A 53515-nucleotide genomic window follows, 5' to 3' on the forward strand; every position below is an offset into this window, starting at 1 on the left:
TCCACCACGACCTCCGGATACCGCGCGCTCAGCACGTCCGTGTGCGCCCAGTGCGTGGTCGCCCGCCGCCCGTCGAGAATGCCGGTCGCAGACCGCCGAGACCCCCGAAGAGGTCGCGGCCGACCGCGCCGAGCCGGTCCTGGAGGCCGCCGAGGCGGTCGCCGACGAGACCGAGGCCCAGACGGATGCGCAGACGGATGCGCAGACCGAAGCCGAGGACGGCGAGGAGGGTGGCGAGGGCACCCGTCGTCGCCGGCGCCGCCGCGGCGGTCGCCGCCGCCGCAAGTCCGGTGACGGGGACGGCGCCGAGGACAGCGCCGACGAGCAGGACGCCGACGACCACGACGACGACTCCGAGCAGGACGCCGACGCCCAGGCCGAGGACGCCGACCAGGACGGTGCGGACTCCGACGAGGACGGCGAGTCCGGCAGCAGTTCGTCCCGCCGCCGTCGGCGTCGTCGCCGCCGCAAGGGCGAGGACAGCTCCGCCTCCGCGGACGACCCCGACGAGACCGTGGTCCGGGTCCGGGAGCCGCGCAGCAAGAGCGTCGCGAACGAGGTCACCGCGATCGAGGGCTCGACCCGCCTGGAGGCGAAGAAGCAGCGCCGCCGCGAGGGCCGCGCCGCCGGCCGCCGCCGCGCGCCGATCGTCACCGAGGCCGAGTTCCTGGCCCGGCGCGAGTCGGTCGAGCGGACCATGGTGATCCGGTCCCGCGAGGATCTGACCCAGATCGCGGTCTCCGAGGACAACGTGCTGGTCGAGCACTACGTGACGACGGCGGAGCAGACCTCGCTGATCGGCAACGTGTACCTCGGCCGCGTGCAGAACGTGCTGCCCAGCATGGAGGCGGCGTTCATCGACATCGGCAAGGGCCGCAACGCGGTGCTGTACGCCGGTGAGGTCGACTGGGCCACCCTCGGCGGCGCGAACGGCCCGCGCAAGATCGAGCAGGTGCTGAAGTCCGGCCAGTCGGTCCTGGTCCAGGTGACCAAGGACCCGATCGGCCACAAGGGCGCCCGCCTGACCAACCAGATCAGCCTGCCCGGCCGGTACGTCGTGTACGTGCCGCGCGGCGGCAACGGCGGCATCAGCCGCAAGCTGCCCGACACCGAGCGGAACCGGCTGAAGACGATCCTCAAGGACATCGTCCCCGACGAGGCCGGCGTGATCGTCCGGACCGCGGCCGAGGGCGCGTCGGAGGAGGAGCTGACCGCCGACGTCAGCCGCCTGCAGGCCGCCTGGGAGGACATCGACAAGAAGTCCAAGAACGGCCAGGCCCCGCAGCTGCTGTACGGCGAGCCGGACCTGCTGATCCGCGTCGTCCGCGACCTGTTCACCGAGGACTTCGCCAAGCTGGTGATCTCCGGCGACCGCGCCTACGACCAGGTCCGGGAGTACGTCGAGGGCGTCGCGCCGCATCTGGCCGACCGGGTCGAGAAGTGGAGCGGCGACGGCGACGTCTTCGCGAACTACCGGATCGACGAGCAGATCAAGAAGGCGCTGGACCGCAAGGTCTGGCTGCCGTCCGGCGGCTCGCTGATCATCGACCGCACCGAGGCGATGACGGTCGTCGACGTGAACACCGGCAAGTTCACCGGCTCCGGCGGCAACCTCGAGGAGACCGTCACCAAGAACAACCTGGAGGCGGCCGAGGAGATCGTCCGGCAGCTCCGGCTCCGCGACATCGGCGGCATCATCGTGATCGACTTCATCGACATGGTGCTGGAGTCGAACCGGGACCTGGTGCTGCGCCGGCTGGTCGAGTGCCTGGGCCGTGACCGCACCAAGCATCAGGTCGCCGAGGTCACCTCGCTCGGCCTGGTCCAGATGACCCGGAAGCGGATCGGCACCGGTCTGCTCGAGGCGTTCAGCGAGAACTGCGACCACTGCGGCGGTCGCGGGCTGATCCTGCACGACGAGCCGAAGGAGTCCCGTCGGCGCGACGGTCGCAACGGCCAGAGCGGAAACGGCCAGAGTGGGAACGGCCAGAGCGGGAACGGTCAGGGCGGAAACGGTCAGGGCGGTCACGACCACGGCAAGCAGGCGGAGGACGGCGGCCGGAAGAGCTCGCGCCGCCGCCGCGGCAAGGGGCGCGGCGAGGACGAGCAGGCCACCGAGCCGGAGGCGCCGCAGCACAACGGCGACGCCGCCCAGAGGCTGGCCCAGATCGCTGCGGCGACCGCGAAGAAGGACGAGGCCGACGCCACTCCGGTCGCGGTGGACGGTACGCCGGAGCCAACCGGCTATCCGGTCTCTGCGGACGCGGAGGAGCACGTGAGCCCGGAGGCCACCGGCTTCCCGGCCCCGGCCGCCGAGACCGCATCCGAGTCTGCTGAGACCGCCGAGGCGACCGAGGTCGTCGAGGCCGACGCGGCGCAGAACGGCGCACCGAAGACCACCCGGCGGCGGCGCAGCAGCCGCAGCCGGAGCAAGACCGCTACCGACAGTGACGCGACCGAGCCATCGGAACTCGTCACCACCGGCAGCTGACCCGATTTCAACTTTGCAGGCTCAACCCTGTAAAGTTGAGCGGGTGCGCTCGGCGCACCCTACTCGTGTCGGTGTGAAAGTGTGTGAGGAGTTCGTCCTCGCGACGACCTCACACCATCACACCCGTAAGTTTTCCGATCCAGCAGAGAGTGAGATCCACGGTGTACGCGATCGTGCGCAGTGGCGGCACCCAGCAGAAGGTCGCCGTCGGCGATGTCATCGAGATCGACAGCCTGACCGAGAAGGTGGGCGACACCGTCGCGCTGCCGGCGGTCCTCGTCGTCGATGGCGACACCGTGACGGCCGACGCCGCGGCGCTGGCCAACGTGGCCGTGTCGGCTGAGGTTCTCGGCCGCACCAAGGGCCCGAAGATCAACATCCTCAAGTACAAGAACAAGACCGGTTACCGCAAGCGCCAGGGGCACCGTCAGCACTACACCCAGGTCAAGGTCACCGCGATCGACGCGAAGAAGAAGTGAGCTGATCAACAGATGGCACACAAAAAGGGAGCGGCCTCGACCCGCAACGGTCGTGACTCCAACGCCCAGCGCCTCGGCGTGAAGCGGTACGGCGGTCAGCTGGTGAACGCCGGCGAGATCATCGTCCGGCAGCGCGGCACGCACTTCCACCCGGGCAACCTGGTCGGCCGTGGCGGCGACGACACGCTGTTCGCGCTGGCCGAGGGCACCGTGGAGTTCGGCACCCGGCGTGGTCGCCGCGTCGTCAACATCGTCCCGGCGCCGGCGGAGTAACACCGCCACCCGGTTCACGAAGCTCTGTCGAAAGGGCGGGTCGCGGAATACCGCGCACCCGCCCTTTTGCTGTGTAAGTAGTACTTGGCTCCTGCAGGAAGTAGAGAACACCGATGGCCATCCCCAGTTTCGTCGACCGCGTCACGGTGCACGTCACCGCGGGCCGCGGCGGGAACGGCTGCGCCTCGGTGCACCGGGAGAAGTTCAAGCCGCTCGGCGGTCCCGACGGCGGCAACGGCGGTGACGGCGGCAGCGTCATCCTGCGCGTCGACCCGGACGTGACGACGCTCGTCGACTACCACCGCTCCAGCCACCGCACCGCGACGAACGGTGCCCAGGGCAAGGGTGACAACCAGGCCGGCAGCAACGGCGGCGACGTGGTCCTCGGCGTCCCGGACGGCACCGTCATCAGTACGGCGGACGGTGACGTGCTCGCCGATCTCGTCGGACCGGGTGCGGAGTTCGTCGCGGCGCAGGGCGGCAAGGGCGGTCTGGGCAACGCGGCCCTGGCGAGCAGTTCCCGCAAGGCGCCCGGTTTCGCGCTGCTCGGTGAGGACGGCGAGGAGCGCACGCTCGTCCTGGAGCTGAAGGTCGTCGCGGACGTCGGCCTGGTCGGGTTCCCGAGCGCCGGCAAGTCGTCGCTGATCGCCGCGATCAGCCGCGCCCGGCCGAAGATCGCCGACTACCCGTTCACCACCCTGATCCCGAACCTCGGCGTCGTCGTTGCCGGTGACACCACGTTCACCGTCGCCGACGTCCCCGGTCTGATCGAGGGCGCGAGCGAAGGCCGTGGCCTCGGGTACGACTTCCTGCGGCACGTGGAGCGGTGCGCCGCGCTGGTCCACGTCGTCGACTGCGCGACGTACGAGCCGGGCCGCGACCCGTTAAGCGACCTGGACACGATCGAGGCCGAGCTGACCGCGCACGGCGGGCTCGAGGATCGGCCGCGACTCGTTGCCCTGAACAAGATCGACGTACCGGACGCGCGTGAGATCGCCGAGATGGTGCAGGCCGAGCTGGTGCAGCGCGGGTACCGGGTGTTCCCGATCTCGACCGCGTCGCACGAGGGCCTGGAGGCGCTGAAGTTCGCGATGGCCGAGATCGTCGTACGGCGGCGCGCCGAGCAGGAGAAGCCCGACACCACGCGGATCGTGATCCGGCCGCAGATGCAGGGCGGGCCCGAGTTCAAGGTGAAGAAGCTGCCGGACGACGGCGGCTGGCTGGTCCAGGGCCAGAAGCCCGAGCGCTGGGTGAAGCAGACCGACTTCGCCAACGCGGAGGCGACCGGCTACCTCGCCGACCGGCTGAACCGGCTCGGCGTCGAGGAGGAGCTGCTGAAGCTCGGTGCGCGGCCGGGCGACGCGGTGGTGATCGGCGACGGTCCGAACGCGATCGTGTTCGACTTCGCGCCCGACGTCCAGGCCGGCGCGGAGATCCTCGCCCGGCGCGGTGAGGACCACCGGCTCGAGGAGGTCCGCCCCGCGGCGCAGCGGCGGCAGGCCAAGGACACCGAGTACCACGCCTTCCGCGAGGGGGAGCGCGCCGAGGACTGGTCGCAGTACGGCGCGAACTGGGACGCCGACGAGGTCGACCTGTCTCCGGCCGCGGCGAAGCGAGCGGCAGAGGCCGCGGCGAAGCAGGCGCGCAAGGAGGCGCGCGAGCTGGCCGCGGCGGAGGATCTCGACCAGAACGGTTGATTTCATGAAGCATCGCGCGGAGGCGCTGAACGCCACGCGAATCGTCGTGAAGGTCGGCTCGTCGTCGCTGACCCAGCGCGGCAAGATCGACCTGGAACGGCTCCGGCTGCTCGTCGACGCCATCGCGGCGCGCCGGGTGGAGGGCACCGAGGTCGTTCTCGTCTCCTCCGGCGCGATCGCCGCCGGGCTGGCCCCGATGGGGTTGCGGACCCGGCCGCGGGACCTGGCGACTCAGCAGGCGGCCGCCTCGGTCGGCCAGGGACTGCTGATGGCCCGCTACAGCGACGCTTTCGCGGCCCACGGGCTGCGCGTCGGGCAGGTGCTGCTGACGGTCGACGACGTGACCCGGCGAGCGCACTACCGCAACGCGTACCGGACGTTCGCCCGGCTGCTCGAGCTCGGCGTCGTGCCGATCGTGAACGAGAACGACACGGTCGCGACCACCGAGATCCGCTTCGGCGACAACGACCGGCTCGCGGCGCTGACCGGTCACCTGGTGCACGCGGACCTGCTGCTCCTGCTGTCCGACGTCGACGGCCTGTACGACGGTGATCCCCGCAAGCCCGGTACGTCGATGGTCACCGAGATCCGCGGCGCCGCCGACCTGGAGCCGCTGGCGATCGGGAAGACCGGGGCGTCCGGCGTCGGCACGGGCGGGATGCAGACGAAGGTCGAGGCGGCCGCGATCGCCACGGAGGCAGGGATCCCCGTCGTCCTCACCTCCGCCGGGCGGGTCGGCGAGGCACTCCGCGGGGAGCCGGTCGGCACGCTGTTCCACCCCACCGGCCGGCGCCGCAAGACACGCCTGCTGTGGCTCGCGCACGCGACCTCTGGCCAGGGCATCCTGCACCTCGACGAGGGCGCGGTGCGCGCGTTGACGCACCGCCGCGCGTCGCTGCTGCCGGCCGGCATCTCCGCTGTTGAAGGCACGTTCTCGGCCGGTGACCCTGTCGACCTCGTCTCGCCCTCAGGTGTCGTCGTCGCGCGCGGGCTGGTCAACTACGACGCGTCCGAGCTGCCCGACCTGCTCGGGCGTTCCACGCGGGATCTCGCGCGCGAGCTCGGAGCGGCGTACGAACGCGAGGTCGTGCACCGCGACGACCTCGTCCTGCTCTAGGCCCTAGCGGCGCGCTCGGCTCCCGTCCGCCACCAGGACGACGAGCTGGACGATCATGGCGGCGATCGACCCGAAGAACCCGATCGCCAGCAGGATCCGGGCGAGCGGCACCCACGGGTCCCCGAAGTCGAACGGGAAGACCTGCCAGACGCGGATGATCGCGACCAGCCCGACGCCGGTGACGGTCAGGTCACCCAGCGACTTCAGCCAGCGCGGGTCCGTCAGCAGGTAGACGACGTTCACCGCGAGTCCCGCGATCAGCGTCGCGCTGACCCAGCCGAGCACCTGTTCGGTGTCGGACGTGAGGAACGGGACCTGCTGCCAGCCGGGCCAGACATGGATGGCGTAGAGCGCGACGGCGTTGAACATGACGGCGAACACGTAGCCGGTCCGCCGGCTCGCCCGTGAGGGGCGGCGTTCGGTCTGTTTGAGCATGATCGCACCTCCTCGGCACGAGTCTCGCCGAGGCGGTGGCGACTGTCCCGTCCCAGAGGTCCCGTTCTGCCGGGACCGAGTCCTCTGGACGCCGTACGTCGTCGCGCCGAGTCTGGAGGCGATGTGTGAGCGGTTGAGACCAGGGGAGGCCGACAGACATGGGAAAGCCGGACAAGACGCAGTCGGACGTTCTCGAAGTGCTGCGCGGAGTGGTGGACAGTGTGAAGGCCGGAACGGTGTTCGGTACTCCGGTGAGCTACAAGGGGCTCACGGTGCTTCCGGTCGCACGGATCGCCGGCGGCGGAGGCGGCGGCCGGGGCGAGGACGCCAACGGGCGCGGCGCCGAGGGGTCCGGCGGTGGGATCGGCCTGTCCGCACGGCCGGTCGGCGTCTACGTCATCAAGGACGACGAGGTCACCTGGTCGCCGGCAGTCGACGTCACCAAGGTGGTTCTCGGCGGTCAGATCGTAGGCATCGTGGCCCTGCTGACGCTGCGGACCCTGTTCAAGATCCTCCGCGACCGCCGACAGCGGGCTCCCGAGCGAGAGCCTCGCAAGCAGGAGTCTCGCAAGCGGGAGTCTCGCAAGCAGGAGTCTCGCGAGTCTCGCGAGCAGCAGCCTCTCGAGCCAGAGCCTGCGGTGCCAGAACCTACGATGACGGTGTGAAGCTCGCCTGGGGTCTCCTCGCCGCCTGGATCGTCCACGACCTCGAGGAACTCGCCACGATGCCGTCGTTCTCGCAGCAGCAGGATCTGCCGGCACCGCTGACGAAGGTGCTGCCGATGTCGCGGACGGAGGCGGCCACCGCGATCGGCCTGACTGGCATCGCGATGGCGGCCGCCTCCGCCGCGGGCGCCGCGACGGGCGGACGCAGCAAGTTCTTCCAGGCGTCGCTGCTGGGCTTCGGTCTGCACGCCGGCACGCACATCGCCCAGTCGGTGGTCCTCCGGCGCTACACGCCCGGCCTGGTCACCACGCCGCTGGTCGTGATCCCGTTCAGTGTGTGGGCTTGGCGTCGGCTGCGCGCGGACGGCGTGCCGATCGCACCGCCCGACCGCCGCCTCAACCTCGCCCTCGCCGCAGTCGTCCCGCTGGCCCACGCGCTGGCCCGCCTGCCACGCCTACGCCGCCGCTGATCTGCGGTACGTCGGTACCGCCGTGGGCCGGCGCGAACACGACGCGGTCGATCATCTGGCCGACTTTGTGCACCCACCGCGCATTGTCACCGCGATTTCGTGGTCGGTGGGTGCACAAAGTCCACCTGAGAGACAACGGCGCAGGGAGGCGGCGGGGCCGCACTACGATGAAGGGGTGAGCGAGATCATCGAGCTGGCGCGGCGGGCGCGCGTGGCGTCGTACGCGTTGGCGGAGGCATCCCGGGCGACCAAGGACGCGGCGTTGCACGAGATGGCGGCGGCGCTGCGGGACAACACGGACGCGATCGTCGAGGCGAACGCCGTCGACGTCGCCGCCGCGCGGGAAGCCGGTACGCCGGAGTCCACCGTCGACCGCCTGGCGCTGAACCCGGCGCGCGTCGACGGGATGGCGGCCGGGTTGGAGCAGCTCGCCGGCCTCGCGGACCCGATCGGCGAGGTCGTCCGCGGATACACGCTGCCCAACGGCCTCGAGCTCCGCCAGGTGCGGGTGCCGTTCGGCGTCGTCGGCATCATCTACGAGGCCCGTCCGAACGTGACCGCCGACGCCGCGGGCATCTGCCTGAAGTCCGGCAACGCTGTCCTGCTGCGCGGTTCGTCGTCCGCGGCCGCGTCCAACAAGGCGATCATCGCCGTACTGCGAGATGCTGCCGAGTCGGCGGGGTTGCCGGCCGACGTGGTCCAGGGCGTGCCGACGGATCGGGCCGCGGTCAAGGAGCTCATGCAGGCGCGCGGGCTGGTCGACGTACTGATCCCGCGCGGCGGCGCCGGGCTGATCCAGACCGTCGTGAGCGAGTCGTCGGTGCCGGTGATCGAGACCGGTGTCGGCAACTGTCACGTGTACATCGACGCGGACGCGGATCTCGGCCTCGGTCTGGAGATCCTGCTGAACTCGAAGACCCAGCGCCCGAGCGTCTGCAACGCGGCCGAGTCGCTGCTGGTCCACGCGGATGTCGCCGAGGAGTTCCTGGCCCGCGCGCTGCCCGCCCTCGCCGAAGCCGGTGTGACCGTGCACGGCGACGCGGCGGTAGTTGCTGCTGGCAATGGTGTGGTGGCGGCGACCGAGGAGGACTACGGGACCGAGTACAACTCGCTCGACCTGTCGGCCGCGGTCGTCGGCTCGCTCGAGGACGCCGTGCAGCACATCCGCCGGTACAGCTCGGGTCACACCGACGCGATCATCACCCGCTCGCAGGCGGCCGCGCGGCGCTTCACGACCGCGGTCGACTCGGCGGCGGTCGTGGTGAACGCCAGCACCCGCTTCACCGACGGCGGCGAGTTCGGCTTCGGCGCCGAGATCGGCATCTCCACCCAGAAACTCCACGCCCGCGGGCCGATGGGCCTGCCCGAGATGACCTCCACCAAGTACGTCGTCACCGGCGAAGGCCAGATCCGCACCTGATCAGGCCGGGCCGGGCGTCCAGGTCAGGGCGCCGGTCCGGAGGTCGTCGAGCACGCCGTCGATCCATTCGGCTTCGGCGACCGTGACGGCGAGCTGATACTCCGACTCCAGGAGAGCGAAGCGGGGGACCGGGTGGCCGTCGACCTCGGAGCCGAGCTCCAGGTGCAGTTCGGCGATGCGCTTCGTCAGGCGCTCGCGGCGTTGTGCGAGGAGCTCGCAGGCTGTCTGCGGTGGTAGCAGCATCACGAACGACAGGCCCGCGGGGAACTCGGGGAACTCGTTGCGCGGCGTGGTGAGGATCTCCGCCAGCCATTCCCGGCAGATCGTGCGCCCCTCGTCGGTGAGGTGGTAGATGGTCCGCTCGGGGTACCGCTCGTCCCGCTCCGTCGCGCCGGCCGTGATCAGTCCGGCCTCCTCCAGGCGCACGATCATCCGGTACAGGCTGGTCCGTTGGCCGACGTTGACGACCTGGTCCTTGCCCCACTGCTTCAGCAGCCGCTGGATCCCGTACGGATGCAGCGGCCCGTTCTCCAGAAGGCCGAGGATCGCGAGCGCCAGCGACGAGCGTCGAAAAGTCACGCTCCTACTTTAGATGTCATCGAAACTAGTTGCAATGCAACTAGAGCACATGTAACTATCGATTTCATGAGAACAGCAGAACTGAGCCAAGGTGCCGTCACCTCCCGCGACGGCACCGAGATCGGCTACTACAAGACCGGCCGGGGACCGGCCGTCGTCGTCCTGCACGGCAGCATGGAGTCGGCCCGCAGCCACACCTTGTTCGCGGAGGCGTTGGCCGACGAGTACACCGTCTACCTGCCGGACCGCCGCGGCCGCGGGCTCTCGGGTCCGCATCGGCCGGACCACAACGTCCACACCGAGGTCGAGGACCTGGAAGCCGTCCTCGACGCGGCCGGGGCGCAGCGCGCGTTCGGTGTCAGCGCCGGGGGAGCGGTGGTGCTGGAGGCAGCTCGCACCCTCCCGTCCCTGAAGCAGGTCGCGCTCTATGAGCCCGCGATCGTCGCCGACGGCGCTCCGCACCGCGAGTGGCTGGCGCGGTTCGACCGGGAGATCGCCCGCGGGGATGTCGCCGGCGCGATGGTGACGAGCATGTTCGGCTTCGAGATGGCGCCGCCGTTCCTGAAGGTGATGCCGCGCGGCCTGCTCCGCTGGATGACCGAGAAGATGATGGCGAAGGAAGAGCGCCAGGCCGCGCCGGGTGCGATCACCATGCGGCAGCTCGCCCCCACGATCCACGCCGAGGGCACGATCGTCGCCGAACTGGCCGGCACCTTCGACGCGTTCCGTACGGTCGACGCCGAGGTGCTGCTCCTTGGCGGCAGCAAAGGCCTGCCTGGCCTCGAGCCCGGTCGCGCGACGCTGGAGAAAGTGCTGCCGCATTGCCGCCGGATCGAGTTCGACGGCTACGACCATGGCTCGTCCTCGGACCCGGGCGGCGTCAACCCGAACGGCAAGCCCGAGGCCGTCCGCCGCATCGCCGCCGAGGTGAAGTCGTTCTTCAGCCAGTCGTGAGCGCCCAGTCGACCGCGTCGGCGATGTCGGTGACGGGATACCGGACCGATCGGATCACCCGGTCCGCGCCCACGATCAGCACGAACCGTTTCAGCCGCTCGTACCCGCCCGCGCGGAACGTCGGCAGCCGCAGCGCGGCCGTCAGCTCCAGATCGAGATCGGACAGCAGCAGGTGTGGGATTCCCTCCGCTTGTGCGAACGCCTGCTGCTCGTCGGTCCGCTGCGTACTCACCCCGCGCACCGCGATCCCCTTCGCCGCAAACTCGTCGTACCGCGCCGCGAACAGCCGGTTCTCCAAGGTGCAGCCGGCGGCCCCGGGGATCTCACCCCAACCGTCCGGCAACGGAGTCGGCCGACCCGTCGCCGGATACCCGAAAATCACAGTGGCCCGCGCGCCCACATCAACCACATCAACCGCGGCACCGCCCGCCGACAGGCTGCCGCTGTCAACCGCCGTGCCACGGGTCGAGGAGGCGTCGGCCTCCGCGCCGGCCGCCGCCGGGTCGTCGGCCTCCGTGTCGTGGGTTGGTGGGGTTTCGGCCTCCGTGCCGCGCGTTGCCGGGTCGTCGGCCGTCTTACCGCGGGGCCGCGGTGCGTCGGCCTCCGTGTCGCGAGTTGGTGAGCTGTCGACTGTCGTACCGCGGACCGCTGTGGCGTCGACCGTCGTGCCGCGGGGCGACAGGGCGTTGACCGTCGTGCCGCGCGGCGACAGGGCGTCGGCTGTCGTGCCGTGGGCTGACGGGGCGTTGGTTGTCGTGCCGCGGGTGGACGGAGCGTCGGCTGTCGTGCCGCGGGTGGACGGGGCGTTGGTTGTCGTGCCGCGGGTGGACGGTAGGGCGACGTACGGGACGCGCTGACCTACGAGCTCGTGCAGGCGCTGTGCCGGCGGCTCGTCCGCGGCGTTCGTTCCGGTCAGCGAGCCGTCCCCGAGCAGCCAGCGGTCGCCCCAGTCCTGCAGCGCGACGAGCACGGGCAGCAGCGCGCGACCGCGCGGCGTCAGCTCGTACGCGTACCGCGTCGGCCGGTCCTGATACGCAGTTTTGTTGACAATCCGGCTGTCGACCAGGCTGTTCAGCCGCTCGGTCAGCACCTTCCGGGAGATGTGCAGCGAGCCCGCGAGCTCGTCGAACCGCGACAACCCGCGCGCCAGGTCGCGGACGATCAGCAGCTCCCAGCCGTCGCCGATGACGCCGAGGGACTGCGCGATCGCACAGTCCGGCTCGGGCGAGAAAGTGCTCCGCCGCACGTCCGCACTCCTTCGAATCCAGTTGCCGCCCCGACGGCCCGTCGAGTAAGTTCCCGACAGGAACTCACTCTAGCTCAGGGGGCGGATGTGTACTGGCGCCGAATCGCGGAACTGCCCACCTGGCTCCAAGCCGTGATGGTCGGCCAGCTCGTCAACGGCGCCGGGGCGCTCGCCTGGATCTACCTCACGCTCTACCTCGTCGAGGACCGCGGCATGTCGGCGCAACAGGCCGGCTTCGCCGCGGCGGCGTACGGCGTCGGTCTGGTCGGCGGCAACCTGGGCGGCGGGTGGTTCGGCGACCGTTTCGGCCTGCGTACGGCGGCGCTCGCGAGCCAGTTGCTGTGGGCGATCTCCTGTCTGGCCATGCCGTTGGTGCCCGGCCCGTCGATCGCCGTCGTCGCGGCGCTGGCCGGCCTCTTCGGCGGTGCCGGGCGTCCCAATCTCAGCGCCCTCGTCGCCACCTCACTCCCGGCCGAGCGCCGCCGTGAGGGCATCGCGCTGTCCCGCACCGCCTCGAACGCCGGTTTCACCATCGGCCCGCCGCTTGGCGGCCTGCTCGCGGCGTACGACTTCTCGCTGGTGTTCGTCGTCGACGCCGTCACCAGCCTCGTCATGGCCGCGATCATCTGGCGCTGGGTCCCGAATGTCCGACAGACAACAGGATTGTCGACAACCGGATTGTGGAAGACGGTCTTGAGGGATCGCGCGGTTCTGCTCGTGCTGGTGACGATCGTGGTCGTCGACACCGTCTACCGCCAGATCTTCGCGACCATGCCGTTGCTGCTGCGCGACGCGGGCACGCCGACGGTCGCGTACGGCGTGCTGCTCGGCGCCAGCTCGGTCGTGATCGTTCTGTGCGAGGCCCCGCTCGCCGTACGGCTGCGCGGTCATCGCGCGACCCGGGTGATCGCGGCGGGCTTCGCGTGCATCGGTATCGGGTTGGCCGTGCTCGGCGTCTGGCCGGCACTCGGCGGTGCGGCGGTGGCGATCGCCGTGATGACGGCGGGGGAGATGCTCTACAAGCCGACCGCCACGGCGCACGTCGCCGACGCGGCGCCGGACGGAATGGTCGGGCGGTACTCCAGCCTGTACGCCGCCGCCTCGATCAGCGGCATGTTCCTCGCGCCGGCGATCGGCGGTACGGCGTACCAGCACGCCCCGGAACTGCTCTACCCCGTCGCAGCGGGCCTCGCGCTCGTGGCAGGCGTCGTACTGCTGCTCAGTCGGGCAGGGGCGCGGGACGCCCCTCCCAGCGAGTCGACAGCACAACCGTCGTCCGCGTCCTGACCACGCCGTTCACGCGGCGCAGCGACCCCACGACCGCCTCCAGTTGGGTCACGTCGGCGACCCGCACCTTGACCACGAGTTCCTGGTCGCCGGCGACGAACCAGCAGTCCTCGACCGCGGGGATCTCACGGACCTGCTCCACCACGTCGTCGGTCTCGACGTCGTCGCGCTGGAACAGCCCGATCAGCGCACTCGTGCCCAGGCCGACCTGTTCCGGGGCGACCACGGCGCGGTACCCGAGCAGTACGCCGCGCTCCTCGAGACGCCGTACCCGCTCCTGCACGCTCGGGCCGGACAAGCCGACCTCCCGGCCCAGCTCGGCCCAGCTGGAGCGGCCGTTCAGCCGAAGCGCCTCGATCAGCTGCCGGTCGATCGCGTCCATGACGCCTCCCGTTCACCACAGATTCTAAGGTCAGGAATGCTCTGTGCCTTTAATTCGTTTGTGAGAGCGTAGCTCCTACCGTACAATTTGAGGTACCGGGGACAGTCCACCCCGGTTCCGCCGTACCAACCCAGTGAAGGAATCATGATCACCCCCGATGTTGCCCGTGCCCGGATCGACGAGATGCACCGTGTCGCCGCGCAGGCCCGCCGCGCGCACGCCGCGCCGTCCAACTGGCGCCGGCTGCTGACCCGCACCACCCGCCACCGCTGACCTTCCTATCGCGACCGGTGCGCCTGGGCGAGAGTCCAGGGCCACCGGTCGCTGTCGTCTCCGCGGTCACGAGATAGGCTCTGCCTCATGCTCACGTACTTGGTGCCGCAGATCGCGGCGGTCGAAGAGGCCGCGGTCGAGGCCTCGCACATCTCGAAGTGGTGGTTCGGCGGGTTCGCGCTGTTCGTGCTCGTCCTGCTGCTGCTCGTCACCGTCATCATGGGCAAGGGCCGGCCGCACAGCTGAGCGGCTCGATGGGCATGGCGGCGGTGGAGCGGGTACGACGCATCGGCGTGATGGGTGGCACGTTCGACCCGATCCATCACGGGCACCTGGTCGCGGCCAGCGAGGTGCAGTCCTACTTCGACCTCGACGAGGTGATCTTCGTCCCGACCGGCCAGCCCTGGCAGAAGTCGGACCGGAAGGTCTCCCCGCCCGAGGACCGGTACCTGATGACCGTCATCGCGACCGCGTCCAATCCGCGGTTCTCGGTCAGCCGCGTGGACATCGACCGGCCGGGTCCGACGTACACGATCGACACCCTGCGCGACCTGTCCAGGCTGTACCCGGACGCCGAGCTGTTCTTCATCACCGGCGCCGACGCGCTCGCCCAGATCCTCACCTGGCGGGACGTCGACGAGATGTTCAAGCTGGCCCAGTTCGTGGGCTGTACGCGGCCCGGCACCGAAGGACTCGAACTGCCGCTGGACCAGCTGCCGATGGACCGGATCACCCTGCTCGAGGTGCCGGCGCTGGCGATCTCGTCGACCGAGTGCCGCGCCCGGGTCGCCAAGGGCAACCCGACCTGGTACCTGGTGCCGGACGGGATCGTCCAGTACATCGCCAAGCGTGAGCTCTACACCAACCGTTAGGACGTCTATGTCTGCCAGTGAACGCGCCATCGAGCTGCTGACCGCAGCCGCGGAAGCGGCCCACGACAAGAAGGCCGAGAACGTCCTCGCCTTCGACGTCTCCGAGCAGCTCGCCATCACCGACGCCTTCCTGGTCGCGTCCGCCTCGAACGACCGCCAGGTCCGCGCGATCGTGGACGCGATCGAGGAGAAGCTGCGCGTCGACTTCGACGCCAAGCCGGTCCGCCGCGAGGGCGCCCGCGAAGGCCGCTGGGTGCTGCTCGACTACCTCGAGATCGTCATCCACGTCCAGCACGACGAGGAGCGCTCGTTCTACTCCCTGGAGCGCCTGTGGCGCGACTGCCCGGCCATCCCGCTGCCGTCGCCCGTCCCCGGCGTCTCTGAATGAGCGCAGGACGGCTGATCGTCTGGCGGCACGGCCGGACCGAGTGGAACCTGCAGGACAAGATCCAAGGCCAGGCCGACATCCCGCTCGACTCGGTCGGCCTGACGCAGGCCCGCGCCGCGGCCGCCCGGCTCGCCTCCCTCGCGCCCACCCGGCTCTTCGCCAGCGACCTGCAACGCGCCGCGGCCACCGCCGGTGAGCTCTCGCTGCTGACCGGTCTGAAGATCGAGTACGACGAAGCGCTCCGCGAGATCGACGTCGACGACTGGGCCGGCCTCACCATGTCCGAGCTCGCCGCCATGAACCCGGAGGCCGCCGCCCGCATCCGCAGCGGCGAACCCCAGCGCCGCGGCTCCAACGGCGAAACCGTCGAAGAGGTCGCCGAGCGCTTTTCCGAGGCGCTCATCCGGATCTCTTTGGAAGGCACGTCCGAAGACACCATCGTCGTCGCCACCCACGGCCTCGCCGCCCGCGTCGGGATTTGCCTGTTCCTGGGCATCCCGCAGGCGAGCTGGCCCGCCTTCGGAGGCCTCTCCAACTGCAACTGGGTCTCCCTCCTCCCCGGCCGAGCCGGCTGGCGAATCGAAGAATGGAACGCCGGCTCCCTCCCAGAGCCGGTCATGAGCGACGACCCCCAGCGCTAGAGGCCTTGCAGGACACCGCCCATCGGACACCGCTCCGCGGCGACTGTTCTTCTGGCCGCCTCCGGCGGCGCGTATCTGGTCCGCGGGCGATCGCCCGGCGTACGAGCTGTTGTCGTGTGACGACGCCCGGAAGAACACCGCTTCGTGGCGGCTGACTGTTGGCCGCCTCAATCGGCGTGCCTGGCCGGCGTCGCCGGCGGCTTGGCCTGTCCTGGGCCGGACTTGGCCGCCGCGTGCGTGCTGGAGTAGAGCGTTGCGGGATCGGCCTCCAGCGGGCCTAGTCCGCCGCGCACAGGTGAGGTCCTGGGTACCGTTGCCCCAGGGCCTGGTTCACGTGCTGCTGGCGGCGCTGCGACATACCGTGGGCCCGCAGTAGAGCAGCTTAGACACGCCCGTCAGCGGGCCCTGGAAGGGGTGTCGCGTACCTCACCAGCCCCACGAGGGAACCGATTTTTCTTTGCAGGCCCTCATCCGCTAAGCTTTCGGAGTCGCAAGACACCGCGGGGCTTTGGCGCAGTTGGTAGCGCGCTTCCATGGCATGGAAGAGGTCAGGGGTTCGAATCCCCTAAGCTCCACCGCAGTTCAGAGGCCGGTTTCCCACTCGGGAGGCCGGTCTTTTGCATGGCCTGTGTGACCAGCGCTTCTGGGGCAGCAGTTGGCTCATCGCTTGGACTCCCGCGGGTGGGGATCGGCCGGAGCTCGTGACCGTAGACCGTCCGCCACCTCAGTGTCCTTGTGGCCGACCAACAGAGTGATCTACTCGATCTTTACCCGCTTGCACTGAGGACACGAACCCGCGGTAGGAATCGCGGACACGCACGCGGCGTCGATTCGGTTCATCCAGGAGGCTGTGACCTTTCTCCCCGTTTCCGGTTGGGCCCCGGGCGCCGGATCGACGTGCTACTGGATGCGGGCCGGGCACACGGCGTCGGCCGCAGATCCGGAAGGACAATCACCATGTCTCAGAGCATCAAACGCCGCCTCGCCCACGGCATCGGCGCCGCCGTCGTCGCGACGGCCGCTTCCGCCACCCTTGCCGTTGGCGCGGCGGAAGCGAGCACCCAGGTGACACCGCCGGCGGGGATCACGGTGCCGGGCGACCCGACCGCAGCACCCGCCGGCCTCGTCGCGAGCCTGGAAGGTCGGAACGAAGTAACTGGCGGTGATCCGGACGGGCAAGCGCTGGAACTCATCGGGATCGAGGGCAACACGCTCAGCTACTCGGTGTCCTGGCGCGGCATCAGTACCCCGACCGAGGCAGCCATCCACGCCGCCGGTCGAGGAGTGGACGGGCCGGTCGTCGTACCTTTGTTCACCAAGCCGAGCGGAGGGGGTAGCTTCGCCTCCGGCAGCGTCACGGTCACCGACCCAAGTGTGCTTGACGCGTTGCGCTCAAACCCGAGCGGCTTCTACACCGACCTGCGCAACACTGACTTCCCGAACGGCGCCGTACGTGCCCAGCTGCACCTGCTCAGTCACGCGGTCAGCACGACCGGAGTGGCCGCGCTGCAGGAGTCGGTGGTACTCGGCAGCCAGATCTACGCCTGCACCGCGCAACTCGACGGCTCGTTCGCCTTTACGCAGAACAATGTCGACGCGCACCTCACCGGCGGCATCCACCACACCTTCGTCCAGCCGGTCGCCGGCCCGCCCCAGTGGCAAGCACCCGACGGCAGCGCGGTCAGCGGCACCAAGGTCGTCACAAGGAACGGGAACGGAGCGGGCAACATCGCCGAACTGGACCTCGACGCGACTCAGATCGGCGACCCGACCGGCCTGCTGGCGAACGCTGTCGAGGTGCTGCGCCTCAACACTGTCGGCGGCGTCGCCCCGGCCGGGAACTGCGACCCGCACGTCACGCCGATCGTCAACGTCCCGTACCAAGCCGACTATCTGTTCATCAACGGCTAACCAGTTTCGATCTGCATTAGTCGCCGCGTGCTGGCATCTGGCGTAGCTTCTGTTTGATCGGCGCGATTGCCTCGACCCCTTGAGCTTGAAGAAATCGAGGCAATCGTTGGTCAGCCAGCTGCCATGGCGCACCGCTAACGCCCGGGCACGGGGGTTCTGAAGGCTTGAGGGATCGACTGAGTGACAACCGCCTCGCTTCGGCGTGAAGGGTGCCGGAGGTACGCCAGGTGGGCTCGCGTCAAGGACGCTCAAGGCGCAACTGTGAATGGCGCCGGCCTCTTTCATGACCTGAGTCACTAACGGCTTCGGGGGCAGGATCTCGTCCATCGCTTCGGCTCCCTCGGTCAGCACCGGCCGCAACTCGTGCCGGTACACCGTCTCGGTCACCTGGGCGCTCTTCTGCCCAACCAAACTGCGAGATCTGTTCAATGCTTACGCCCTGGCACTGAGACACGAAGCTGTGCCGCAGCTCCCGAGGCGTCCACTCCGCGGCACTCAGTCCAGGTGTCAGGTCGACCACGCGGCCGAATGCACGCGGGACGTTGGCCGCGTCCAGTTCGGTGCCGATCGATGTACAGAAGGCCAGATTGCCTCCGATCGCCAGCGGGGTCCTTGCAGTCTCCTGGTGTTGCAGGTGCTCGGCCAGCGCATCAACGCATCGTTCCGGCAGACGCAGCGTACGGCGAGACTTGCGCGCCTTGGTGTCGCCGCGCTGGCCGAACCGACCGCCATACCTCGAGATCGACGGCGGCCAGGGCGGATCGTCGTACGGCGCTCCCTTCAAGTCCACGTGATCCCACGTCTCGACCTCGGCGTCGACATCGAAGTCAGGGGAGGCAGTGGCTAGGGCTGGACGTACTAGCTCAAGGTGAGCACCCTGACTGAGCAGCCACCAGAGCACGTCCTCTGGGTTGACGTAGCCGCGATCTTGGTCAACATAAGCAAAGGATGACCAGCCGTTGGCATGGCGCCGAGACAGGGCAAGAGAATCCGAGCCGGACTCCGGCACCAGCATGGTCGAAGAGCTTGGCGTCACCTGGCGACATGGTCAGGTGGGCGGCCATCCGCGAAGGGCGTTTCCCTCAACCCTGGGAGGCTTAGCGCGATCCGTAGGACCTGCTGCTCTAAGGAACCCAGGCGGCAGACTGGGCCATCCTGCCCCCGGACGGTCCAACGTGTCTGACGGCCCAGGTCACAGAGAAGAGTCCCACAAGGGCTCGATGACGACGTCGTCTTCGTTGACTTGGGCGACAACCTTCCCGTTGGTCATCGGTCCGAGGGCGAGGCGGTATGCCGCGTGGCCTTGGGGGCCGCCGTCGTAATGGGATCCCAGCCCTGCCCGCCGTCGCTCACGCCCAGATGTATTCCTCAGCGATCGCGCCGTCCTTCCACTTGGCAACGGTGACCATTCGGCTCCCGTCCTCGAATTCCCCAATCACGCACGTCCACTCACCCGATCCGAACCCGATCGGATGGGACATGATCTGAGGCGGCGTTCCACCTGCAGACGCGACGTACTCCTTCATCGCGCCGATGTGTTCTTGGATGCCGTGCGTGGGCGGCGTCCCCTTCCAGTCGACCAGCACGTCAGCTGTGTGATGATGGGCGAACACGCCGTCCCAATCGGCGTTGTTCCATCCTGTGAAGTCAAGGTCGTCCATACCCTTGAGGTTGCGTGCCACCTGGTCTTCGCTCATGCGCCGCCTCCAATTCGATCAACGGACCGGCCTGGGTCGCGGGGTGCGGCCATCTCTCGACTCTAGGCACATCGACACGGCCTGACTAGTGAGATGGGCGCCGAAACCCGAACGCGGGGCGCCGGGGAAAATCATCGAGGTCCAACGCGATGGACCACGTCCATACGGCGGCGCCGTCAGTGGCGAGTCTCCGCACGCAGCAACGTCCTCAATTCGGCGCGTCAGCGCGCGACTCAGCAGTCTTGACTCACTCCCTGAGATACTCGCCGGGTGAAGGATGGGCGCGTCGAATACCTGCTGTTGTCGGACGGTCTGGATTTCGCGAGACGAGGCGTGGCCGTCCACGGGGCACTGACCCTTGTTGGAGCCGAGATGGGCCGTGCCGAGACCGACATACCGTGGTCCATGCGCAGTGACTGGCCGCCGGAGGTCGTTGAGGCAGCGTCCAGACTGTGCGATCGCTTCGTCCCCGACTCGAAACGTAACGATCACTACATGCAGACAGGTGTCCAGTCCACCAGTGACTCCGAGGTGCGGGACGACTTCATCACCGTGGCGCCACACGCCGACGACGCGACGTTCTGGCGGCGCGACTATGGAGAGGTCGCCAGCCTCAGCGATGAAGGAACCTCCTGCGCCATCTGGCTCACCGACGACCAGCGAAACGTCCTTGCCGACGTCGTCGGTGCCGACCGGGTGGTGAGCTACGAGGATTGGCGTCGCGCGCATCCCTCGTGCTCGCGTCGGCAACTGCATCGCCTCAAAACGAGAGTGCTTCGAGCTCGATCAGATTAGAGGACCGATCGCGCCGCGGATGCCAACCGTCCGGCCCGATGTTGATAGGGGTCAGCTCGCGGTGCTGAGCGTTTCACAAGACGCCTTCATTGATCCGTGGCGTCACGGTGCCACCGTCGGTGCTGGTACCAGATCGCGGCGGCGCACACCGCTGCGCCGACCCAAGGAAACCAGAGCCCAGCCCTCGACCAGGAGGCGGTGTGCACGACGTCGTTGTCGTCGTCCCCCATTGGACCACCCGGTTGGTACCTAGCCCGCACAGAGCGTCCTCGTTCGACGAAGCCATCGAGCATCACGCGGTCCTTGACGATCGACCCATCGTCGCTCACCCACCGACCCGAGTTGGTGCATGCCCCTCGCAGTCCGGAGCAGGTGGTCGACGTCTCCGTGAACGTTCCCCAGTACGCCGGCCGGTCGCGGCCAGCGAATGTCATGACGCCGATCACGATGAGCGCTATGCAGACGCCTTCCATGCTCGCGTAGAAGAGTGCATGCCCCGTGGCGCGCAGGCGGCTCCAGACCGTGCCCCAACCCGCCATGAGCTAAGCATCGCAGTAGAAGATCTGTGAGCCCGTTCAGGCATGCGCGGAACGCGGCATTTCCGGACGTTGTTGGTCAAGTGTGTCCGGGGAGAGACCGCCGGTGCCCCTAGGCTCCAAGCTGTGACAGTCGAGATCGAGGTTGTGGAAGAGCGAATCCGTCGGGTCGTCCCCGACGTGTCAATCACGAAGCTGCAGAACCTGCTTTACCTCTGCCAGGGTCACTACGTGGGCAGGTTCCTGGCACCACTGTTCGAGAACGACATCTGGGCCGTGCCTACCGGCGCGGAAACTCGCCCACGTTCGGTCACATACGGAGGCGATCTTCGGTCAGAGTTGTCGGAAGGAGAGGCGCGCACAATCGACGAAGTGCTTCACCAATACGGACAGCTCGCCGAGAGCGAGCTGACCGCTGCGGTGTGCTCTACATGGCCTTGGCAAGAGGCCACAGAGGGCGGCTGGACCATCAGCCCTGAGGTGATCCGCGATCACTTTGGGGGGACTCTGCCTGACAGCGACATGCGCCCCTGAGAGAGTCGAGCCGCCACGTCCCATCGTCGGTATGGGCCTGACCCGTTTTGACGGACATCCGAGATCAGGAGCTTGTGCTCCGGAAGGATGTTCATCATGGAGTCCATGGGCAAGAAGAAGCCGCGGCCTCGTCGTTCGTTCACGCCTGAGTTCAAGGCCGAGATCGTCGAGCTGTGTCAGCGCGGTGACCGGTCGGTTGGTCAGGTCGCGAAGGACTTCGATCTGACCGAGACCGCGGTCCGGCAGTGGCTGAACCAGGCCGAGCGCGACGCCGGCACCGGTGACGGCGGGCTGACCACGAGCGAGCGCGAAGAGCTCAACCAGTTACGGCGGGAGGCTCGCAGGCTGCGTGAGGATGTTGAGATCCTCAAGCGGGCCACGGCTTTCTTCGCGAAGGAGACCCGGTGAACTGTTACCCGTTCATCGAGGCGGAAAAGCAGGGCAACCACAACGTGAAGCGTGCGTGTGAGTTGCTGCAGGTCTCCCGTTCCGCCTACTACGCCGACCGCGCCGGCCGACCGTCCCGCCGTGTTCAGCGCGACGCCGAGCTGACCGCGAAGATCATCGAGATCCACGACGAGTCCCGCCTGACCTACGGCTCGCCACGGGTCCACCACGAATTACTCGACCAAGGCGAGCGCTGTTCCCGCAAGCGGGTCGTGCGGCTGATGCAGGCGGCCGGCCGTCACGGCCGGATCCCGCGACGATGGAAGAAGACCACGATCCCTGATCCCGGCGCCGCGCAACGCCCGGATCTGATCGGCCGCGACTTCGGCATCGACTCCGACCAGCCCGGTCAGCTGAACCGCCGGTGGTGCGGCGACATCACCTACATCCACACCTGGCAAGGCTGGCTCTACCTGGCCACCGTGATCGATCTGGCCTCACGCCGAGTGGTCGGCTGGGCGACCGCTGACCACCTGCGCACCAGCCTGGTCGCCGATGCCCTCACCGACGCAGTCAACCGGCGACGGCCCGCGGCCGGCGTGCTGTTTCACAGCGATAGGGGCTGTCAGTACACCTCGGCCCAGTTCGCCAACCTGGCAAGGGACCTGGGCGTCACGTTGTCGGTCGGGCGCAAGGGCCAATGCTGGGACAACGCGGTCGCCGAGTCCTTCTTCGCCACCGTCAAGACCGAGCTGATCCACCGCCGCACCTGGCCGACCCGCAAAGCCGCCACCAGCGCGCTCTTCGACTACATCGAGGGCTGGTACAACACCCGCCGACGCCACTCCACCCTCGGCTACCTCAGCCCAGCCACCTTCGAATCAACCCACGCCACCCACGAACAGGTAGCGTGAACCGACCTCACACCAACCCTGTCCGTCGAACCGGGTCAACCCCAGTATGGTCGCGTGTCACTCTCGGCGGCGTCAACACTCACGCATTCACCATCTGCGGCAGTTCCGGGCGTTTACGGGTAGGCTCCGAGACAATTGCTGGGTGATCGATCCGACACTGCTGTCGGCGGCCTCACAGGTCGTCGTGATCCGAGGCCGAAGCTGCGACGACGCGACGCGCGCAGTTGTGAAGAAGCGCAAACACCGCAGCGCGGAGGACCGCGCGCTGCTCGTTGAGCGAGACCAGACTGCCATCAGTGAGATCGCCGAACTGTTGTCGGACACCATCCCCGGTGCTCCACCGATGGACTGGATGGAGTGGCCACAGGTCTCGCTTGTCTTCATCGCCGAGGGCCGTGTCCTTCGAGAGGTGGGACTTCTCTCAAAGGCATCGCATGTGCGCGACGTCGAGTTCCATGACCTTCCTTTGCGGAATCCGCTCGCCGTGGACGCGTGGCTTCGGTGTCGAGGAGTCGAGTTGCCATCTCCGCCCGATACGGACTTGAACGAGGACTGACGGCCTGCGCCATCGCGGCGGCAGTTGAGGACGGCCGCTTCGCGGCAGGTGAGTGCGTTGCTCGGGCTTCGGATCATGGCCCCGAACTCGTCACTCGGTGCCGTTCACCCGGTCTGACCGTCGATCGACTCCCTGATCAAGTCGGCGTGGCCGTTGTGGCGTGCGTACTCCTCGATCATGTGGACCAGGATCCACCGCAAGGTGAAGGTCTCGCCGGTTCGCGGGCTCGTGAGTACTGACTCCTCGTCGAGTCCACCGCGAGTGAGCGCTTCGTCGATGACCGCGTCTGAACGGCTGACGGCCTCGTCGAAGAGCGCCCGCAACTCCTCCGGAGTGTCGTCACGAGCCGATTCGAATTCCCAGTCGTTCTCGGTGAGAGCCCAGTCGACGGTGTCAAAGGGCGGCGCGAACCCTGCGTCGCGGAACCAGTGATCGAACCACTGGGACTCAACGAGCGAGAGATGCTTCATCAAGCCCCCAGCGTCATGCCGGTCGGCGGGCATCGTTGCGCCAACTGCCCCCCGGTCAGGCCGGAACACTTCCACCGGAGCGTGTCGCGTTGGTACCCCAGTGATCCACGCAAGATCGCGACTTCGCTGCCGTGCAGTGGCGCTTCGTGCCGCGCACTGATGTCAAACTCCTGTGCCTCGCTCACAGGTGCGCATCGTACGGGGACTACCGATCATCGGCATGTGCGTTCGTTCGGGCCTCAGCCTGGAGGAACAGCGGGCGTTCGATTCCGCGGAGGTGACCAGTTCAGCTGAGCGCGACGCGGCGGCCCGCGCCTACCTCTTCGCTCGTGTCGTCGGTGACCACGGCGACGGCACCGGACGGGACGCCGGGTAGTGCGGCGACGTTGGCGGCGACGCTCAGCAGGATGTCTTCGGGGGCGCCGGCAACAAAGAAGACATAGGCTCCGTCGATCTCCTCGCCGTCGTCGTAGATGTCGAAGCTGCCGTCGCTCGACTCGTCATCGAGAAAGTCCTCGATGACGTCGATCCAGCCGAATTCATACCCGGGGTCGCCGGGCGCAATGCCGCCGGCACCGTTCAACGGAACGTGGATCTCGACGACGAGCGGCCCCATGATGGGCTTCTGCGAGGCGACGGCGGGAAGTGATGTCGACCGCGTCATCTCTGGGCGCAGTACCGATCGCACCGTCGGCGTGCTGAGCTGCCTGTCGCCTCGATCGGGGAACGCGTCCTGCGATAAGGGAGCATTCGTCTCGCCGCGGAGTTCGCGCAGACGTCTGCGGCGCAGCGTCCCGGCGGCGAGCGGGGCGGGCCGCACGCTGTCCGGGATCGCTGGGTGCTCACCGGACAGGTTCAGGGCCCGTTGTACGCGCGCTACGCCCTCCAGAACCGCCGGCAGCGCAAGCAGTCTGCGTTCGTCGGGCTCCAGCGCCTCGAGTTTGCGGAAGTCGATGCGCATGTCCACGAGATGCCGCTTCCGGCCGCGAACTACACGCTCCTCAACCGCGCCGTTGTACGCCGCTCTGAGCACGATCATGTGGATCTCCAGCACCGGCGCGTTGCTGGTCCTTCGCCACCAGGCCAGCCACGACTCGTCCGTACCAAGCAGGTAAACGATCCGGTCGACCTCCTGCCGAAAGCCCTTCTCGACGCCCATCGTCTGGGCGTCGACGCCACCCTCCAGCCAGTAGTCCTCAGGGTCGTTCAGATCACCCATGACCCGACTGTAACCACCCGGCCGCCGAGCCAGCTCCACGGCCGCCGGCCCGATCCCAGGCGTCCTTGAAATCGGACAGGTCTGCCGCTTTCACTGACGGCGGCAGATCCGAACGCCGAGATCGCGAGGACGTGCCGGCTCAGTAGGGCAGATCGGCATCAGTCTCGACCACTCTTGGCGGAGCTCTACGCTGACGTCCATGGACCACAAAGTGTTAGTGGGGGCAATCGCGACCGCAATCATGAGCTACGACCAGTCGAGTGATACAGATGTCGACCCTGACTGGGCCGTCAAGAGCATGGAGGATCTGGTGCACACGTTGAACCAGTTGTCCGATGACGACCGGGCACAGTTCCGCGCAGACCTCGAAGCGCTCGCGGCTGACCTCCCTGCCGACCCGTTCTACGACCGTTGGCGCAACTCGTACCGAGATCTCCCAGGTCTCATGGGATGGGACGAACCAACGCAGGATTAAGCCCTATCCAGCCTGACTGTGGGTCGCCCTGTCATCGGCAGATCCGTGCTTCACCGACAGCGGGTATGAGCGGACGCGTCGTCGGTCCGGTGGGTGGGAACCCCGACACCTCCCGCTGAGGAGTGAGTTCCCCGGACCCGGCCCGGCTCGAACGGGCAGCCACCCTCACCGAACAGCGGGCAGGGCGCACCCTTACCGGGTAGATGCGCCTTGGGTGGGCTCGTGAGCAGTCTAGTTCGCTCCGCCGCTCATCGGCTGCTTGTGTCATTGCTGTTGGGATCGATCCTGGCGCCGCCTTGCGATCCTCCAAGGCGCCGGCATTGCAGACGGTAGCGCGCAGCGGGTCGGTTCGGGGATCATCAACCCCGTGCACAGATACCTCGCTGACCCACCCAGGTGGCTGTTCGCGGTCTGGTACGGCGTGGTCGGCGGCGTGGCGGTTGGGCTCTGGGTCAAGGTGGTCACCGAGGCTAGCTGGGCAAGATCAGGGATTGTGGCCATCATCGGCACGATTGTCGCTACGGGGACCGTTTGGTGGTTGGAGCCCGGCTGGCGGCGCAACCGCGACGAACTCGAGGGCGGTCTATCCGCTGACAAAGCGGCGCTCGCGCGGCGCACGGCTGTGCGTGGACCGGTACCGGACGATCCCGAGGTCCGGGCCGCGGCCCTGCGGATCGCCTCCAAGGGCCTGATCAGGTCCCGCTGGCAGCCAGGACCCAGGCTCACCACGGCTCTCGGCGGAATGATGGCGATCGGTTCCGTAGGAGCGGCGCTGTCGGGCTCACTGTGGGCTGTGCTGTATGCGCTCACTGCGGCCGGAATGTTGTACTCGGGTCTGTACCTTCCCAAGCAACTCCGCCGACGCATCGAACTGCTCTCGCAGCAGTAGATATCCCGCCTATTGTTGGCGTCCCGCACCGCCCCAGGGGCAACGTTGCCTGGCGGAGGGTCTCGTGGGACAACCCAGGCTGAAGGCCGATCATCAGTATGTCGGCTGCGCTCTCATCGGCAGATCCGTGCTCCACGGAGAGCGGCATGTGCGGATCTTGGCGCGACAGCACGACAGTCGCGAAGCCTCGTTGTGTCTGGTTGTAGCCGCTTGGGCCCTCTTGCCTACGCGGTGCCTGACCTCTGGCTCTACCGGCGGGTTTAGCTACCGGATCGACTAGGGCGTGTCTGCTAATTCGGTGGGGTTGGGTGGGTGATGCTTGATGGGTGCCGCGTTCTGGTGTGATTTCTGATGAGTTGTGGGCGGTGATCGCGCCGACGCTGCCGTCGGGTGCGCCTCGTCGGGGCCGTCCGTGGAACGATCACCGACTGACGCTGGAGGCGATCGCGTGGCGGTTCCGGACCGGTGCGCCGTGGCGTGATCTGCCGGCCGAGTTCGGTGCGTGGCAGTCGGTCTGGGAGCGGCACCGCCGCTGGTCGGTCGATGGCACCTACCAGGAGATGTTCGCCGCGGTGCGGGCCGCCGCGCCTGTTGGCGGTGATGGGCTGGTGGAGTTGATGTCGGTGGACTCGACCAGCATCCGCGCTCACCAGCACGCAGCCGGCGCCCGCTTCCACGAGCACACAGGGGGCAGGATCGAATCACAAGAATCTGCCGGGCGAACCCGCTGACCATGCTCTCGGGCGGTCTCGTGGCGGGTGGACGACGAAGATCCACGCCCTCACCGACCAGTTCTGCAGGCCGCTGACCGTAGTACTGACACCTGGCCAGGCCAACGACAATCCGGTACTCGCGCCGCTGCTGGCCGCACACCGCACGGCCGGCAACAACGCCCGCTTCCGGTTGCTGGCCGACAAGGCCTACTCCCACCCGTCGACCCGAAAACACCTGCGAGCGTTGAGGATCCCGCACACCATCCCCGAACGATCCGACCAGATCGACCACCGCAAGTCGAAGGGCTCAGCAGGCGGCAGACCGCCCGCATTCGACGCCGCCAGCTACCGGCACCGCAACACCGTCGAACGCGGCTTCAACCGCCTCAAACACTGGCGCGGCATCGCCACCCGCTACGACAAGTACGCCCTCACCTACCTCGGCGGAGTACTCCTGGCCGCGATCATCACCCACCACCGCATCACCAATTAACAGACAGGGCCTAGTAGTGGACCTTTAGGAGGCAGTCATGACAACAACCATGCAAGATCAGTCTTCAGTTCGGTCCGCTCGTGGAGGCTGGGCTGCACGGATCCTTGTTCGCGAGATGTGGGCCACGCTGGCGATCGTCGCGATGTGGGTGGCCGTGCTGTTCGTCGGCGTTTACGGAGGCGACGCGACCTTCCACGGCGTCGATTCGAGTTTCAGCAGCGTTCCCTCGGGGGTGTTTGTCGCCCTGTTCGCCGCTATCGGCACCGGCTCCGTCGCCAAGCGAGTGTTCGGGCGCAAGTCGGAGTAGCGGCAAAGGCAGGTCGTTCGGTAGTGCCAGGAAACGATCACCACGCTCGTGATTCAAAGAGCGGTCAGCCATCGACCGCACAACGGCAGGTCCGTGCTTCACGGACAGCGGCAGATCCGGATCGTCTCGTGGCGTCCTAGTCTCCTGCCATGGGGACGAGCAAGGTCGATTTCCGTGGGCAGTCCTTCTGGACTCGCGATACGGCGGTGAGCGTCGTACTTGCGCTGCTTGTGGCTGAGCTTGACCCGGTGACCCCGAGCGAACCTGAACTCGACGCCTTGTTGGACCGATGGGCCCTGAGCGCTGCTGTGGGTGTTACGGGTGCTGTGGACGTAGCGCTGGACAACTACGTGACGAACGATCACATCATCGAACTCATCCGTGCCGCGATTCTGCCCATCCGGGACCGCCTCGGCGGCGACGCCCTGGTCGACGTGACAGATCCCGCCGTCCAGCGTCGTGCCGCCGCTGTCGGCGTGGACCCGCCATTCGAGGCACCCGCGGCGCTCGGTTCCTGGGTTCGTAAGGTTCTGGGTGCCCTGGACGAATTACTCGCCGGCCAGCTTCCCGAAGTACCCGGAGGCTATTGGTGGGTGGACGATCAAGGCCTCGGCCCGACTCTCGGGCGCGACTCATGAGTCTGTGACCGGACAGTCGTCTGGCATCATCCGTTGCGTGGCAACCCTGCTCGAGGTGATCGCGACGCTCGACGGAATTCCGGACGGCGATCCGTACGACGTTCAGCCCACAATCTTCGCGCGCAGGCCCTGGACCGTCGACTGCGAAGCGGTCGTCCTGAACGAGGATGCGGTCAACCACGTGGCCCCGAGCGCTCCGGACTTCGCCTATCTCTTGGAGGTTGATCTGGCCAAGGAGGTCATCAGAGTCTGGAGTGAGTGGCGAGATGGTGCAGTGCCGACTTCCGAGGAAGCCACGCAGGCGGTCATCTTCTATAGCGAGTACGACTCGTATCAACCTCTCGCGTAGGTCGTTCGTAGCATCCGCACATCGGCGCTTCCGTGTTTCCACGGACAGCGGCAGGTCAGTGCGTTCCGCGGCACGCTCGCTGAGGTGAGTGTCGTCGTCACCGTGCCGCATCAGGAGGAACCCTGGAAGGTAATCGCCTTCGATCTCCTCGCCGCCGAGGTCGAGCGCCTCACCAAGGACTCAGACTTAATGCTGCGAGCCGCCGCGAACAATGGCCTCCATCTTGGAATAGAGACGGTTCCCGAACGCGTGCGCATCGCCGCTCTGCTCGCGCAAGCAGCCCGGACGCTGCGGGCCAAGTTCTGGTCGAGCAATGAGTCAACGGGTTGGGACGTGAGTCTGGCGGCCTACCGCCCGTGTTGGAGATGTGGATGGAGGGTCTCGCGGACAGCCCAGGCTGAAGCACGATCATCGGCATGGGCGCGGCTTCCATCTCGGCGGCATGTCCGTGCGTGGTCAGTGGCCCCAAGCGCGCGGTGACGCGCGGATTCTGGCGCTGTCATGATCGGTCCGTGACTTCCGTCCCGATTCGTATCGGCGTTGTCGATCTTCGCCTCACACGCTTGCACCAACGGCTGACGTACGACGGCCTGTTGGAGGGCCTGCCGAACCGACGCATGAACGAGGCGCAGCTCAGCCAGGACCGGAAATCCGGATACCTGGTTCCGGTCGAGCAGGAGCCGATAGAGGGCTTCGAGGACTATCCATCCGGGGGTGCGGCGCGACTTCCTGCCATCCGTGTGGAGGCCTTGTTCTCCTCGACCGCCCTGTCAGGCGATCCATGCGACCGCAGTACGGCCCGCGTGATCTGGTATCAGCATCAGTGGGCATTGCCCATCGAGACACCGATACTTGCTCACCTGAGTTCCGTCGAGTGGGCATCAATCGCGGCCGATGAGGATCTCTGAGCATTGCTCGTAGCTTCAACTGCCATCTATCGCTCGTCGGCATGGTCGCGGGTCACTGTCCGCGGCATGTCACGGCGTTTGTCTGGTCGACTTTCGCAGACGACGCGCTCGGTGGCGCAGGTTCTGTGGCCGGCTCTTGTCGGTCTCTAGTTGCTCCAGTTCGGTCACCAACGGTTGGGTCGGCACACCGTGGTCAAGCCAGCCGAGTGCCAGATCAGCCCAGTAGTCGCTGGCTCCGACGGCGTACCTGACCAGCTCTGTAGGCTCGTAGTCCCGCTCGACTCCGGAGTCGAGCGGGCGTTCTAGATCGACGAGGAACGGCAGCATCGGGTGTTTCGGCTCTGGCACGGTCTCAGCTTGCCCCAGACTGACCCGCAATGCGCCAAATGCGGCATGAGCGGTCGTCTCGTACGGCGTGGGGTTGAGGCCGAGGCTCACGCGCCAGACGGTGGAGCGTTCACCATTCTGTCGTGGTCCCACCGCTGCTCCGAGATCACGGCCCCGTTCTCGTCGTAGGTACGGCTCACGCCATGGCGAACGTTGGCGCGCCAGGAGTCCTCGGCTCGGAGCCGCCCTGAGGCATCCCAATCCCGAGCCGGTCCATGCTGTAGACCGTCGACATAAGTCAGTTCGCTACGCGTGCCGTTCTCCGTGACGTCGAAGGCGATGCCCGTGAACGGTTGACCCCGATACTGCATGACCAGGTCTGGCCCGAAGTCCAGCTCAGCGTCGGGCACCCGCAACGTACTGCGTTCCGGCCCCTCGTTCACGGTTGCACAATGCCACGGGCCCTGCCGCGTACGTGCTCGTGGGGCTTGACTGCGCACGGACAGCGGCCAGATCCGGATGTTCGTTCGGCTGATCTCACGGCCGTTCTGCGAACCAGTGGAGTTCCGCTGGCGCGAGAGTTTCGATCAGCTGGCCGTCGCGGATGGTCCACGACGTCGACTGCTGTCCGTTCGTCACTCAAGGGGAAGAAGCCGGCTGGCATGTCCCGATCCGCATCCACGGGTCAGTCGCGCGAGGTCGGTAACCAGGTCGCGGAACGAGACCACTGCTGATTCACGGATGTCACAGCCGTAGAACACGTAGAGCATCCAATTGAATGGCTTGACGGGAAACGCCCAACCGCCGGCGTAGACATCGTGGCCGTGCTTAGCTACGAGCTGCTCGGGGCCTCACACCCCAGACTTTCCTGGTTGGCCTCATTGAACGGACGGCGGCCGGTCCTAGGCTGCAACGGGTCGGCATGCGGCCACGAGGAGGCGAAACTGATGCAGGCAGACGAAGTTGTGCTGATTGAGAAGTTGACGAGGCTGGGTGTCGATGATCCGCAGGCCGCGGCGCGGTCCGAGATCAGTGAAAACCGTCCTCAGTTGGCGTACGCCCGACTAGAACGACTCGTGCGGGCGAATCTGCTTGGCCGGCGCGAGAGCATGGACGTCTGGTGGACCAACCTTCAACGTGAGCGAGATCGTCGCCCGGGTTCACCCTCAACGGCCATCGCAGAGGTGATCGAGAAGTGTCTCGCGGCCGGAATCACCTTGGACGAGCTTGCGGTGATTGTCGAGGACGTCGCGTCCGACACCGCGCAGGGCTTTGCATACCTCCTCGGCGACCCCTACGACGACGAGCTTGGCGACCCGAGCGACCTCCCGTCGTGGGCCCTCTGCGAGGTCAGCTCTGACGACGACGGCGCCAAGCTCACCGGCCGGACGATGGGCGCGCTTCATGAGTTCCTGGGGTCGACGGAGTAGCGGCCGAGCTTGCGAGGAACTGCTCGTACATCGGCATGTGCGTGCGTTGGCCGGCCTCTCAGGTGGTCGTCACCCGTCGAGCCTGTCGCGAATCAGGTGGGGGACGCGTGTCGTAGATCTACGGGCCGATCACATTCGGAGTGACAACGGGCGGTATGCAGCCGGACATAGATGGACGTTCACGGATCGTCGCTGGGTGCGAAGCAGTGACAGTTCACCGGGGAGTTGCGAGTACCTTGGCGACGGCGTGCCATGCGTTGTTCGCGAGGGTTGGGTTTGTGTCCTTGAATTCTCGCAACACGATCAGGGCCTGAGACAGCACGCGCCCGCGGCCGCGGAGCCAGGTTGCGTCGTCCACGTTCAGCGTGGCGCAGAACTCGTCGTGGACGTCCGCGGGCAGCAGGTACCAAGCGGGAAACAAGTCGCACGCCGGATCGCCGACGCCGCATGTCTCGAAGTCGAGCACCGCCGTTAGCCGGCCCGCTGCGGACACGAGCAGGTTGCTCGGCGTCAGGTCCGAGTGGACCCACACCTCGCGCCCGTCGTACGGCGCCGCGAGCGACTCCTCCCAGGACGCTTGCGCTGCGCGAGTGTCGATCAGGCCATCCAGTTCGATGATCGCCTCTCGCGTCAAGGAGTCCATCGAGTGCATCGGCGCGCGTGTTCGGCGTTCACCTGGATAGGCCGGCGGTCGGTCAGGCAGGTCGATTCGGCGGAACGCGTCGACGAACGCCGCGAGGTCCGCCGCGAGCCCACGCGGATCAGCCAGCGCCTCGGGGGAGGGGTGCGTACCGGTGAGCCAGCGGTGGACGGACCACTCGCCCGGGAACGCGTCGGTGGGTGAGCCGATCGCCTCGACAGAGGGGATGGGCACGGGCAGGAGCGGCGCGAGTGCCGCGAGTTTCTCCTGCTCCCGTTGCACTATGTCGGTGATCGAGGGGCGGAGCGGCAGCCGTACGGACAGGTCAGAACCGAGGCGGTAGATCGCGTTCACCAAGCCACTGGAGTCGACCGGCTCCAGCGGCAACCTGGCCCACTGCGGGAACTGCTCGGCCACGAGTTCGCGGACGAGTGGTGTGTCGATGTCGGTCTGGTCGGCGTGGATCTTGCGAGGACTCACGAGCCCATATGAGCGATCGGATCTGTCAGCTGTCAACCGAGTATCCAGGTCCTGCTGGGCGGTGATCACCGCGACGGCGACCATGCTGCGCGCCTCAGAGACCGGTTCACACTCAGGGGCCGGTCGCTTGTGTGACCCGGGAGGATAAGTCTCCGTCTTCAAGGAGTCGTTCGGCGCGGCGAGTGCGAGGAGGACGCCGCGCTGCCGGTGAGCGGGCCCCTGGGATTCAGCGTGCGCGGCGGTAGTGCGTGGCCACGACGCCGTTGTGGAGCGGCTCCGCCGAGACCAGTTCGAGTCGGCGCGTGCTGGGTAGCCCGCCCTGGTACAGCGTCGGGCCGTGGCCCGCGATCCTGGGATGGACGAGCAGCTTGTACTCGTCGATCATGTCCAGCCGGTCGAGCTCGGTCGCGAGCTTGCCGCTTCCGAGGAGGACTCCGGCCGGGGTCGCGTCCTTGAGCTTCTGCACGGCCTCGCGCAGATCGCCGGCGAGGTGGTGGCTGTTCGCCCACGGGAAGTCCTCGCGCGTCGAGGACACCACGTACTTGGGCTTGGCCTCCAGCTTGACCGCCCACTCGCGCATGGCCGGCGGTGCTTCCTCGTCACCGCGGGCGACGGCCGGCCAGTAGCTCTCCATCAGCTCGTAGGTGACGCGACCCCACAGCATTGCCCCGCTCTCGTCCATGAGACGGGTGAAGAACGCGTGCGTCTCGTCGTCGGCGATCCCCTCCTGGTGGTCGACGCAACCATCCAGGGTCAGGTTGAGGCTGAAGGTGAGAAGTCCCATGGCCGGCGAGTCTAGCGCCACAATGGCGGCGTTTCCGTCGTACGCCGCACCGCCGCCCAGGGGCGCGATCGGTCCGGAATCCATTGCACGGAAGAGGTTAGGGGTTCGAGTGCCCTAAGCTCCCAGCCCAGGTTAGAGGCCGGTTCCACTCGGGAGACCGGCGTCTTGCGTGGCATGAGTGACTACTGGCTTGCGGAATCGGCGGGATCTCGTCCAGATGCGCAGATGCTCCCACCATTGAGGTGGGTCCGAAGCTCCATCGAGTCCACCCGATCGAGGTGAGACCCGAAAGCCCGGCCGAACCGCATGCCGGCACGCATCCGAACCCCGCGCGACCCTCAGCCGCCGCCCCAAGCAGGCAACCGCGCTTTCGTGACGAAGCTCCCGGCCACCCGAGGCGCCTCCAGAGCCCCAGCTGTACAGGGTTCGCGGGCGAATGCGGGCACCGACTCCGCGAACATGGCGCACCGCGGATGCGGCGGTGTCTCAGGGCCAGGCTCAGCAGGCGCCGTTCTGCACCGGAAAGTGCATGACGACTACACCGCCGGTGGCGTAGTTGGCGACATCGGCAGACGCCTCGCGGCCCTGCGGAGACGACCTCGCCGCGGTCAGGGCCGCAGCGTCGGCGAACTCGGCTTCGAAGACCGCGAAGTACGGCGTCTGCCCCTGCGTCGCTGTCACCTCGAAGCTGTAGCGAAACGCGAGCAGGCCCGGCATGCGCGCGACCAGCGGGAGGTGCTTGGTCACGTAGTAGTCGCGGAAATGATCGGGATCGGCCGGCTCGGGATACAGAACCAACAGCTTGTGCACAACAACCTCCGTTCAGGGGCGAGCGACCACCGATCGGTCGCACGACCCGGTAGTAATCGCCTCCCGAAGCCACTCTCAAAGCGCTTCGGAAATCGAATCGATGAGCGATACGATAGTGTGTCTGATATCGAAGCAGCAAGAGGGGACGGTACGACGGATGGCGGCACCCAGGCCGGGACGGGCGGTCCGAGGGTCGAGCACCGGCCGCCCGCTGATGGCCGCCCTCGACCTGCTCGGCCGTAGGTGGAACCTGCGGATCGTCTGGGAACTGCAACATGGGCCCGTCGGGTTCCGTGCGTTGCAGGAGCGCTGCGACAACATGTCCTCCAGCGTGCTGCGGCAACGGCTGACCGAGCTGGTCGATGCCGCCCTCGTCGAGCAGCATCCGGACACCACCTACGCCCTCACCGAGCTGGGCAACGGCGTTTACCGCGCGCTGCGCCCGCTCGTCCGGTGGTCCGCAGAGTGGGCCGCGACCCTCTCCGCCGCCGATTCCGAAGACACCCGCTAGCGAACTGCTGGCGTACTTCGGAACCCGTGGCACAGACGCCCCGGGCGCCGGGGATCGAGCGGCCCATCGGCATCCGCGCGGATCGCGGCAGATCGGTGCGTTTCGCGCCACCGGCTCGTGCGATCATCGCGCCATGCTGCGTGTGTCTGAGGGCGGCGCTGCCGTTGCCCTTCGGTGGAGTAGCGGGGATCGCACCGCGGAGATCGAGTTCGCATCCCCGCGCTTTCGGTACCGCGATGCCTCGGACCCATACCTGGCCTCCGACGACATGGTGGAGTACACGGTTCGCGTCTCAGGAAACGGGTTGGCAGCAGAGATATTGGTGCTGAGTCTCGACAACGCCGGCAGCGGGCTGCCGGCGTTCCTCGAGCAATTGGGCGAGGACTTTCGAGGCTGGAACGGCACACGCACCTGGGAGAACCAGGACCGCGATCTCAGGGTCGAAGCCACCTGGTCGTCGCGCGGGCACGTCGACCTCCGCTGGTGGATCACGCCCAGCATCTACGACAAGTGGAGCGCCTCGGTCGTCGTGGAGATCGAGGCGGGCGCCGAGATGTCAGCCCTCGCCCACGAACTGTCGTCGTTCTTCGCCCGCTGAGCCGATTCCGACAAGCACGCTCATCGGCATGATCGCAAGGCTCACGTCAGCGCGGGCCGACTCGCGTAGCATCCCGCGGTGCGCTCCTCGTTTGAGTAGACGGTGAAGGCGGGGTGGGTGACGGGTGAGGTTCGACTACCACGTTCTCAGTGTCGAGGTCGATGGCGTCGTCGATGCGTTGGCTGTCCACACCGCATACGTTGCCGGCGGCCATGACGGTGTCTACCTCCGCGTTGCGCGGAGCGCGAGGTTGCGCGACCTCGAGTTCCTCCGCGACCTTCCAGGTCTGCGCTACATCGAGGTTCTCGGGCCTGTTGTCGATGACTCCGCGGCGTTGCTGATACCGGGAGTCGTTGAGGTGTGCCTTCTGACGCGGTGCAAGAAGGCCTTGCCAGAGCTGTCCGGCTCGACGGTCTCGAAGCTTGGCCTCGACAGGGTTCCGCGTTTGGGGCTGGCGTGGGACGGACTTTGCGTTCCTCGGCGACCAACCGCGCCTTCGACGACTCGAGGTGGAGGCAACCCGCCGGCTCGTGTCTCTCGAGGGTCTGCAGCACTCTCCACGGCTGGAGTACGTCGAACTGCTCGCCGTACGGGCGACAGCCTGACACCGCTGGCTGAGGCACACCGGCTTCAGCATCTGTGGATCATCGGCAATTCGCGCATCACCGGCGAGGCCACGTTGGATCTGGCCGACCTGGCCGAGCTCCCTGAACTCACCGGGCTCCGTATCTGCTTCGGCGGCGCGATCGCTACGCTGGCGCCGCTGACCGGTTCCATCGGTCGTCACCTGAGAGACTTCCGCATCCGCGGCACCAGGGTCGGCGACGGCGATCTCTCGCCGCTGGAAGTACTGCACCCAGCTGCGCGCGTCGTTGGACCCGACGGCTGACCCGGACTAGGAGCTGCCAGGCCGAGACTGGCGCCGCAGGAGCGACAGCACCTGCATATCCCTGGCGGTGTGTCAGGTGGCGGAGGCCATGTAGGCGGCGAGGATGTAGTTGGGTTGGCGGTCGAGGTTGGTGCGGGCGTGGTCGTAGCGCATGGTGGTCGGCTGGCTGGCGGCCCGGGAAGCCTGCAACTCCAGTTCCTGTCTGCGGTTGTCGTTCAACCTGAGATCTGGTCGTCGTCGCAGCCTTCTCGTCAGCACCCGCCGCAGCTCGTGCCGGTAGCCCATCTTGCAATGCTGCTGCGAGCGGCCGCGGTCGGCATGGATGCGGAGCGCGTTGGGGCGAGTGAGGCACCGTCGTGGGGCAGACTGGGGCGGGTGAGCATGTTCAAGCGGCGGCGTCAGCCGGCTGAAGGGCTGGTGGCTGAGGCGGCTCGGAATCCCGGTGGGTGGGTTTACGAGATCGACGGGGAATGGGTCGACGATCCCAACGGGTACGTGCCGCCGGAGGCGATTCGTGGGGGTTGGCAGGTCGACGACGCGGGGCAGATCACCGGTGACTTCGTACCGAATGAGCGGCATGGGCGTCCGCGGGACGACTTCGAGCTGCTCACCAAGGCGGATCACTGGCTTGACTGGCTGGGGGATCAGCCCGGGCGAGCGGTGCGCGACCGGATCGAGGAGATGCTGGCGGAGCAGGTCGACGGGGCCAAGGTCGAGTGGTTGAAGGTCATCGCGGAGCCGAGGTTTTTGACCGGCGGCAGGCCGCTGCCGGATGATCCGGGCAAGGCGCAGGTGGTGCGTACCGGTCTTGCCGTGGCGTTCGGGTTGTCGGTGGTGCAGCCGGATGGGCAGCGGGACGTGCTGACGGGGGTGTTCAGTCTGGCCGTGGCCGGGATGGACGAGCCGGCGGCGCGTGAGCAGTCCTGGCTCGATCTTGGCGAGACCATCGATCAGGCCGGGCCACTCCTGGAAGAACGGCTGCTGTCGCTCGGCTGAACGACGTACCCCAGCGCTCGTCGAGGGCTTCAAACGCGCGGGGCTGTCGAGCTCGACGGTAGCGTGGGCGGCGTGACGGGTGAGGCGTTGGTCGGCGGTATGGCGAATGCGGGGGCGGTCTTTCGCCAGGGCGAGCTGGTGGAGCGGCCGGCGCCGCGCAACGCGTCCGCTCTGCACGCGTATCTCCTTGCGCTGAAGGAACATGGCTTCGACGCGGCGTCGGTACCGGTCGGCCTTACGGACGATGGCCGTGAGCGGCTGACGTTCATCCCCGGCGACGTGCCTCTGCCGCCGTACCCGGACTGGGCCATGACGAAGTCCGCCCTGGAAGCGGCTGGAAGCTTGTTGCGCCGCCTGCACGAGGCGAGCGCGGCTGTCGTGGTCGACCCCCAGATCGAATGGCCCCGGGACTTCGCTGATCCAGAGGGCGGAACGATGCTGTGCCACAACGACGTGTGCCCGGACAACGTCGTCTTCCGCGACGGCCGTCCGGTTGCCCTCATCGATTTCGACTTCGCGGCGCCTGGGCGCCCTCTCTGGGACGTAGCCATGACCGCCCGCTACTGGGTACCCATGAACGACCCCACATCCGCGGCCGCCGCCTACCCTGCCGGACTGGATGTGCCCACGCGGCTCCGGATCCTTGCCGACAGCTACGATCTCGCACCGCAGGACCGCGCTGAGCTGCCCCGCGTCATCGAGCAGGCCACAGATGTCTGCCGAGCCTTCGTCGCGGCACGCGTGGCCGACAAGGATCCCGCCTTTCTCCAAGCGCTCACAGAACGCGGCGGCTGGGAACGCTGGGATCGCCTGCAGACCTGGCTGGCTGACAACCGCGAAAGCTTCAAGACAGCGCTGCTGCGCTAAGTCGCCCGAGCACCCGCCGGGTGCCTCTCGCTTTCGATGTGTATCTGGTCGACAGGTGCCGGTGGGGATGAGCCAGAATGCGAGGCATGGGCACGGACATCCACGGCGTCGTCGAGTGCCGCCCCGGTTTCGCGTTCCGTCCCGACGAGGACGACCCGTGGGAGTCGGCTGTCGACCTGAGCCTGTTGTACGCGGGGCGCGATTACGACCTGTTCGGTTGTCTGTTCGGCGTTCAGAACTTCGCCGGCTTCGCCCCGGTAGCGGCCGAGCGAGGGCTACCGGCCGACGCCGCACGTCGTACCCGCGAGGACCTTGCCCAGTTCTCCGAGCAGGCGCACTCCGTGAGCTGGCTCGACGGGAGCGACTTGGCGGCGATCGACCTCGACGAGCCCGCGGTACGGGTCGATGCGAGGATCCACCGGTACACACGCGCCGCCGACAACGCGTGGGTGTACCACTCCAAGGCCGGTCAGGATCCTGCGTGGGCCGATGCGACGGGTCACAGTCTGGAGCGAGACGGTTCTGCGTTTCCCGAGGGCACCGAGTGGTTGGTCGGTGATGGCCTCTATCGAGTCGAACGCCTGCGCCGCCGCGACGTGATCGGCGGCGAGTGGTCACCCGTGTTCGAGGTGATGCGGATCCTCATCGATCTGCACGGGCCTCGCAACGTTCGGCTCGTGGTCTGGTTCGACGCCTGACCGACCCATGAGAGCGGATGCTCTTACGTCAGACGAAGTGCGGCCTCGAGGTCGGATACGCACGTACGGAGGTCCTCCACGGCGTCGTAGTGGCGAGCATCCAGATGTTCGAGAGTTCCCCATTGCATCTCAGCCTCGCCCGAGCTCCAGACCGTCAGCTGCCCTGCGAGCTCATCCTTGCTCAGGATGAGCCAGGCTGCCGGCTTGTCGGTCAACGGGCCGTCGACGACTTCGTGGACTGCCCCAGCCTCTGCCCAGCGTTCACGCCGTTCGTGGGCGATGGCATGAAGTTCGGTCGGGTCCATGCCGCACATAGTCGCAGGCTACGAGTGGCGAGCTCCAGCGGTGGCGGCTGACCCGGTCGCGGGGGTGGAGGGGAGGGCGGGGATAGCCTGCCTGGGAGTGGTTTGGGTTGTGTGAGTGGAGGAGTTGGGATGGCGGCTGGGCGAGTGGTGCCGACTGAGGATGAGGTGCTCGGGTACTTCGACACGTTGTCCAACTGGGGACGGTGGGGTGACGACGACGAGCTCGGGACGTTGAATCTCATTACGGACGACGTACGGCTCGCGGCGGCTCGGGGGGTGCGGCATGGGCGGAGTGTGTCGTGTGCGTGGGAGGTCGCCGTACCGGAGGAGATGGAGCGGGCGACGACGACGTGCCCGTGTGCCGCGGATATGCCGGGTGCGGAGCACATGCCGGCGGCGTTTCACGCTGATCGGCACTGGGGGTTCTCCAACGAGCGGCTGGGGATCCTGTTCCACGGCAACACCATCACGCACCTCGATTCGCCGTGCCATATCTACTGGGACGGCAAGATGTACAACGGGCGCTCGCACTCGTTGGTCGACGCGGACACGGGATCGGCGTGGGGCGCTGTGACGGCGGCGGCGGACGGGATCGTGACGCGTGGTGTCCTGCTGGACGTTGCGACGGTCCGTGATGTGCCGTGGCTGGAGCCGGGGCAGGGTGTGTTCCCCGACGACCTCGAGGAGGCCGAGCGCCGCCAAGGGGTACGGGTGCAGCCGGGCGATGCGGTGCTGCTGCGGACCGGATACGGCCGCGCTCGGCACGAGACCGGTCCATCGGGCGGTATCACGCAGGCCGGCTGGCATGCGTCCTGCCTGCCGTGGCTGCATGAACGCGGGGTCGCGCTGATCGGCGCTGATACTCCGCAGGACGTTCAGCCGTCGGGGTACGACGCCGTACTGATGCCGGTTCATGCCGTGAGCCTTGTCGCGATGGGGCTGTGGATGCTCGACAACTGCGACCTGGAGGCGTGCGCGGCGACGGCTGCCGAGCTCGGTCAATGGGACTTCCAGTTCGCGGTCGCGCCGGTCCGATTCGCCGGCACCTCCGGCAGCCCGGTCAACCCGATCGCCACGTTCTGATGGCAGTACGGCGCATCGAGAGTGGCTCGGCGATCAGTACGGATTCGAAGTAGTTGCCTTCGGCATCGTCGGGACCTTCGGGGGTTGTCGGGCGCCAGAGGGCGAGCAGCAGGTCGGGGGCGGTGTACGAGTGTCCGTTCTCCTCTTCGAGGACCCGGGTCGTCCGGCGCAGGGCTTCGACGAGCTCCGCGGCAGGGGTCCGGAAGATGTCCAGGCCGCCGTACGTCACGGTGACACCCGGGTCCGTCGGTCGCCCGAGTTCGATGGCCTCGGCACGATCGTCCGCGTCGAAGTACGCGCTGAGGAACAAGCCGCTCTGATGCGTCACGCACCATCCCGCTCGGTCACCTGCAGCCCGGCAGAGCACCTCCGGCTCACCGAACTGCCTCATCGTCGCGACGATTTCGTCGCCCGTCGCGGCGAGTTCGAGCGGGCCGGCGGACCTCGGCGGGTGCAGCTCGATGATCACCAGCTCATCATCTCCGGTCGCTGCCGGTGCGTGGAGCGGACACCCGGTGTGTTCGGGATGCTAGTCAGGGTCGGCCGCCGGAGTTCGGCGGGCGGTTCCGCGGTGCAGGGCGAGGTGGCCGCCGAGGAATCCTGCGCCGGCTATGACCGCATTGCCGGCCAGGGCGAGTTTGGCGCCGGTTCGGTGGTTGCCGCGGAGGCGTGCGACGAGGGAGCTGGTGAAGAGGAGGATCGCGGTGTCGGCGCCGAGTGCGTGGACCGCGCCGATGCGGCGTTCGGGGCCTGAGAGGTCGGCCCAGTCCGCGGCGCCCGCGAAGGCTGTTGGCAGAGACGCGAGTACGCCGAATCCGACGAGCAGTGTCGACGCGCGACGCGAACCGGATCCGCCGGTGAGGTCGAGGAGGGACGTGCTGAGCCAGCAGCCCGTCGTCACGTCGGTGAGCGGTGGGTGGAGTGAGTGACCCAGTACGTCGCTGTGCAGCGGGCTGCGCTGCATCCACTCGGTCAACGGCCCGTACGCCAGCTCCTGGGCGCGAGCGATCCGCTCGGCGACCGCGCTTTCCCCGACCGCTCGAGCTACGCGTTGCGGCAAGGACTTCGATGCCACGATTTCACGATAGCGCCGGGCGGCCCTGCCGTGGAAGGAGTCGAGATCCCGGCTCAGTGAAGCAGTGCCTCGCGGTGTGAGATGCGTGTGGTGGCCGGCAGGGACCGCATGCTGTAGGCGGCGGCCATGAGTTGTGCGGCACGGACCGGTGGTACGCGGCCGTATCCGGTGCCGAAGCCGGGCGCTGCGATGCTGCCGATTGTCGTGTCGCGGCTGACGGCCAGGAGGGCGGCCCAGAAGGCGTCATGTACGGCGATGTCCATCCCGCCCGACAGCGGCATCGGCACGCGCATCGTCGGTGCATAGACCAGCCACCGGCAAGGGTCGTCGCCGGTAGCAATCATGTTGGCTGTTCCGACCGGTTGATAGCCGTGGTACTCGTCTGCGATGGCCGCCCAGACCGATCGTTGGACATCCGGCCAGTAGCCGGCGAGTGCCCGGTCGACACCGCCGTCCATCTGCCCGTAGCTGTTTCCCGCGGTCAGTACGGCGTCGACGTCCGGCAGCACGTCCAGCAACGACCCTCGCCGTACGTCCACCACGCCTTCGTCGATCTGTGCGGCGAAGACCGCGCGCCACGCCGTGACGAGGTCGGCGTCGAGGTCGACCAGAAGCAGGTGAGGCGGCGTCGAACCGCCGTCCCGAGCCGGCAGATGGCGAGAACGTGCGTCGTGGCTCACGGGCCGATCGTATGACTCGTCGGCGACTGCTCGCGTAGACCTGGGCGGTGGGAGACTGAAAACTTCGATGTCGCGGCATCGGACTCGCGCCGATGAAGGGGAGTGGTCGGGTGGCGGGTGATCTGGGTGGGACGACGGTGGTCCCTGATCTGACGGTGAACTTGGTCGCGGCCGCGATCGCTGCGGGAGCCGGATGGGCTTGGGTTCCGGTCAAACGAAGGATCAGGACGCGGCGGGCCCGTGGTTTCTGGCGGATGTACCGCGGGCGGGTCGGGCCGAGCATCGTGATCGGCCGGCACGACACGTTCAAGGACTTCGAGCCGAGCGGGTTCGTGGGTGGCGGCGATGCCATGGCGTTGCGGGAACTGCAGCGGATCTTCGACGAGATCGGCATCGGTTCGCCCGACATCATCCACTCGAACGCGATCGACGCGAACCTCCTGAAGCAGAGCAACCTGATCGGTCTCGGCGGGCCCGACGGGAACTGGCTGACGCGGATCGTGCTCGAGCGCGTCGTCACCACCATTCGGCTCGGCAGGCCGGAGATCCACGAGATCGCGATCGAGGACACCGTCGAGAACGAGGTCTACACGCCGTGGTTCAGGCCGAGCTGGGACGAGGGCGTGGATTACGGGGCGATGTACCGGATCCCGAACTCGCTCTTCGGGAAGGAGGTGCTGCTGATCGCGGGAGCGTTCGGGTACGGCACGTGGGCGGGGGTTCGGTTGCTCGCCGGCAAGGAGTTCCTGCGCCATCCGGCGGTGGCGGGGAACCGCCCGTTCGAGTGCCTGTACCGGGTCGACGTCGTGGGCCGCGATCCCGCGCGCGTCGAGATCCTGACGGTACGAGAACTGGCCGTCAGCCCTACACCGACCTGACAGACCTGCCTCGACCTGACGGGACCCGACGTTTCGGGACCTGACGGTACCGGTCACGTCAGATCCCGCTGCGCTGGTTGGCTCCGCGTCGCGCCGTACCCGGTCGGCTGAGCTTGGTGCCGGACCCGTCGGGTGTGCGTCACGCTGCACTGGGCGGTCTGCGGCGTGTTCAGCGGGACTGTGGGGGATGCGGCGATCCGGCGTCGGTCAAGAAGTTGCGCGTGTGGTGGTCAGGATTTGGTGGGCGGAGGTTTCTGGGGTCTGGTTGGTGGTGTCCACCCAGAGGTCGTAGTGCATTCCGTCGTGTACGCGTGCCTCGGACCAGCGGGACAGGCCGGCTGGGTTCTTGCGGGTGACCTCCCGGCGTTCGAGTTCGGCGAGGTCGCAGCGGACACCAACCGTGAGTACGTCGAGGTCTGCGAGGGTTGTGAACCAGTGGTCTCTCACCTCGGAGCCGAGCATCATCTCGTCGACGATGACCGGGTTGCCCGCCTGCACGAACTCGCGGACGGCGCGGTGGAAGCCTTGCAGCATGCGCAGTCCGATCGGCCCGTACGCGATTCCGCACACGGGTTTGCCGTTGTCGTCGGGCAGGTCGACGTACTGGAAACCCTGCGCGCGATGAGCCCCCATCGAGCCGCCGGCCCACTGGGAGGGGACCATCGCGAAGCAGGTGTCCAGACCCATCAGCAAGTACGGCTCGTCGAGGGCGTCTTGTAGTGCGGTGCCGAGCGTGGTCTTGCCGGCGGACGAGGCGCCGTTGAGGAAGATGACCGAAGGCTTGGAGGTTCGCGTCACCCGCATGAGGATATCCGCGAGGCGCGATCAGCTCAGATGTCCAGCTCCGGGTCGCGCATGAACTTGCGGACGTCCTGGGCGCAGCGGCAGGCGGTGGCCTGTTTGGCGGCCCACTGGAGCGCGTCGTCGCGGGTGGGGACCTTGACGATCATGAAGCCGCCGATGAGCTCCTTGGTCTCCGGGAACGGGCCGTCGGTGACCATGCCGTCGGTGGCGACGACAGCGTGCTCGACGTCGTTGTTCTCGTAGTCCAGACCGCCGCCGAACACGTACACCCCGGCGTCGATCGCCTCCTGGACCACCGCGTGCGCGGCCTTGCCCACCACGGGCCAGTCCTCCTCCGCGAAGTGGTCCATCGAACCCTTCTCGAACGAGATCAGGTAATGCGGCATCTCATCACTCCTGTCCGGCGGCCGATCCGCGCCCGCCTGCCACCTGTGCAACGAACGCCGTACTGCGAATCCGACATGCAGCCGGCCGGATACGCAGGCGGTCGCGGGTACCAGCACATCTGGGTACTTCGTCGTGCGGCTGGGTCCGCAATCAGGAGTCGGCGAGCTTCAGGACGGTGTCGACGACTTCGCTCAACGGGCGTGCGGTGTCGATGATCGTTCCTTCCGGTACGCCTGCTCTGGTGGCGTGCAGGCGGAGTATGAACTCCCTCTGCTGGGCGTCTCCACCCCAAGCGCCCCGGTTACGGAGTCTGTGCTCGAGTGTCTCGGCGTCCACGTCCAGCACGATCACCTTGTCAAAGAGATCGAGGAACTTGTGGAGGTTCCGCGATCCGCCGCAGAAGAAAGTGACCTCGTTCGTTGTGTCGGCGGCGAGTTCGCGGACCTTCGCGACGTCCCAGATATGGTGCTCGTAGCGGATGTCACCTTCGGTCGGCGTGCCGGTTTCCGGGTCTCCCTGATACGCGAGCTCGTTGTCGCCGTCCACGGCGTTGTACCCACGCCGCCGGAGTTCTTGGCAGACCGAACTCTTACCGGTCCCGGAACCTCCTTCGACGAGGTAGTTACGCTTCGCCATGCGCGCCATCGTAACGACCGGCGGTCGCGCTTGGGTTGGCTCTCGGGGCGTGCGGCTCCGTTCGTTCCCGGAGCGTCCGTGGCGCAGTACGTCCAGCTCGACGAGGGGCACTGGACGCGGCGTCTGGGCCGGGACCATGAACGACGGCCGGCCCTGATCGTCGGCGGCAGACCCGGTGGTCGACGCAGGGTATGCGCAGCCGGGTTTGCTCGGGCTCTTGCCCGGCTGTTGTCTGCTGGCCGGTCGGCCGCGGCCCGTGTGCTTTCAGGTGCGACCCCGGGCGCGGTCTCGCGTTCGTACGAGCGGTCCGGGCGTGCGTGGTTTCGGGTGTGGGCTGGGGCGGCCGTCTGGCGCGTTTGTACGGGCGATTCGGCCGCTCCTTCCTCGTCTCTGTGTGGTGCGGTTCAGTGTTGGGTGCGGCGGTAGCGTTCGTAGATCAGGCGGGTGGCGACTGTTCTGGTCTCGATGAGGTCCAGGGGGATGGGCTTGGTGACCGGGGGCAGGAACGGGGTGCCGCCGCCGATGACGACCGGGTGGCGGAGCATGCGTAGTTCGTCGACGAGGTCGAGTTCGATGGCTGCCGCGGCTAGGGCGGCGCCGCCGATACCGACGTGCTTGTCGGTCGCGGCTTGCGCTGCGGCGATCTCGTCGGCCAGTGGTGCGGTGGCCAGCCGGGCGTTGCCTTCGACGCTGTCCAGCGTGCGGCTGAAGACGACCTTCGGGAGAGCACACCAGACCTCGGCGAAGGCGGCTCCTCGCTCGGTGTCTCTGAGCGACTTGTCCGTGTCCCAGACGAGCATGGTCTCGTACAGCCTGCGGCCGAGCAGCATGCAGCCCAGCTCGCTGGTCTCGGCGATGTGGAAGCGGTACTGCTCGTCGTTCGTGTCGCCCCAGTCGAGCCCACCGTCGCGGTCGGAGATGTAGCCGTCCGCCGACACACCCATCGAGTAGATCAACATGCCGTCACCCCACCGTTGCCAAACCAGCTCATGCCACCACTCCTAGTCTCCGGCAGCCCGCTTCCGGCCGCCTCTCACCTGTACTACGAACAGCCCGGCCCCGATCCGACAACCTGCCAGCCCCGAGATCCTCGGAGGCACCAAGTCCGTCGCCGGCGTCGGCGTTGAGGCGGTGCTGTGCTCGTCCGGGTGCGCATCGAGCATGTCTCCCAGTTCCAGTCGCAACGATTCGACCGCCCACCTCTGGCGACTGAATGCGGCCTACCTGAGGGTCCTCAGGAAGCGGGATGAGGTTGTGGACTGGTTGGTGTAGCCGTGGGATTGGTAGAAGGTGTGGGCGGGGGCGCGGTGGTTGGAGCTGGCTACTTCCAGGCGGAGGCAGCCTTGGGTGGTGGCGAAGGATTCGGCGGCCTCCAGGAGCAGGGTGCCTACGCCTTGGCGGCGGGCTTGGGATGAGACGACCAGGGCCACGATGCGGGCCCAGGTGCCTTCGCGTTCGAAGAACGGGATGATGTGGACGGCGATGACGCCGAGGAGACGGTTGTCTGCCTCGGCGACGTACGCCGCCCCGGCCGGATCCTCGGCCCACGTCTGCAGGCGGGCTGCGGTGACGGCCGGGTCCTGCTGCGGATAGCCCAGTTCTTCGAGCAACGCGTCGATGGCGTCGGTACTGCGCGCCGGTCGGATCCGCATCACACGATCGGGAAGTCGAAGTACGTGTCGGGATACGGCTCGTCCCGCAGTGTGTAGTGCCACCATTCGTGGGCGCAGCCAACGAAACCGGCAGCCTCCATGACGGCGCGGAGGTGTTGCCGGTTCTGTGCCTCGAGGTCCGAGATGCCGGGCGCGCCGTGGTGCGAGATCGGGTCCATCAGGTCGTGGCCGCCGCCCATGGCCGCGAGCTCGCCGGTCCCCAACGAGTACAGCGTCAGGTCGACGGTGCTGCCCCGGCTGTGGCCGGATTTCACAGCCACGTAGCCCGACGAGACCATGTCGACCCGTGCGATGTTCGGGTAGTGGCGCGACTTCGTCCTGCCGTCTTCCGGCTGCGTCGACCAGCGCAGGAAGTGGTCCACGGCACGCTGCGGGCGATACCCGTCCCACAGCAGCAGTCCGAAGCCGCGCGCCTCGGCCTTCCCCGATGCCGTTTCCAGCGCCGCGCACAGCGCTGTGGTCCCGACGATGCGATTCGCCAGATACCCGTCGACGGGTTTCCCGACGAAGTTGTCCCAGGTCGCGTACTTCGAGTCCCACCGGATCCCGGGCACGTCGACGTACCCGAAGTCGGTGTTCACTGGAGCTTCCCGGTCAGCGTCACCGACACGAGCCGGTCGATCACCTCGCCGAGCGGTACGCCGGCCGCCGCCATCATCCGGGGATACCGGCTGTACGACGTCATCCCCGGGAACGTGTTCACCTCGTTGAGCACCGGCCGCCCGTCAGTCGTGAGGAACATGTCGACACGCGCCAGCCCGCGGCAGCCGAGCGCGCCGTACACCGCCTTCGCCGCCTCCTGGACGAGCACCCGTGCCTCGTCCGGGATGTCGGCGGGAACGATCGGAGTCGAGTTCTCGGAGCCGCTCTCCGGCGAGTCCTCCTGGTGGATCTTGAAGAACCCGTGGGTCAGCGCGATGTGGTCCAGTTCGCCGGTCATCAGATCCAGGTCGTTGCCCATGACCGCGCAGCCGATCTCACTGCCGACGACGGCCTCTTCGATCAGGATCTTCGAGTCGAACTGACGCGCGGTCTCCAGCGCGGCCGGCAGCTCGTCACGATGCGAGACCTTGGTGACCCCGAACGACGAGCCCGACCGGGCCGGCTTCACGAAGACGGGGTAGCTGAACTGCTCGGCGTCGATCGGCTGATCTGCCGTGACGATCCAGAAGTTCGGCGTCGCGATCCCCGCGCTCCTGGCGACGGTGTACGTCAGCGCCTTGTCCATGCACTGCACGGAGCTCTGGATGTCGCAGCCCACGTACGGAATGCCGCACAGCTCGAGCAGACCCTGGATCGCGCCGTCCTCGCCGCGCTTGCCGTGCAGAACGGGAAGCACCACGTCGAGGTTGATCGTCCTGTACTGCCCCACTCTGATCCGCGATCCCAGCCGGTCGGACTCCAGGACGAGCAGGCCCTGCGTGCTGCTGTCCGGCGACAGCACGACCGGGCTCGACTTGCCGATCTCCCAGTCCGGACCGGGACCGTCGCACAACTTCCAGGCACCCTGCTGGGTGATCCCGATGTAGTACGGCTCGTACTTGTCCAGGTCGAGATTCCGGGCGAGCTCCTGCGCGGACTTGACCGAGACCGGGTGTTCCTCGGAGTCGCCGCCGAAGAGAATGCCGATCTTCAACTTATCCATGGTGCTCCCTGCTTCCGAAGTTCAGGCAATTGAGGATGGAGTTCTCGACCGTGTCGCGGAGTGCGTGGTCTGTGTAGTAGGCCGTGTGCGGGCTGATCAGCACGTTGGGCAGCCGCTGCAGTCGCAGCAGCAGTTCGCTGTCGACGGGTTCATTCCTGCGGTCGGCGTAGAAGATCCCTTCTTCGCCTTCGAGTACGTCGAGTGCCGCACCGCCCAGTCGGCCGCTTTCGAGGGCGTCGATCAGGGCGGAGGTGTCGAGGAGTGCTCCGCGGCCGGTGTTGATCACGTACGCGCCGGGCTTGAGTTGCTCGATCCGGCGGCGACTCAGCAGATGCCGGGTCTCTGCGGTGAGAGGCGTGTGGAGCGTCACGATGTCGCTCTGCAGCAACACGTCCTCGAGCGGGACCCGTAAACGTTTGTCATGGGCAACGATTTGACAGCCGAAGCCTTGCAGCCGGTCGATCACCGCGATGCCGATCCGGCCGGTGCCGACGACGCCGACGGTCAGGTCGCGCAGTTCCCGCCCGCGGATCGGTTCCAGGCGGTAGTCGTGGGCGTCGGTGCGGCGGAGGATCGATCTCATGGTCCGGATCGCCATCAGCATGAGCATCACCGTGTAGTCCGCGACGCTGTCGGGGGAGTAGGTGACGTTGCCGACCGTGATGCCGAGTTGTGCGGCGTACTTCACGTCGATGTGGTTGCAGCCGATGCTTCTGGTGGAGATGTACCTGACCCCGGCGCGGCTGAGTGCGCGCAGCGTGGGGTTCGTGACTCGGGTCTTGTGGCCGACGCTGATGCAGCTTCCGGCGACCAGGTCGATGGTGGCCTCGGAGATCGGTGCTGCGGTGATGATCGGGGTGATGCCGAAGCGTGCCGACAGCTCGTGGAACAGTGCGGCTTCGTCCGGCTCGCATCCGAAGATCGTGATGCCCGCGAGCCGTTCGGCACTCCGTACGGCGGTCCCCGCCGGTTCGCTGTAGGTCATGCCTTCAAGTCAAGGCGAGGTGGTGTTGCCGGTCCGTATCCGGTTTTCGATATGCCCACGAAATGTGGGGTGCCACCAGGGGCGTGAGGCCAGCGCTGCCAGCCCGGCGCCGAGTGCGTTGAGCAGTACGTCGTCCACCGACGTCACTCGGTCGAGCTGCAGGACGTACTGCGCGAGCTCGATCAGCACCGAGCAGCCCGCCGCGAGGCCCAGGACCCGCGGGATCGACGCCAGCCTCGCGAACCGCAGGGGAGCGAAGAAGCCCAACGCTGCGAAGACCAGTAGATTGCCGACAATCTGCAAGGGTGACATCGACAACAGATCGCGCAACGGGACCAGGCTGAGCCGGCCCGGGACCTCACCCGCCCCGCTGCCCGGCAACATCGTCATCCAGACCCAGGGCACCGTCCCGTAGACCATGCCCACGTCGGCGACCGCCATCCACCACACCCACGCCGCCGCACGCCGCGGGACCGCGGATGTGTGGTGCGCGCCCGCCGACGTGGGTGCCGGAGCCGGCGGGGTGTGCGGCGGGGTTGCCGGCGTTGACGAGGTAAGCGTGTGGGTTGGGTTGCGGGTGCTTCGGCGTAGGGCCAGTGTGCAGGTGAGGAGTATGGCCAGTGGGGCGGTTGCGGCGGTTAGCAGCGCTACGCCGGTGTAGGTGCCGAGCAGGTGGTGCCAGTCGCTGAGCATCGTGTTACTTCCGCTTGCTTCTCAGGTGTTCGCGTCGCCTCATGTACAGGTCGAAGGCTCGGTACATCACCGGGCGCAGCGGCAGGTCCCACTCGCCGACGTAGCGCACCGCCTGGCCTCCGGTGCCGACCTTGAACTGGATCAGGCCGACGTGCGGATCGTCGGCGGAGAGCGTGGGAGTGATGCCGCGCAGGTCGTAGACGTCGCACCCCGCCGCCAGTGAGTCGCGGATCATTGCCCACTGGCAGGCGTTCGAGCCGCGCACGTCGCGTTTCTCGGTCGCGGAGGCACCGTACGAGTACCACGCGTACGCGCCGACCCGGACCAGGATCGTGGCGGCGACGAGGTCACCGGAATGATGTGCCAGGTAGAGCTTGATCCGCTCGGGAGCCTCAGCGCTCATCGCCGCGAACATGGTCTCGAAGTACCCGAACGGCCGGGGCGTGAAGTGATCGCGCGCAGCCGTATGGACGTACAAATCGTGGAACGCCTTCAGGTCGTCCCCGACCGTGACCTCGACTCCCGCCTTGGCCGCCTTCTTGATGTTGCGGCGCCAAAGCTGGTTCATCCCTCTGAGCACGTCGTCCTCGCTCCGGCCGGCCAGCGGGACCTCGTACTTGAACTGCGGCTGACCCGCACCGAACCCGTCCTCCGGGCTCTGCGGCAACCACCCGGCCGCGCTCAGCTGGCTCGTCACGCGAGCGCCCAAAGCATCGACAGCACCAGGCACCTCGGTAAGCCGCCCAACCTCCGAATCGGCGATCCCCGCCTTGACCTGCTCGGCGCTCCAGCTGTGCGTGCGCAACGGCGGCACAAGCCGGATCGCAAATGCCCCCTGCGCCTTCAGGTATGCCGCCAGCGGGTCGAGCCACCTGCGGAGATCACCGGTCCAATCAATGGTCGGCCCCTCGGGCAGATAGGCCAACGTATGCCGTTCGAGCCGCGGCACCGGCCGATGCAGAACCAGCCCAGCCCCAACGAGCCGCGGGCCGTCGTACCAGCCGAGGGACTCGCTCCGCCACTCGGTCTTCACACGGCCCCAGGCCGGCGTCTGCAGGAAGCTGACCGACCGCTGCGTGCCGAGGTACGCGAGGTGCTCGGCAGAGCTGATCGGCGCGACGCTCAGCGTCACCGCTGCATCCTCGGGTCGTGCGTCGGGTCGGCGTACCGCGGCGGGCAGCCGTGGGAGATGGCCTCGGGCCGCAGCTCGTAATGCCACGGCTCGTTGTCGTAGATCTGGCACAACCCGTACCGCGCGCCGTGCTCGGCCAGCCAGGCCGTGGCGTCGGAGCGCCCGATGTCGATCGCCTGCCCCAGAACATGCGGGGACGTGGTGGGCGTAGCGACCCAGCGGGCCGCTTCCTCGATCGAGCCGTACTTCGAGACCGCGTCCCGCAGCAGCTGCTCCTGGTACGCCGGTGTGCGCCACCCGCTGTTGACGTAGAACTTGACCCCCTCGTTCCCAGCGTCCGTCGCGGCCCGGCGCAGCGCGCCGAGCAGGGCGGGGTCGAGGTTGCCGACCGCCGGGATGTGGTCGTCGAAGACCGTCAGACCCTCGGGTACGGCGCCGTCCGGCTCGCCGAGGGCGGCGCCGGCCGAGAACGACGGGAACGCCAGCGTCTGATGGACGAACACGCCGATGATCGCCACGTTCGCGACGACGAGGGCCGCGCGGATCGACAGTCGGGTACGGCGGCCTGGTGCCGGTGCGCTGACGGACATGTGTCCAGTCAAATCGGCGCCGTGTTGCCGGCGCGTATCCGGTTTTCGATACGTGCGCGATACGTGCCGCCTCGTACTATCGAGGATGTGCGGGTGCTGATTGTGGAGGACGAACCCGAGATGGCCGACGCCATCCGCGACGGCCTGCGCTTGGAGGCGATCGCCGCGGATGTGGCCGGTGACGGCGACACCGCGCTGGAGCTGCTGAGCATCAACACCTACGACATCGCCGTTCTCGACCGTGACATCCCGGGCCCGTCCGGCGACGAGGTCGCCAAGCGGATCGTTGCCTCCGGCAGCGGTCTGCCGATCCTGATGCTGACCGCCGCGGACCGGCTCGACGACAAGGCGTCCGGGTTCGAGCTCGGCGCCGACGACTACCTGACCAAGCCGTTCGAGCTGCAGGAGCTCGTGCTGCGTCTGCGCGCCCTCGACCGGCGGCGCGCGCACAGCCGCCCGCCGGTGCGGGAGATCGCGGGGCTGCGCGTGGACCCGTTCCGCCGCGAGGTCTACCGCGACGGCCGGTACGTCGCGCTGACCCGCAAGCAGTTCGCCGTACTCGAGGTGCTGGTTTCCGCCGAGGGCGGTGTCGTCAGCGCCGAGGACCTCCTGGCACGAGCCTGGGACGAGAACGCCGATCCGTTCACGAACGCCGTACGGATCACGGTCTCGGCGCTGCGCAAACGCCTCGGCGAGCCGTGGCTGATCGCGACAGTGGCCGGTGCCGGCTATCGCATCGACACGGGGCCGAAGCATGGTTAGGGAGCCCGGGCTGAGCGTCCGGCTCAAACTCACGCTCAGCTACGCGGGATTCCTGATGCTCGCCGGCGCCTTGCTGCTGGCCGCTGTCTGGGCGTTCCTGCTGCGGTACGTGCCCGATCGGGCGATGCTCATCGTCCCCGACGGGATCGACGACGGCGTCTTCCCGGTCCGCTCCGTGCTGCTGCGCACCTTCGCGCCGCGGGCCGGCGTCGTACTGCTGATCCTGCTGGTCTTCGGTCTCGCGGGCGGCTGGCTCCTGGCCGGCCGCATGCTCGCCCCGCTCACCCGGATCACCGACGCCACCAGACTGGCCGCGACCGGGTCGCTCTCGCACCGGATCCGGCTGCCCGGGCCGAGCGACGAGTTCCGCGAGCTCGCCGACGGGTTCGACACGATGCTGGCGCGGCTGGAAGCGCATGTCAGTGAGCAGCAGCGGTTCGCGGCCAACGCGTCGCACGAGCTGCGTACGCCGCTGGCGATCACCCAGACCTTGCTCGATGTCGCCCGTAACGACCTGAACAGCGACAACCGCGTCCTCGTCGACCGTCTCCGGGCCGTCAACAACCGCGCGATCGACCTCACCGAGGCGCTGCTCCTGCTCAGCCGCGCCGACCAGCGGTCGTTCACGCCGGAGCCTGTCGACCTGTCGCTCCTGGTGGAGGAGGCCGTCGAAACCTTGCTGCCGCTCGCCGAGAAGCGCGGTCTGACGATCGAGGTCTCCGGCGGCATCGCCATGGCCGACGGCTCCCGTGCGCTGCTGCTGCAACTGACGACGAACCTCCTGCACAACGCGATCGTGCACAACCTGTCCGACCACGGCACCGTGTGGATCACGACCGGCGTTCGCTCCGGCACCGCGGAGCTGGTCGTCGAGAACACCGGCGAGGAACTCTCGCTGCGGCTGGTCGCCACGCTCATCGAGCCGTTCCAGCGCGGCGCCGAGCGGACCCGCACCGATCACGGCGGCGTCGGGCTGGGCCTGGCGATCGTCAACACCATCGCCCGCGCCCACGAGGGGAGCCTGGCGCTGATGCCGCGGATCGGCGGCGGGCTGCGGGCCACCGTGCACGTGCCCGCCGCCCGGTAGGTCTCAGCCTTTCTTGAGCGTGAACGTCAGGTGCGTGACACCGCTCGGGGACGCGACCACCTCGACGGCGTACCTGTCGTCGAGCGCCTCCAGGCCGTCCCACAGCCGCACGCCGCGGCCGAGCACGATCGGGACCTGCGCGACGTGCAGGTAGTCGATCAGGCCTTCGGCGAGGAAGTCCCGGACGACGGTGGCCCCGCCCCCGACGCGGACGTCGGCGCCGTTCGCCGCGGCCTTCGCCTGCTCGAGCACCTCGGCCGGGGTCGCCTCGACGAAGTGGAACGTCGTACCGCCCTCCATCTCGACCGACGCGCGCGGGCGGTGGGTGAGGACGAAGACCGGTGAGTGGAACGGCGGGTTCGGGCCCCACCAGCCCGTCCAGTCCGGGTCGTCCTGCCAGCCGGGCGGGCCGAACTTGCCGGCGCCCATGATCTCGGCCCCGATCCCCGGATCGTGCTGCTCGGCGTACGCGTTGTCGACGCCGAGCGTGCCGCCGGGCAGCCCGTCCGCGGCGTGGAAGAACCGCGTTCCGACCAGCCACTCGTGCAGCCGCTCACCGGCATGCCCGAACGGCGCCTCGAGCGACTGGCCCTCACCCGTGCCGTACCCG

The 53515-nt window shown here is 67.6% G+C and carries 68 protein-coding genes, 1 tRNA gene and 1 pseudogene (1 of these 70 cut by a window edge); 40 read left to right on the top strand and 30 right to left on the bottom strand.

Annotated features, from left to right (window positions below; genetic code table 11):
- The 5 genes from ACWEOO_RS38185 to proB all read left to right on the top strand — a co-directional run.
- Nucleotides 1–2491 (top strand): Rne/Rng family ribonuclease (locus ACWEOO_RS38185; protein WP_452147195.1); only part of this gene is annotated, 2491 nt, incomplete at its 5' end.
- Between the two features lie 161 nt (nucleotides 2492–2652).
- Nucleotides 2653–2970 carry a 50S ribosomal protein L21 gene (gene rplU, locus ACWEOO_RS38190; RefSeq protein ID WP_344191216.1) on the top strand — a complete coding sequence of 106 codons (318 nt, stop codon included), beginning with the start codon at nucleotides 2653–2655 and terminating at the stop codon, nucleotides 2968–2970.
- A 12-nt stretch (nucleotides 2971–2982) separates the two neighbouring features.
- A complete protein-coding gene (rpmA, locus tag ACWEOO_RS38195; protein WP_132152713.1) occupies nucleotides 2983–3243 on the top strand; it encodes a 50S ribosomal protein L27 in 261 nt (86 codons plus the stop codon).
- Nucleotides 3244–3356: 113 nt separating this feature from the next.
- The gene (obgE, locus tag ACWEOO_RS38200; protein ID WP_452147196.1) at nucleotides 3357–4940 is read left to right on the top strand and encodes a GTPase ObgE; all 1584 of its coding nucleotides are present in this window, start codon (nucleotides 3357–3359) and stop codon (nucleotides 4938–4940) included.
- A 4-nt stretch (nucleotides 4941–4944) separates the two neighbouring features.
- On the top strand, nucleotides 4945–6057 hold the full coding sequence (gene proB, locus ACWEOO_RS38205; protein ID WP_452147197.1) for a glutamate 5-kinase: 1113 nt from the start codon (nucleotides 4945–4947) through the stop codon (nucleotides 6055–6057).
- Between the two features lie 3 nt (nucleotides 6058–6060).
- Here proB and ACWEOO_RS38210 read toward each other — a convergent pair whose 3' ends face one another.
- Entirely contained in the window at nucleotides 6061–6492 is a 432-nt protein-coding gene (locus tag ACWEOO_RS38210; RefSeq protein ID WP_452147198.1) for a hypothetical protein, read from the bottom strand.
- A gap of 158 nt (nucleotides 6493–6650) precedes the next feature.
- Between ACWEOO_RS38210 and ACWEOO_RS38215 the strand changes: the two genes are divergently transcribed.
- The 3 genes from ACWEOO_RS38215 (at nucleotide 6651) to ACWEOO_RS38225 (ending at nucleotide 9047) form a co-directional block, all read left to right on the top strand.
- On the top strand, nucleotides 6651–7157 hold the full coding sequence (locus tag ACWEOO_RS38215; protein WP_452147199.1) for a spore germination protein GerW family protein: 507 nt from the start codon (nucleotides 6651–6653) through the stop codon (nucleotides 7155–7157).
- Entirely contained in the window at nucleotides 7154–7627 is a 474-nt protein-coding gene (locus ACWEOO_RS38220; RefSeq protein WP_452147200.1) for an HXXEE domain-containing protein, read from the top strand. The genes ACWEOO_RS38215 and ACWEOO_RS38220 overlap by 4 nt, the downstream gene beginning before the upstream one ends.
- Before the next feature lie 175 nt (nucleotides 7628–7802).
- Nucleotides 7803–9047, top strand: coding sequence for a glutamate-5-semialdehyde dehydrogenase (locus ACWEOO_RS38225; RefSeq protein ID WP_452147201.1), 1245 nt, complete (start codon nucleotides 7803–7805; stop codon nucleotides 9045–9047).
- Here the strand turns inward: ACWEOO_RS38225 and ACWEOO_RS38230 are convergent, their stop codons facing one another.
- The gene (locus ACWEOO_RS38230) at nucleotides 9048–9626 is read right to left on the bottom strand and encodes a PadR family transcriptional regulator (RefSeq protein ID WP_452147202.1); all 579 of its coding nucleotides are present in this window, start codon (nucleotides 9624–9626) and stop codon (nucleotides 9048–9050) included.
- A gap of 66 nt (nucleotides 9627–9692) precedes the next feature.
- On the opposite strand from ACWEOO_RS38230, the gene ACWEOO_RS38235 reads away from it, so the two are divergent.
- A complete protein-coding gene (locus ACWEOO_RS38235) occupies nucleotides 9693–10580 on the top strand; it encodes an alpha/beta fold hydrolase (protein WP_452147203.1) in 888 nt (295 codons plus the stop codon).
- Here ACWEOO_RS38235 and ACWEOO_RS38240 read toward each other — a convergent pair.
- Complete coding sequence (locus ACWEOO_RS38240) at nucleotides 10567–11826, bottom strand: winged helix-turn-helix transcriptional regulator (protein ID WP_452147204.1); 1260 nt, start codon at nucleotides 11824–11826, stop codon at nucleotides 10567–10569. The two genes, ACWEOO_RS38235 and ACWEOO_RS38240, sit on opposite strands and share 14 nt — an antisense overlap.
- Before the next feature lie 87 nt (nucleotides 11827–11913).
- Between ACWEOO_RS38240 and ACWEOO_RS38245 the strand changes: the two genes are divergently transcribed.
- Nucleotides 11914–13113: an MFS transporter gene (locus ACWEOO_RS38245; protein ID WP_452147205.1), complete on the top strand. Its 1200-nt coding sequence runs from the start codon at nucleotides 11914–11916 to the stop codon at nucleotides 13111–13113.
- On the opposite strand, the gene ACWEOO_RS38250 is transcribed toward ACWEOO_RS38245, so the two are convergent.
- Entirely contained in the window at nucleotides 13046–13495 is a 450-nt protein-coding gene (locus tag ACWEOO_RS38250; protein WP_355689279.1) for an Lrp/AsnC family transcriptional regulator, read from the bottom strand. The two genes, ACWEOO_RS38245 and ACWEOO_RS38250, sit on opposite strands and share 68 nt — an antisense overlap.
- Nucleotides 13496–13639: 144 nt before the next feature.
- Between ACWEOO_RS38250 and ACWEOO_RS38255 the strand changes: the two genes are divergently transcribed.
- The 7 genes from ACWEOO_RS38255 to ACWEOO_RS38285 all read left to right on the top strand — a co-directional run bounded on the left by ACWEOO_RS38255 (nucleotide 13640) and on the right by ACWEOO_RS38285 (nucleotide 17580).
- Nucleotides 13640–13768: a hypothetical protein gene (locus ACWEOO_RS38255; RefSeq protein WP_355483899.1), complete on the top strand. Its 129-nt coding sequence runs from the start codon at nucleotides 13640–13642 to the stop codon at nucleotides 13766–13768.
- Nucleotides 13769–13855: 87 nt separating this feature from the next.
- Nucleotides 13856–14014 carry a hypothetical protein gene (locus ACWEOO_RS38260; protein WP_355483897.1) on the top strand — a complete coding sequence of 53 codons (159 nt, stop codon included), beginning with the start codon at nucleotides 13856–13858 and terminating at the stop codon, nucleotides 14012–14014.
- A gap of 8 nt (nucleotides 14015–14022) precedes the next feature.
- Nucleotides 14023–14640: a nicotinate-nucleotide adenylyltransferase gene (nadD, locus tag ACWEOO_RS38265; RefSeq protein WP_452147206.1), complete on the top strand. Its 618-nt coding sequence runs from the start codon at nucleotides 14023–14025 to the stop codon at nucleotides 14638–14640.
- 7 nt (nucleotides 14641–14647) lie between these two features.
- Nucleotides 14648–15028, top strand: coding sequence for a ribosome silencing factor (gene rsfS, locus ACWEOO_RS38270; protein ID WP_355689275.1), 381 nt, complete (start codon nucleotides 14648–14650; stop codon nucleotides 15026–15028).
- A complete protein-coding gene (locus ACWEOO_RS38275; protein ID WP_452147207.1) occupies nucleotides 15025–15669 on the top strand; it encodes a histidine phosphatase family protein in 645 nt (214 codons plus the stop codon). The genes rsfS and ACWEOO_RS38275 overlap by 4 nt, the downstream gene beginning before the upstream one ends.
- Nucleotides 15670–16171: 502 nt before the next feature.
- Nucleotides 16172–16244: transfer RNA gene (locus tag ACWEOO_RS38280), tRNA-Ala, on the top strand.
- Nucleotides 16245–16626: 382 nt separating this feature from the next.
- Nucleotides 16627–17580, top strand: coding sequence for a CHRD domain-containing protein (locus ACWEOO_RS38285; RefSeq protein WP_452147208.1), 954 nt, complete (start codon nucleotides 16627–16629; stop codon nucleotides 17578–17580).
- 238 nt (nucleotides 17581–17818) lie between these two features.
- Here the strand turns inward: ACWEOO_RS38285 and ACWEOO_RS38290 are convergent, their stop codons facing one another.
- Nucleotides 17819–18595, bottom strand: a complete 777-nt coding sequence (locus tag ACWEOO_RS38290; RefSeq protein WP_452147209.1) for a hypothetical protein — start codon at nucleotides 18593–18595, stop codon at nucleotides 17819–17821.
- A gap of 334 nt (nucleotides 18596–18929) precedes the next feature.
- A complete protein-coding gene (locus tag ACWEOO_RS38295) occupies nucleotides 18930–19277 on the bottom strand; it encodes a hypothetical protein (protein WP_359937766.1) in 348 nt (115 codons plus the stop codon).
- Between the two features lie 270 nt (nucleotides 19278–19547).
- On the opposite strand from ACWEOO_RS38295, the gene ACWEOO_RS38300 reads away from it, so the two are divergent.
- From ACWEOO_RS38300 to ACWEOO_RS38320, 5 genes are all read left to right on the top strand, one after another.
- Nucleotides 19548–20072 carry a hypothetical protein gene (locus ACWEOO_RS38300; protein WP_452147210.1) on the top strand — a complete coding sequence of 175 codons (525 nt, stop codon included), beginning with the start codon at nucleotides 19548–19550 and terminating at the stop codon, nucleotides 20070–20072.
- A 662-nt stretch (nucleotides 20073–20734) separates the two neighbouring features.
- Nucleotides 20735–21142, top strand: coding sequence for a hypothetical protein (locus ACWEOO_RS38305; RefSeq protein WP_452147211.1), 408 nt, complete (start codon nucleotides 20735–20737; stop codon nucleotides 21140–21142).
- 96 nt (nucleotides 21143–21238) lie between these two features.
- A complete protein-coding gene (locus tag ACWEOO_RS38310) occupies nucleotides 21239–21550 on the top strand; it encodes a transposase (RefSeq protein ID WP_209694371.1) in 312 nt (103 codons plus the stop codon).
- Nucleotides 21547–22443, top strand: coding sequence for an IS3 family transposase (locus ACWEOO_RS38315; RefSeq protein ID WP_452147212.1), 897 nt, complete (start codon nucleotides 21547–21549; stop codon nucleotides 22441–22443). Before ACWEOO_RS38310 ends, ACWEOO_RS38315 begins: the two co-directional genes overlap by 4 nt.
- A 142-nt stretch (nucleotides 22444–22585) precedes the next feature.
- Complete coding sequence (locus ACWEOO_RS38320) at nucleotides 22586–22999, top strand: hypothetical protein (protein ID WP_452147213.1); 414 nt, start codon at nucleotides 22586–22588, stop codon at nucleotides 22997–22999.
- A 104-nt stretch (nucleotides 23000–23103) separates the two neighbouring features.
- Here ACWEOO_RS38320 and ACWEOO_RS38325 read toward each other — a convergent pair whose 3' ends face one another.
- Together ACWEOO_RS38325 and ACWEOO_RS38330 are read right to left on the bottom strand one after the other, a co-directional pair.
- A complete protein-coding gene (locus tag ACWEOO_RS38325; RefSeq protein WP_452147214.1) occupies nucleotides 23104–23502 on the bottom strand; it encodes a mycothiol transferase in 399 nt (132 codons plus the stop codon).
- A gap of 253 nt (nucleotides 23503–23755) precedes the next feature.
- Nucleotides 23756–24688, bottom strand: a complete 933-nt coding sequence (locus ACWEOO_RS38330; RefSeq protein WP_452147215.1) for a hypothetical protein — start codon at nucleotides 24686–24688, stop codon at nucleotides 23756–23758.
- A 199-nt stretch (nucleotides 24689–24887) separates the two neighbouring features.
- Between ACWEOO_RS38330 and ACWEOO_RS38335 the strand changes: the two genes are divergently transcribed.
- The 7 genes and pseudogenes from ACWEOO_RS38335 (at nucleotide 24888) to ACWEOO_RS38365 (ending at nucleotide 29460) form a co-directional block, all read left to right on the top strand.
- A complete protein-coding gene (locus ACWEOO_RS38335; RefSeq protein WP_452147216.1) occupies nucleotides 24888–25163 on the top strand; it encodes a hypothetical protein in 276 nt (91 codons plus the stop codon).
- 493 nt (nucleotides 25164–25656) lie between these two features.
- Complete coding sequence (locus ACWEOO_RS38340; RefSeq protein ID WP_452147217.1) at nucleotides 25657–26052, top strand: hypothetical protein; 396 nt, start codon at nucleotides 25657–25659, stop codon at nucleotides 26050–26052.
- 326 nt (nucleotides 26053–26378) lie between these two features.
- Nucleotides 26379–27258 (top strand): annotated as a pseudogene (locus tag ACWEOO_RS38345) (IS5 family transposase).
- Nucleotides 27259–27295: 37 nt separating this feature from the next.
- The gene (locus ACWEOO_RS38350) at nucleotides 27296–27565 is read left to right on the top strand and encodes a hypothetical protein (RefSeq protein WP_359937733.1); all 270 of its coding nucleotides are present in this window, start codon (nucleotides 27296–27298) and stop codon (nucleotides 27563–27565) included.
- A gap of 149 nt (nucleotides 27566–27714) precedes the next feature.
- On the top strand, nucleotides 27715–28203 hold the full coding sequence (locus ACWEOO_RS38355; protein ID WP_452147218.1) for a hypothetical protein: 489 nt from the start codon (nucleotides 27715–27717) through the stop codon (nucleotides 28201–28203).
- Between the two features lie 37 nt (nucleotides 28204–28240).
- The gene (locus ACWEOO_RS38360) at nucleotides 28241–28552 is read left to right on the top strand and encodes a hypothetical protein (RefSeq protein WP_452147219.1); all 312 of its coding nucleotides are present in this window, start codon (nucleotides 28241–28243) and stop codon (nucleotides 28550–28552) included.
- A gap of 512 nt (nucleotides 28553–29064) precedes the next feature.
- The gene (locus ACWEOO_RS38365) at nucleotides 29065–29460 is read left to right on the top strand and encodes a hypothetical protein (RefSeq protein ID WP_452147220.1); all 396 of its coding nucleotides are present in this window, start codon (nucleotides 29065–29067) and stop codon (nucleotides 29458–29460) included.
- 69 nt (nucleotides 29461–29529) lie between these two features.
- On the opposite strand, the gene ACWEOO_RS38370 is transcribed toward ACWEOO_RS38365, so the two are convergent.
- Together ACWEOO_RS38370 and ACWEOO_RS38375 are read right to left on the bottom strand one after the other, a co-directional pair.
- Nucleotides 29530–29898: a hypothetical protein gene (locus ACWEOO_RS38370; RefSeq protein WP_452147221.1), complete on the bottom strand. Its 369-nt coding sequence runs from the start codon at nucleotides 29896–29898 to the stop codon at nucleotides 29530–29532.
- On the bottom strand, nucleotides 29895–30230 hold the full coding sequence (locus tag ACWEOO_RS38375; protein ID WP_452147222.1) for a toxin-antitoxin system YwqK family antitoxin: 336 nt from the start codon (nucleotides 30228–30230) through the stop codon (nucleotides 29895–29897). Before ACWEOO_RS38375 ends, ACWEOO_RS38370 begins: the two co-directional genes overlap by 4 nt.
- A gap of 381 nt (nucleotides 30231–30611) precedes the next feature.
- On the opposite strand from ACWEOO_RS38375, the gene ACWEOO_RS38380 reads away from it, so the two are divergent.
- Entirely contained in the window at nucleotides 30612–31217 is a 606-nt protein-coding gene (locus ACWEOO_RS38380) for a hypothetical protein (RefSeq protein WP_452147223.1), read from the top strand.
- Nucleotides 31218–31431: 214 nt separating this feature from the next.
- Here the strand turns inward: ACWEOO_RS38380 and ACWEOO_RS38385 are convergent, their stop codons facing one another.
- The 3 genes from ACWEOO_RS38385 to ACWEOO_RS38395 all read right to left on the bottom strand — a co-directional run bounded on the left by ACWEOO_RS38385 (nucleotide 31432) and on the right by ACWEOO_RS38395 (nucleotide 33931).
- Nucleotides 31432–32337 carry an aminoglycoside phosphotransferase family protein gene (locus tag ACWEOO_RS38385; protein WP_452147224.1) on the bottom strand — a complete coding sequence of 302 codons (906 nt, stop codon included), beginning with the start codon at nucleotides 32335–32337 and terminating at the stop codon, nucleotides 31432–31434.
- Between the two features lie 226 nt (nucleotides 32338–32563).
- Nucleotides 32564–33121, bottom strand: coding sequence for a dihydrofolate reductase family protein (locus tag ACWEOO_RS38390; protein ID WP_452147225.1), 558 nt, complete (start codon nucleotides 33119–33121; stop codon nucleotides 32564–32566).
- 498 nt (nucleotides 33122–33619) lie between these two features.
- On the bottom strand, nucleotides 33620–33931 hold the full coding sequence (locus tag ACWEOO_RS38395) for an EthD family reductase (protein WP_452147226.1): 312 nt from the start codon (nucleotides 33929–33931) through the stop codon (nucleotides 33620–33622).
- A gap of 157 nt (nucleotides 33932–34088) precedes the next feature.
- Between ACWEOO_RS38395 and ACWEOO_RS38400 the strand changes: the two genes are divergently transcribed.
- The 3 genes from ACWEOO_RS38400 to ACWEOO_RS38410 all read left to right on the top strand — a co-directional run bounded on the left by ACWEOO_RS38400 (nucleotide 34089) and on the right by ACWEOO_RS38410 (nucleotide 35929).
- A complete protein-coding gene (locus ACWEOO_RS38400; protein ID WP_452147227.1) occupies nucleotides 34089–34442 on the top strand; it encodes a winged helix-turn-helix transcriptional regulator in 354 nt (117 codons plus the stop codon).
- Nucleotides 34443–34575: 133 nt separating this feature from the next.
- Nucleotides 34576–35040, top strand: a complete 465-nt coding sequence (locus tag ACWEOO_RS38405) for a DUF6228 family protein (protein ID WP_452147228.1) — start codon at nucleotides 34576–34578, stop codon at nucleotides 35038–35040.
- 124 nt (nucleotides 35041–35164) lie between these two features.
- Complete coding sequence (locus tag ACWEOO_RS38410) at nucleotides 35165–35929, top strand: hypothetical protein (RefSeq protein ID WP_452147229.1); 765 nt, start codon at nucleotides 35165–35167, stop codon at nucleotides 35927–35929.
- A gap of 72 nt (nucleotides 35930–36001) precedes the next feature.
- Here the strand turns inward: ACWEOO_RS38410 and ACWEOO_RS38415 are convergent, their stop codons facing one another.
- Nucleotides 36002–36214, bottom strand: coding sequence for a hypothetical protein (locus ACWEOO_RS38415; RefSeq protein ID WP_452147230.1), 213 nt, complete (start codon nucleotides 36212–36214; stop codon nucleotides 36002–36004).
- Nucleotides 36215–36304: 90 nt separating this feature from the next.
- Here ACWEOO_RS38415 and ACWEOO_RS38420 point away from each other — a divergent pair, with 90 nt between their 5' ends.
- From ACWEOO_RS38420 to ACWEOO_RS38430, 3 genes are all read left to right on the top strand, one after another.
- Nucleotides 36305–36925, top strand: coding sequence for a hypothetical protein (locus tag ACWEOO_RS38420; RefSeq protein WP_452147231.1), 621 nt, complete (start codon nucleotides 36305–36307; stop codon nucleotides 36923–36925).
- A gap of 72 nt (nucleotides 36926–36997) precedes the next feature.
- On the top strand, nucleotides 36998–37792 hold the full coding sequence (locus ACWEOO_RS38425) for a phosphotransferase enzyme family protein (protein ID WP_452147232.1): 795 nt from the start codon (nucleotides 36998–37000) through the stop codon (nucleotides 37790–37792).
- 86 nt (nucleotides 37793–37878) lie between these two features.
- On the top strand, nucleotides 37879–38490 hold the full coding sequence (locus ACWEOO_RS38430) for a hypothetical protein (RefSeq protein ID WP_452147233.1): 612 nt from the start codon (nucleotides 37879–37881) through the stop codon (nucleotides 38488–38490).
- 23 nt (nucleotides 38491–38513) lie between these two features.
- Here the strand turns inward: ACWEOO_RS38430 and ACWEOO_RS38435 are convergent, their stop codons facing one another.
- Nucleotides 38514–38795, bottom strand: coding sequence for a hypothetical protein (locus ACWEOO_RS38435; RefSeq protein WP_452147234.1), 282 nt, complete (start codon nucleotides 38793–38795; stop codon nucleotides 38514–38516).
- Between the two features lie 129 nt (nucleotides 38796–38924).
- Here ACWEOO_RS38435 and ACWEOO_RS38440 point away from each other — a divergent pair, with 129 nt between their 5' ends.
- Complete coding sequence (locus tag ACWEOO_RS38440) at nucleotides 38925–39878, top strand: cyclase family protein (protein ID WP_452147235.1); 954 nt, start codon at nucleotides 38925–38927, stop codon at nucleotides 39876–39878.
- Here ACWEOO_RS38440 and ACWEOO_RS38445 read toward each other — a convergent pair.
- The 3 genes from ACWEOO_RS38445 to ACWEOO_RS38455 are packed head-to-tail and all read right to left on the bottom strand — an operon-like array spanning nucleotide 39856 to nucleotide 41633.
- Nucleotides 39856–40347 carry a hypothetical protein gene (locus tag ACWEOO_RS38445; RefSeq protein WP_452147236.1) on the bottom strand — a complete coding sequence of 164 codons (492 nt, stop codon included), beginning with the start codon at nucleotides 40345–40347 and terminating at the stop codon, nucleotides 39856–39858. The genes ACWEOO_RS38440 and ACWEOO_RS38445 overlap by 23 nt on opposite strands.
- A 60-nt stretch (nucleotides 40348–40407) precedes the next feature.
- A complete protein-coding gene (locus ACWEOO_RS38450) occupies nucleotides 40408–40953 on the bottom strand; it encodes a DUF2231 domain-containing protein (RefSeq protein WP_452147237.1) in 546 nt (181 codons plus the stop codon).
- A gap of 53 nt (nucleotides 40954–41006) precedes the next feature.
- Entirely contained in the window at nucleotides 41007–41633 is a 627-nt protein-coding gene (locus ACWEOO_RS38455) for a macro domain-containing protein (RefSeq protein ID WP_452147238.1), read from the bottom strand.
- Nucleotides 41634–41887: 254 nt separating this feature from the next.
- Here ACWEOO_RS38455 and ACWEOO_RS38460 point away from each other — a divergent pair, with 254 nt between their 5' ends.
- The gene (locus ACWEOO_RS38460) at nucleotides 41888–42511 is read left to right on the top strand and encodes a hypothetical protein (RefSeq protein WP_452147239.1); all 624 of its coding nucleotides are present in this window, start codon (nucleotides 41888–41890) and stop codon (nucleotides 42509–42511) included.
- A gap of 207 nt (nucleotides 42512–42718) precedes the next feature.
- Here the strand turns inward: ACWEOO_RS38460 and ACWEOO_RS38465 are convergent, their stop codons facing one another.
- The 11 genes from ACWEOO_RS38465 to ACWEOO_RS38515 form a co-directional block, all read right to left on the bottom strand.
- Nucleotides 42719–43309 carry a chloramphenicol phosphotransferase CPT family protein gene (locus ACWEOO_RS38465; protein ID WP_452147240.1) on the bottom strand — a complete coding sequence of 197 codons (591 nt, stop codon included), beginning with the start codon at nucleotides 43307–43309 and terminating at the stop codon, nucleotides 42719–42721.
- Nucleotides 43310–43341: 32 nt separating this feature from the next.
- Nucleotides 43342–43701: a YciI family protein gene (locus ACWEOO_RS38470; protein ID WP_452147241.1), complete on the bottom strand. Its 360-nt coding sequence runs from the start codon at nucleotides 43699–43701 to the stop codon at nucleotides 43342–43344.
- 151 nt (nucleotides 43702–43852) lie between these two features.
- The gene (locus ACWEOO_RS38475; RefSeq protein WP_452147242.1) at nucleotides 43853–44338 is read right to left on the bottom strand and encodes an AAA family ATPase; all 486 of its coding nucleotides are present in this window, start codon (nucleotides 44336–44338) and stop codon (nucleotides 43853–43855) included.
- Nucleotides 44339–44742: 404 nt separating this feature from the next.
- Nucleotides 44743–45297, bottom strand: coding sequence for a dihydrofolate reductase family protein (locus ACWEOO_RS38480; protein WP_452147243.1), 555 nt, complete (start codon nucleotides 45295–45297; stop codon nucleotides 44743–44745).
- A 261-nt stretch (nucleotides 45298–45558) separates the two neighbouring features.
- Nucleotides 45559–45990 (bottom strand): GNAT family N-acetyltransferase, encoded by a 432-nt coding sequence (locus ACWEOO_RS38485; protein ID WP_452147244.1) that lies wholly within the window; start codon nucleotides 45988–45990, stop codon nucleotides 45559–45561.
- Nucleotides 45990–46592 (bottom strand): D-Ala-D-Ala dipeptidase VanX, encoded by a 603-nt coding sequence (vanX, locus tag ACWEOO_RS38490; RefSeq protein WP_452147245.1) that lies wholly within the window; start codon nucleotides 46590–46592, stop codon nucleotides 45990–45992. Before vanX ends, ACWEOO_RS38485 begins: the two co-directional genes overlap by 1 nt.
- Nucleotides 46589–47656 carry a D-alanine--(R)-lactate ligase gene (gene vanA, locus ACWEOO_RS38495; protein WP_452147246.1) on the bottom strand — a complete coding sequence of 356 codons (1068 nt, stop codon included), beginning with the start codon at nucleotides 47654–47656 and terminating at the stop codon, nucleotides 46589–46591. Before vanA ends, vanX begins: the two co-directional genes overlap by 4 nt.
- The gene (locus tag ACWEOO_RS38500; protein ID WP_452147247.1) at nucleotides 47649–48641 is read right to left on the bottom strand and encodes a D-isomer specific 2-hydroxyacid dehydrogenase family protein; all 993 of its coding nucleotides are present in this window, start codon (nucleotides 48639–48641) and stop codon (nucleotides 47649–47651) included. Before ACWEOO_RS38500 ends, vanA begins: the two co-directional genes overlap by 8 nt.
- A gap of 9 nt (nucleotides 48642–48650) precedes the next feature.
- The gene (locus ACWEOO_RS38505; protein WP_452147248.1) at nucleotides 48651–49082 is read right to left on the bottom strand and encodes a VanZ family protein; all 432 of its coding nucleotides are present in this window, start codon (nucleotides 49080–49082) and stop codon (nucleotides 48651–48653) included.
- A 256-nt stretch (nucleotides 49083–49338) separates the two neighbouring features.
- On the bottom strand, nucleotides 49339–50466 hold the full coding sequence (locus ACWEOO_RS38510; protein WP_452147249.1) for a lipid II:glycine glycyltransferase FemX: 1128 nt from the start codon (nucleotides 50464–50466) through the stop codon (nucleotides 49339–49341).
- Nucleotides 50463–51056, bottom strand: a complete 594-nt coding sequence (locus ACWEOO_RS38515) for a M15 family metallopeptidase (RefSeq protein WP_452147250.1) — start codon at nucleotides 51054–51056, stop codon at nucleotides 50463–50465. Before ACWEOO_RS38515 ends, ACWEOO_RS38510 begins: the two co-directional genes overlap by 4 nt.
- 87 nt (nucleotides 51057–51143) lie before the next feature.
- On the opposite strand from ACWEOO_RS38515, the gene ACWEOO_RS38520 reads away from it, so the two are divergent.
- Nucleotides 51144–51818: a response regulator transcription factor gene (locus ACWEOO_RS38520; protein ID WP_452147251.1), complete on the top strand. Its 675-nt coding sequence runs from the start codon at nucleotides 51144–51146 to the stop codon at nucleotides 51816–51818.
- Nucleotides 51811–52905, top strand: a complete 1095-nt coding sequence (locus tag ACWEOO_RS38525) for a sensor histidine kinase (protein WP_452147252.1) — start codon at nucleotides 51811–51813, stop codon at nucleotides 52903–52905. Before ACWEOO_RS38520 ends, ACWEOO_RS38525 begins: the two co-directional genes overlap by 8 nt.
- A 3-nt stretch (nucleotides 52906–52908) precedes the next feature.
- On the opposite strand, the gene ACWEOO_RS38530 is transcribed toward ACWEOO_RS38525, so the two are convergent.
- Nucleotides 52909–53515, bottom strand: partial view of a dihydrofolate reductase family protein gene (locus ACWEOO_RS38530; RefSeq protein WP_452147253.1) — the 3' portion only. Its footprint extends 41 nt past the window's final position; 607 of the gene's 648 nt are visible here — the last part of the coding sequence; its start codon lies off the right edge, out of view; its stop codon occupies nucleotides 52909–52911.

It is taken from the genome of Kribbella sp. NPDC004138 (assembly GCF_053603655.1).

Coding starts and splice junctions, on each gene's coding strand:
- rpmA (WP_132152713.1), top strand. CDS start 2,983: ATGGCACACAAAAAGGGAGCGGCCTCGACCCGCAACGGTCGTGACTCC.
- obgE (WP_452147196.1), top strand. CDS start 3,357: ATGGCCATCCCCAGTTTCGTCGACCGCGTCACGGTGCACGTCACCGCG.
- proB (WP_452147197.1), top strand. CDS start 4,945: ATGAAGCATCGCGCGGAGGCGCTGAACGCCACGCGAATCGTCGTGAAG.
- ACWEOO_RS38210 (WP_452147198.1), bottom strand. CDS start 6,492: ATGCTCAAACAGACCGAACGCCGCCCCTCACGGGCGAGCCGGCGGACC.
- ACWEOO_RS38215 (WP_452147199.1), top strand. CDS start 6,651: ATGGGAAAGCCGGACAAGACGCAGTCGGACGTTCTCGAAGTGCTGCGC.
- ACWEOO_RS38235 (WP_452147203.1), top strand. CDS start 9,693: ATGAGAACAGCAGAACTGAGCCAAGGTGCCGTCACCTCCCGCGACGGC.
- ACWEOO_RS38250 (WP_355689279.1), bottom strand. CDS start 13,495: ATGGACGCGATCGACCGGCAGCTGATCGAGGCGCTTCGGCTGAACGGC.
- ACWEOO_RS38255 (WP_355483899.1), top strand. CDS start 13,640: ATGATCACCCCCGATGTTGCCCGTGCCCGGATCGACGAGATGCACCGT.
- ACWEOO_RS38260 (WP_355483897.1), top strand. CDS start 13,856: ATGCTCACGTACTTGGTGCCGCAGATCGCGGCGGTCGAAGAGGCCGCG.
- nadD (WP_452147206.1), top strand. CDS start 14,023: ATGGGCATGGCGGCGGTGGAGCGGGTACGACGCATCGGCGTGATGGGT.
- rsfS (WP_355689275.1), top strand. CDS start 14,648: ATGTCTGCCAGTGAACGCGCCATCGAGCTGCTGACCGCAGCCGCGGAA.
- ACWEOO_RS38275 (WP_452147207.1), top strand. CDS start 15,025: ATGAGCGCAGGACGGCTGATCGTCTGGCGGCACGGCCGGACCGAGTGG.
- ACWEOO_RS38285 (WP_452147208.1), top strand. CDS start 16,627: ATGTCTCAGAGCATCAAACGCCGCCTCGCCCACGGCATCGGCGCCGCC.
- ACWEOO_RS38290 (WP_452147209.1), bottom strand. CDS start 18,595: ATGCTGGTGCCGGAGTCCGGCTCGGATTCTCTTGCCCTGTCTCGGCGC.
- ACWEOO_RS38295 (WP_359937766.1), bottom strand. CDS start 19,277: ATGAGCGAAGACCAGGTGGCACGCAACCTCAAGGGTATGGACGACCTT.
- ACWEOO_RS38310 (WP_209694371.1), top strand. CDS start 21,239: ATGGAGTCCATGGGCAAGAAGAAGCCGCGGCCTCGTCGTTCGTTCACG.
- ACWEOO_RS38325 (WP_452147214.1), bottom strand. CDS start 23,502: ATGCCCGCCGACCGGCATGACGCTGGGGGCTTGATGAAGCATCTCTCG.
- ACWEOO_RS38330 (WP_452147215.1), bottom strand. CDS start 24,688: ATGGGTGATCTGAACGACCCTGAGGACTACTGGCTGGAGGGTGGCGTC.
- ACWEOO_RS38335 (WP_452147216.1), top strand. CDS start 24,888: ATGGACCACAAAGTGTTAGTGGGGGCAATCGCGACCGCAATCATGAGC.
- ACWEOO_RS38350 (WP_359937733.1), top strand. CDS start 27,296: ATGACAACAACCATGCAAGATCAGTCTTCAGTTCGGTCCGCTCGTGGA.
- ACWEOO_RS38355 (WP_452147218.1), top strand. CDS start 27,715: ATGGGGACGAGCAAGGTCGATTTCCGTGGGCAGTCCTTCTGGACTCGC.
- ACWEOO_RS38390 (WP_452147225.1), bottom strand. CDS start 33,121: ATGGGACTTCTCACCTTCAGCCTCAACCTGACCCTGGATGGTTGCGTC.
- ACWEOO_RS38400 (WP_452147227.1), top strand. CDS start 34,089: ATGGCGGCACCCAGGCCGGGACGGGCGGTCCGAGGGTCGAGCACCGGC.
- ACWEOO_RS38405 (WP_452147228.1), top strand. CDS start 34,576: ATGCTGCGTGTGTCTGAGGGCGGCGCTGCCGTTGCCCTTCGGTGGAGT.
- ACWEOO_RS38415 (WP_452147230.1), bottom strand. CDS start 36,214: ATGGGCTACCGGCACGAGCTGCGGCGGGTGCTGACGAGAAGGCTGCGA.
- ACWEOO_RS38430 (WP_452147233.1), top strand. CDS start 37,879: ATGGGCACGGACATCCACGGCGTCGTCGAGTGCCGCCCCGGTTTCGCG.
- ACWEOO_RS38435 (WP_452147234.1), bottom strand. CDS start 38,795: ATGGACCCGACCGAACTTCATGCCATCGCCCACGAACGGCGTGAACGC.
- ACWEOO_RS38440 (WP_452147235.1), top strand. CDS start 38,925: ATGGCGGCTGGGCGAGTGGTGCCGACTGAGGATGAGGTGCTCGGGTAC.
- ACWEOO_RS38460 (WP_452147239.1), top strand. CDS start 41,888: ATGTACCGCGGGCGGGTCGGGCCGAGCATCGTGATCGGCCGGCACGAC.
- ACWEOO_RS38470 (WP_452147241.1), bottom strand. CDS start 43,701: ATGCCGCATTACCTGATCTCGTTCGAGAAGGGTTCGATGGACCACTTC.
- ACWEOO_RS38475 (WP_452147242.1), bottom strand. CDS start 44,338: ATGGCGAAGCGTAACTACCTCGTCGAAGGAGGTTCCGGGACCGGTAAG.
- ACWEOO_RS38480 (WP_452147243.1), bottom strand. CDS start 45,297: ATGTTGATCTACTCGATGGGTGTGTCGGCGGACGGCTACATCTCCGAC.
- ACWEOO_RS38485 (WP_452147244.1), bottom strand. CDS start 45,990: ATGCGGATCCGACCGGCGCGCAGTACCGACGCCATCGACGCGTTGCTC.
- vanA (WP_452147246.1), bottom strand. CDS start 47,656: ATGGATAAGTTGAAGATCGGCATTCTCTTCGGCGGCGACTCCGAGGAA.
- ACWEOO_RS38500 (WP_452147247.1), bottom strand. CDS start 48,641: ATGACCTACAGCGAACCGGCGGGGACCGCCGTACGGAGTGCCGAACGG.
- ACWEOO_RS38505 (WP_452147248.1), bottom strand. CDS start 49,082: ATGGCGGTCGCCGACGTGGGCATGGTCTACGGGACGGTGCCCTGGGTC.
- ACWEOO_RS38515 (WP_452147250.1), bottom strand. CDS start 51,056: ATGTCCGTCAGCGCACCGGCACCAGGCCGCCGTACCCGACTGTCGATC.
- ACWEOO_RS38525 (WP_452147252.1), top strand. CDS start 51,811: ATGGTTAGGGAGCCCGGGCTGAGCGTCCGGCTCAAACTCACGCTCAGC.